This window comes from Psychrobacillus sp. FSL K6-1415, from assembly GCF_038003185.1.
In the GTDB taxonomy this organism is placed as follows: Bacteria; Bacillota; Bacilli; order Bacillales_A; family Planococcaceae; genus Psychrobacillus; species Psychrobacillus psychrodurans.
Genome location: NZ_JBBOOQ010000001.1, coordinates 1,787,605 through 1,845,275, shown reverse-complemented (window position 1 = coordinate 1,845,275; position 57,671 = coordinate 1,787,605). Strand labels below are relative to the sequence as shown.

General features: G+C 35.6%; 55 protein-coding genes and 1 other RNA gene (2 of these 56 only partly in view). 8 read left to right on the top strand and 48 right to left on the bottom strand.

Annotated elements, in window-relative coordinates; translation table 11 throughout:
* The 3 genes from rlmN to MKY60_RS08590 form a co-directional block, all read right to left on the bottom strand.
* Window positions 1-372: the beginning of a 23S rRNA (adenine(2503)-C(2))-methyltransferase RlmN gene (rlmN, locus tag MKY60_RS08600; protein ID WP_090561660.1), read on the bottom strand. 702 nt of this gene lie to the left of the window's left edge; 372 of the gene's 1,074 nt are visible here — the first part of the coding sequence; it begins with the start codon at window positions 370-372; its stop codon lies off the left edge, out of view.
* 282 nt (window positions 373-654) lie between these two features.
* Window positions 655-1,464 (bottom strand): sulfurtransferase, encoded by an 810-nt coding sequence (locus tag MKY60_RS08595; protein WP_093494692.1) that lies wholly within the window; start codon window positions 1,462-1,464, stop codon window positions 655-657.
* A gap of 13 nt (window positions 1,465-1,477) precedes the next feature.
* A complete protein-coding gene (locus tag MKY60_RS08590) occupies window positions 1,478-5,068 on the bottom strand; it encodes a dynamin family protein (RefSeq protein WP_340929504.1) in 3,591 nt (1,196 codons plus the stop codon).
* Between the two features lie 647 nt (window positions 5,069-5,715).
* Here MKY60_RS08590 and MKY60_RS08585 point away from each other — a divergent pair.
* The 4 genes from MKY60_RS08585 (at window position 5,716) to MKY60_RS08570 (ending at window position 8,655) form a co-directional block, all read left to right on the top strand.
* Window positions 5,716-6,168 carry a chemotaxis protein CheX gene (locus MKY60_RS08585; RefSeq protein WP_090561667.1) on the top strand — a complete coding sequence of 151 codons (453 nt, stop codon included), beginning with the start codon at window positions 5,716-5,718 and terminating at the stop codon, window positions 6,166-6,168.
* Window positions 6,169-6,366: 198 nt separating this feature from the next.
* Complete coding sequence (locus tag MKY60_RS08580) at window positions 6,367-6,489, top strand: cytochrome c oxidase subunit 2A (RefSeq protein WP_090561669.1); 123 nt, start codon at window positions 6,367-6,369, stop codon at window positions 6,487-6,489.
* A 21-nt stretch (window positions 6,490-6,510) separates the two neighbouring features.
* A complete protein-coding gene (locus MKY60_RS08575; protein ID WP_090561671.1) occupies window positions 6,511-6,987 on the top strand; it encodes a cytochrome B5 in 477 nt (158 codons plus the stop codon).
* Window positions 6,988-8,655 (top strand): b(o/a)3-type cytochrome-c oxidase subunit 1, encoded by a 1,668-nt coding sequence (locus MKY60_RS08570; RefSeq protein WP_090561672.1) that lies wholly within the window; start codon window positions 6,988-6,990, stop codon window positions 8,653-8,655.
* A 1,101-nt stretch (window positions 8,656-9,756) separates the two neighbouring features.
* On the opposite strand, the gene MKY60_RS08565 is transcribed toward MKY60_RS08570, so the two are convergent.
* From MKY60_RS08565 to MKY60_RS08520, 10 genes are all read right to left on the bottom strand, one after another.
* The gene (locus MKY60_RS08565) at window positions 9,757-11,256 is read right to left on the bottom strand and encodes a carboxypeptidase M32 (RefSeq protein ID WP_340929502.1); all 1,500 of its coding nucleotides are present in this window, start codon (window positions 11,254-11,256) and stop codon (window positions 9,757-9,759) included.
* A 20-nt stretch (window positions 11,257-11,276) separates the two neighbouring features.
* On the bottom strand, window positions 11,277-13,175 hold the full coding sequence (locus MKY60_RS08560) for an ATP-dependent DNA helicase (RefSeq protein WP_241598851.1): 1,899 nt from the start codon (window positions 13,173-13,175) through the stop codon (window positions 11,277-11,279).
* A gap of 58 nt (window positions 13,176-13,233) precedes the next feature.
* Window positions 13,234-14,361, bottom strand: a complete 1,128-nt coding sequence (locus MKY60_RS08555) for a THUMP domain-containing class I SAM-dependent RNA methyltransferase (RefSeq protein WP_090561683.1) — start codon at window positions 14,359-14,361, stop codon at window positions 13,234-13,236.
* Window positions 14,361-16,082 carry a putative bifunctional diguanylate cyclase/phosphodiesterase gene (locus MKY60_RS08550; RefSeq protein WP_340929501.1) on the bottom strand — a complete coding sequence of 574 codons (1,722 nt, stop codon included), beginning with the start codon at window positions 16,080-16,082 and terminating at the stop codon, window positions 14,361-14,363. Before MKY60_RS08550 ends, MKY60_RS08555 begins: the two co-directional genes overlap by 1 nt.
* Window positions 16,083-16,188: 106 nt before the next feature.
* Window positions 16,189-16,572: RNase P RNA component class B (rnpB, locus tag MKY60_RS08545), an RNA gene on the bottom strand.
* 225 nt (window positions 16,573-16,797) lie between these two features.
* Window positions 16,798-17,097 (bottom strand): cell division regulator GpsB, encoded by a 300-nt coding sequence (gene gpsB, locus MKY60_RS08540; RefSeq protein ID WP_090561685.1) that lies wholly within the window; start codon window positions 17,095-17,097, stop codon window positions 16,798-16,800.
* A 79-nt stretch (window positions 17,098-17,176) separates the two neighbouring features.
* Entirely contained in the window at window positions 17,177-18,451 is a 1,275-nt protein-coding gene (locus tag MKY60_RS08535) for a ribonuclease H-like domain-containing protein (RefSeq protein WP_340929500.1), read from the bottom strand.
* Window positions 18,441-20,720 (bottom strand): DEAD/DEAH box helicase, encoded by a 2,280-nt coding sequence (locus tag MKY60_RS08530; protein ID WP_340931079.1) that lies wholly within the window; start codon window positions 20,718-20,720, stop codon window positions 18,441-18,443. The genes MKY60_RS08535 and MKY60_RS08530 overlap by 11 nt, the downstream gene beginning before the upstream one ends.
* Window positions 20,713-21,081 (bottom strand): YppE family protein, encoded by a 369-nt coding sequence (locus MKY60_RS08525; protein WP_241598845.1) that lies wholly within the window; start codon window positions 21,079-21,081, stop codon window positions 20,713-20,715. The genes MKY60_RS08530 and MKY60_RS08525 overlap by 8 nt, the downstream gene beginning before the upstream one ends.
* A 75-nt stretch (window positions 21,082-21,156) precedes the next feature.
* Window positions 21,157-21,315: a hypothetical protein gene (locus MKY60_RS08520; RefSeq protein ID WP_340929497.1), complete on the bottom strand. Its 159-nt coding sequence runs from the start codon at window positions 21,313-21,315 to the stop codon at window positions 21,157-21,159.
* A gap of 180 nt (window positions 21,316-21,495) precedes the next feature.
* Here MKY60_RS08520 and recU point away from each other — a divergent pair, with 180 nt between their 5' ends.
* A complete protein-coding gene (gene recU / locus MKY60_RS08515; RefSeq protein ID WP_090561692.1) occupies window positions 21,496-22,095 on the top strand; it encodes a Holliday junction resolvase RecU in 600 nt (199 codons plus the stop codon).
* Between the two features lie 21 nt (window positions 22,096-22,116).
* Entirely contained in the window at window positions 22,117-24,771 is a 2,655-nt protein-coding gene (locus MKY60_RS08510; RefSeq protein ID WP_340929495.1) for a PBP1A family penicillin-binding protein, read from the top strand.
* 98 nt (window positions 24,772-24,869) lie between these two features.
* Here MKY60_RS08510 and MKY60_RS08505 read toward each other — a convergent pair whose 3' ends face one another.
* The 12 genes from MKY60_RS08505 to MKY60_RS08450 form a co-directional block, all read right to left on the bottom strand.
* A complete protein-coding gene (locus tag MKY60_RS08505; RefSeq protein ID WP_093494679.1) occupies window positions 24,870-25,160 on the bottom strand; it encodes a YpoC family protein in 291 nt (96 codons plus the stop codon).
* Window positions 25,147-25,803: an endonuclease III gene (nth, locus tag MKY60_RS08500; RefSeq protein ID WP_093494678.1), complete on the bottom strand. Its 657-nt coding sequence runs from the start codon at window positions 25,801-25,803 to the stop codon at window positions 25,147-25,149. Before nth ends, MKY60_RS08505 begins: the two co-directional genes overlap by 14 nt.
* Before the next feature lie 9 nt (window positions 25,804-25,812).
* Window positions 25,813-26,523: a DnaD domain-containing protein gene (locus MKY60_RS08495; RefSeq protein WP_241598837.1), complete on the bottom strand. Its 711-nt coding sequence runs from the start codon at window positions 26,521-26,523 to the stop codon at window positions 25,813-25,815.
* Window positions 26,524-26,563: 40 nt separating this feature from the next.
* Window positions 26,564-27,859, bottom strand: coding sequence for an asparagine--tRNA ligase (asnS, locus tag MKY60_RS08490; RefSeq protein WP_340879506.1), 1,296 nt, complete (start codon window positions 27,857-27,859; stop codon window positions 26,564-26,566).
* Window positions 27,860-27,880: 21 nt separating this feature from the next.
* Complete coding sequence (locus MKY60_RS08485) at window positions 27,881-28,369, bottom strand: cell wall elongation regulator TseB-like domain-containing protein (RefSeq protein WP_093494675.1); 489 nt, start codon at window positions 28,367-28,369, stop codon at window positions 27,881-27,883.
* A 2-nt stretch (window positions 28,370-28,371) separates the two neighbouring features.
* Window positions 28,372-28,542, bottom strand: a complete 171-nt coding sequence (locus MKY60_RS08480) for a YpmA family protein (protein WP_241598831.1) — start codon at window positions 28,540-28,542, stop codon at window positions 28,372-28,374.
* A gap of 21 nt (window positions 28,543-28,563) precedes the next feature.
* Window positions 28,564-31,326 (bottom strand): ATP-dependent DNA helicase DinG, encoded by a 2,763-nt coding sequence (gene dinG / locus MKY60_RS08475; protein ID WP_340929491.1) that lies wholly within the window; start codon window positions 31,324-31,326, stop codon window positions 28,564-28,566.
* 534 nt (window positions 31,327-31,860) lie between these two features.
* A complete protein-coding gene (locus MKY60_RS08470) occupies window positions 31,861-32,853 on the bottom strand; it encodes a S66 family peptidase (RefSeq protein WP_340929489.1) in 993 nt (330 codons plus the stop codon).
* Window positions 32,854-33,153: 300 nt separating this feature from the next.
* Window positions 33,154-33,492: an ASCH domain-containing protein gene (locus tag MKY60_RS08465; protein WP_340931078.1), complete on the bottom strand. Its 339-nt coding sequence runs from the start codon at window positions 33,490-33,492 to the stop codon at window positions 33,154-33,156.
* Window positions 33,493-33,657: 165 nt separating this feature from the next.
* On the bottom strand, window positions 33,658-34,887 hold the full coding sequence (locus tag MKY60_RS08460; RefSeq protein ID WP_340929488.1) for an MFS transporter: 1,230 nt from the start codon (window positions 34,885-34,887) through the stop codon (window positions 33,658-33,660).
* A 29-nt stretch (window positions 34,888-34,916) separates the two neighbouring features.
* On the bottom strand, window positions 34,917-35,921 hold the full coding sequence (locus MKY60_RS08455; protein WP_340931077.1) for an ROK family transcriptional regulator: 1,005 nt from the start codon (window positions 35,919-35,921) through the stop codon (window positions 34,917-34,919).
* Window positions 35,922-36,101: 180 nt separating this feature from the next.
* A complete protein-coding gene (locus tag MKY60_RS08450) occupies window positions 36,102-36,314 on the bottom strand; it encodes a hypothetical protein (protein ID WP_241598824.1) in 213 nt (70 codons plus the stop codon).
* 236 nt (window positions 36,315-36,550) lie between these two features.
* On the opposite strand from MKY60_RS08450, the gene MKY60_RS08445 reads away from it, so the two are divergent.
* Window positions 36,551-37,555, top strand: coding sequence for a nucleoid-associated protein (locus MKY60_RS08445; RefSeq protein WP_340929485.1), 1,005 nt, complete (start codon window positions 36,551-36,553; stop codon window positions 37,553-37,555).
* A 252-nt stretch (window positions 37,556-37,807) separates the two neighbouring features.
* Here MKY60_RS08445 and panD read toward each other — a convergent pair whose 3' ends face one another.
* The 9 genes from panD to MKY60_RS08400 all read right to left on the bottom strand — a co-directional run bounded on the left by panD (window position 37,808) and on the right by MKY60_RS08400 (window position 44,966).
* The gene (gene panD, locus MKY60_RS08440; protein WP_090561723.1) at window positions 37,808-38,191 is read right to left on the bottom strand and encodes an aspartate 1-decarboxylase; all 384 of its coding nucleotides are present in this window, start codon (window positions 38,189-38,191) and stop codon (window positions 37,808-37,810) included.
* A 56-nt stretch (window positions 38,192-38,247) separates the two neighbouring features.
* A complete protein-coding gene (panC, locus tag MKY60_RS08435; RefSeq protein ID WP_340929483.1) occupies window positions 38,248-39,078 on the bottom strand; it encodes a pantoate--beta-alanine ligase in 831 nt (276 codons plus the stop codon).
* Complete coding sequence (gene panB, locus MKY60_RS08430) at window positions 39,053-39,910, bottom strand: 3-methyl-2-oxobutanoate hydroxymethyltransferase (RefSeq protein ID WP_340879490.1); 858 nt, start codon at window positions 39,908-39,910, stop codon at window positions 39,053-39,055. The genes panC and panB overlap by 26 nt, the downstream gene beginning before the upstream one ends.
* A gap of 218 nt (window positions 39,911-40,128) precedes the next feature.
* Window positions 40,129-41,118: a biotin--[acetyl-CoA-carboxylase] ligase gene (locus MKY60_RS08425; RefSeq protein ID WP_340879488.1), complete on the bottom strand. Its 990-nt coding sequence runs from the start codon at window positions 41,116-41,118 to the stop codon at window positions 40,129-40,131.
* Entirely contained in the window at window positions 41,102-42,316 is a 1,215-nt protein-coding gene (locus tag MKY60_RS08420; RefSeq protein ID WP_340929481.1) for a CCA tRNA nucleotidyltransferase, read from the bottom strand. The genes MKY60_RS08425 and MKY60_RS08420 overlap by 17 nt, the downstream gene beginning before the upstream one ends.
* Entirely contained in the window at window positions 42,294-43,424 is a 1,131-nt protein-coding gene (bshA, locus tag MKY60_RS08415; RefSeq protein WP_093494666.1) for an N-acetyl-alpha-D-glucosaminyl L-malate synthase BshA, read from the bottom strand. Before bshA ends, MKY60_RS08420 begins: the two co-directional genes overlap by 23 nt.
* 12 nt (window positions 43,425-43,436) lie before the next feature.
* Window positions 43,437-43,844: a methylglyoxal synthase gene (gene mgsA / locus MKY60_RS08410; RefSeq protein WP_090561735.1), complete on the bottom strand. Its 408-nt coding sequence runs from the start codon at window positions 43,842-43,844 to the stop codon at window positions 43,437-43,439.
* A 10-nt stretch (window positions 43,845-43,854) separates the two neighbouring features.
* On the bottom strand, window positions 43,855-44,631 hold the full coding sequence (gene dapB, locus MKY60_RS08405; RefSeq protein WP_090561737.1) for a 4-hydroxy-tetrahydrodipicolinate reductase: 777 nt from the start codon (window positions 44,629-44,631) through the stop codon (window positions 43,855-43,857).
* 2 nt (window positions 44,632-44,633) lie between these two features.
* Entirely contained in the window at window positions 44,634-44,966 is a 333-nt protein-coding gene (locus MKY60_RS08400; RefSeq protein WP_340929479.1) for a nucleotide pyrophosphohydrolase, read from the bottom strand.
* A gap of 102 nt (window positions 44,967-45,068) precedes the next feature.
* On the opposite strand from MKY60_RS08400, the gene MKY60_RS08395 reads away from it, so the two are divergent.
* Window positions 45,069-45,938: a YitT family protein gene (locus MKY60_RS08395; protein ID WP_241598817.1), complete on the top strand. Its 870-nt coding sequence runs from the start codon at window positions 45,069-45,071 to the stop codon at window positions 45,936-45,938.
* Window positions 45,939-46,364: 426 nt separating this feature from the next.
* Here MKY60_RS08395 and MKY60_RS08390 read toward each other — a convergent pair whose 3' ends face one another.
* From MKY60_RS08390 to aroC, 14 genes are all read right to left on the bottom strand, one after another.
* Window positions 46,365-47,045, bottom strand: a complete 681-nt coding sequence (locus tag MKY60_RS08390) for a zinc metallopeptidase (protein ID WP_090561743.1) — start codon at window positions 47,043-47,045, stop codon at window positions 46,365-46,367.
* Between the two features lie 58 nt (window positions 47,046-47,103).
* On the bottom strand, window positions 47,104-47,700 hold the full coding sequence (locus MKY60_RS08385; RefSeq protein ID WP_093494662.1) for a DUF1405 domain-containing protein: 597 nt from the start codon (window positions 47,698-47,700) through the stop codon (window positions 47,104-47,106).
* A gap of 67 nt (window positions 47,701-47,767) precedes the next feature.
* Window positions 47,768-48,547: a menaquinol-cytochrome c reductase cytochrome b/c subunit gene (locus MKY60_RS08380; RefSeq protein ID WP_090561748.1), complete on the bottom strand. Its 780-nt coding sequence runs from the start codon at window positions 48,545-48,547 to the stop codon at window positions 47,768-47,770.
* A 42-nt stretch (window positions 48,548-48,589) separates the two neighbouring features.
* Window positions 48,590-49,264 carry a menaquinol-cytochrome c reductase cytochrome b subunit gene (qcrB, locus tag MKY60_RS08375; protein WP_090561750.1) on the bottom strand — a complete coding sequence of 225 codons (675 nt, stop codon included), beginning with the start codon at window positions 49,262-49,264 and terminating at the stop codon, window positions 48,590-48,592.
* Between the two features lie 20 nt (window positions 49,265-49,284).
* The gene (locus tag MKY60_RS08370; protein WP_093494661.1) at window positions 49,285-49,788 is read right to left on the bottom strand and encodes a QcrA and Rieske domain-containing protein; all 504 of its coding nucleotides are present in this window, start codon (window positions 49,786-49,788) and stop codon (window positions 49,285-49,287) included.
* 157 nt (window positions 49,789-49,945) lie between these two features.
* Complete coding sequence (locus tag MKY60_RS08365; RefSeq protein WP_093494660.1) at window positions 49,946-50,392, bottom strand: YpiF family protein; 447 nt, start codon at window positions 50,390-50,392, stop codon at window positions 49,946-49,948.
* A gap of 12 nt (window positions 50,393-50,404) precedes the next feature.
* Window positions 50,405-50,956, bottom strand: a complete 552-nt coding sequence (locus MKY60_RS08360; protein WP_090561758.1) for a ReoY family proteolytic degradation factor — start codon at window positions 50,954-50,956, stop codon at window positions 50,405-50,407.
* 20 nt (window positions 50,957-50,976) lie between these two features.
* Window positions 50,977-52,221, bottom strand: a complete 1,245-nt coding sequence (locus tag MKY60_RS08355; RefSeq protein ID WP_340929475.1) for a tetratricopeptide repeat protein — start codon at window positions 52,219-52,221, stop codon at window positions 50,977-50,979.
* Window positions 52,222-52,408: 187 nt separating this feature from the next.
* The gene (gene aroA / locus MKY60_RS08350; protein ID WP_340931076.1) at window positions 52,409-53,698 is read right to left on the bottom strand and encodes a 3-phosphoshikimate 1-carboxyvinyltransferase; all 1,290 of its coding nucleotides are present in this window, start codon (window positions 53,696-53,698) and stop codon (window positions 52,409-52,411) included.
* 15 nt (window positions 53,699-53,713) lie between these two features.
* Entirely contained in the window at window positions 53,714-54,814 is a 1,101-nt protein-coding gene (locus tag MKY60_RS08345; RefSeq protein ID WP_093494657.1) for a prephenate dehydrogenase, read from the bottom strand.
* Window positions 54,814-55,914, bottom strand: a complete 1,101-nt coding sequence (gene hisC / locus MKY60_RS08340) for a histidinol-phosphate transaminase (protein WP_093494656.1) — start codon at window positions 55,912-55,914, stop codon at window positions 54,814-54,816. The genes MKY60_RS08345 and hisC overlap by 1 nt, the downstream gene beginning before the upstream one ends.
* Window positions 55,915-55,936: 22 nt before the next feature.
* Entirely contained in the window at window positions 55,937-56,299 is a 363-nt protein-coding gene (gene aroH / locus MKY60_RS08335; RefSeq protein WP_093494655.1) for a chorismate mutase, read from the bottom strand.
* Window positions 56,292-57,386 (bottom strand): 3-dehydroquinate synthase, encoded by a 1,095-nt coding sequence (gene aroB / locus MKY60_RS08330; protein WP_093494654.1) that lies wholly within the window; start codon window positions 57,384-57,386, stop codon window positions 56,292-56,294. Before aroB ends, aroH begins: the two co-directional genes overlap by 8 nt.
* Before the next feature lie 2 nt (window positions 57,387-57,388).
* A protein-coding gene (aroC, locus tag MKY60_RS08325) for a chorismate synthase (RefSeq protein ID WP_340929473.1) crosses the window boundary here: on the bottom strand, window positions 57,389-57,671 show its 3' end. 899 nt of this gene lie beyond the right edge of the window; only the last 283 of its 1,182 coding nucleotides appear in the window; its start codon lies beyond the right edge, outside the window; it ends in the stop codon at window positions 57,389-57,391.

Genomic DNA, 57,671 nt, shown 5'->3' with positions numbered 1-57,671 from the left:
TTTAAGCAATCCACTTGCACAGAAGCTACATCCGATATTACAACCTACTTGCGTCGTTACACATACTGAAAGACCATACTTAAAGCGCATCAGTACTGTTTCGATTAAATTACCATCTTGCATTTCAAAAAGGAATTTAATCGTTCCATCCGCTGATTCTTGTTTTACACTTTCTTTTAGCGTCTGTATGACAAAGTTTTCTTCTAATACTTGAAGACAATCCTTATTTACATTTGTCATTTCCGCAAAGCTTTGTACGCGTTTGATGTACAACCAGTCCCAAACTTGTTCAGCCCGGAATTTCTTTTGACCATGTTCCATTAGCCATTCAATTAATTGATCTCTAGTTAGACCATATATAGATTTTTTCATTATTAGCCCTCATTTCATGCGTATACAATTTGCCTATTATACTATAGTTATTTACCCAAGACAACTTATTATACTGGAAATAAGGTTGAAAAGAAATATTTATGCTCGTTTAACTTTATTCAGCATGTATTTTACGTTCAGATGGAGTCCACAACGTTAAAGCCTCCGGCGGATGCCACAGATTTTTAAAGGATTTATCGAGCGAGCTCGATAAAAATCTTGGCGCACTGTTTTCTGCGACGAGCTTGCGCAGGAGCAAATATGCCAAGGCATATTTGATTATTAAGTTTCCACATCATTTTCTCTTATCCAATCACTATAGCTACCAACATATAGCTGGACATCTTCGTAGCCAGCCTCTTTTAAACATCCATACAATGGCGCCGCTGTAACACCACTACCACAATAAGCTATAACTGGTTTGTCATTTGGAGCCAAGTTACTCAATTTTTCTTGTAACTCTTTTTGCCCTAAAAATTTTCCATCTTTTTTGAGTTGCTCCCAGTCAAAGTTTATCGCAGTTGGAATATGACCAGCAATCGGATCAATAGGCTCACTTTCACCTCTATAGCGGACATTGGATCTAGCATCTATTAATTGCCCCTCTTTTTCTTTTGCAACAACTTGTCTTACTTCATCCATTGTAAGTAGTCTACTGTTGTTCCACTGGGGTATCGTTGTTGAGTTTGTTATGACAGGTTCGATTTTAGAAACTGACAGTTTGGTCTTCAGTTCTTCAAATCCAGAACGGGATACATATATATTTTTAAAGCCTGCCCATTCCAACAAAAAATATGCACGTAATGCAAAAGGAACAGCTCCTTGGTCATAAATTACGATAAAATCATTCAGGTTTAAACCAGCTTGCTGCACAAGGCTTGTCATTTTTTCCTTAGAAATCATCGGGTGGCGACCATTTTGACTGAACATATCAGATAAATCATCTTCTAAATCCCAATATATTGCACCATCTATATGTTCCTGATTATACATAAGACGCCCTGCATTTTTATCACTTAAGTCAAAGCGAGCATCGATAAAACGGGGATTATTCTCTAAAATCTCTGCTAATTCTATAAATACTTTAGCCATATAACCACTCCTTTTATAGTTGTGCGTATACTGTTTTCCACATTTGAAGTGTTTCTTCTTGCTCTAATAATTTTCGTTCGGCATCGATTTGAGTAATCGACTCTTGTAATAACTTCAAACGTAAAGCCTCCGATTCAATATCAGAGTATTGCTCAATCCAGTTGCCTAAGCGCTCTTTTTCTTTCGTTAAGTACTCATCTGCCTCTACCTTAGATTCATCAGATAACGTATCACGTAGTTTTTCTTTTTCATTGTTTTCAAAAAAGCTTTTAGGATTTTTATAGTAGGATTTAACGTGTTCATATTTAACAATATTATCAAAAGGCCCTACAAAATCCAGAAGTTCTCTCTCCATAACTTCATGCGGACTAAAGGTAAAACTTAAATTCCAATCTTTGAGTACGCGTATTTCTTCTTTTTCTAATTGAAGGATTTGTTGCTGAATATATTGTAGTATACGGAAATTTGAGACACGCATTTCTTGTTCTAAGTCGAAACGTATCATTTTAATAATATCTTTTAAAGCAAGATCCAATGCAACTGAAGCAGAGTTATTAGCAAACAACGATGGATTATATGCTTCTTTGAAGAACTCATTAAAACGATAATATACACGTTGCAACACATAATACAACAGCGTATCTAGCTCCTGCTTTGCTTCTTTTGCGATTTGTGTAGATTTAGAATTTGCATAACGCTTACGAATATTTTGTTCTTGAGTTCGAAGCTCTATTAATCGTTGGTCTTTTCGTGCAAGATTTGCTTCCGTCTGTTTTATTAAACCAAGTAATTTCGATTGCTGGCGAGTTGCTTCCTCTTCTAGTGCTGAAATGGAAATTTGCTTTAAATCTTTTTCTAGAAAATGATGAAATGATTCTTCAAATTGTTGTATTCCTTCATGCAATGATAATCCACCGAGTTTCTCTTTTAATCCTTGTAAGCTAGATACCCCATACACTCTTGGGAAACGTATACCAAATCTTTGAAGTTCATCGTGGACATATTGTTTTACTAAATTGGCTTCCTCTTCAGAGTCAGCTAAATCGATTGCATTTACTACGAAGAACATTTTATCAAGCTCGAATGCATCCTTAACTCTTCCTAGCTGTATTAGGAACTCACGGTCAGCTTTAGAAAATGCATGGTTAAAGTACGTTACAAACAAGACAGCATCAGCATTTCGAATATAGTCAAAAGCTACACCGGTATGTCTAGCATTAATCGAATCTGCTCCAGGTGTATCTACAAGTGTTACTCCTAGTCTCGTTAATTCACAATCATAATAAAAATCAATGAAGTCTACAAAACAACTTTTGGATTCATCAGCTACAAATTGTCCAAATTCATCACCAGAAACGTGTAAAACATTCCCTAATTGGTCCTTAAATGTTTGGTATCCTTTATAAAAGGCTGTAACAAACGATTTGTGTACTTCCTCTACTACCTTCTCCTTCATTACAGAACTAGCTTTTTCAAAAGCTTCCTCTAATGTGTGAATAGATATTCCAAGCTGTTCATACGCATAAGCAACATCTTCTAAAATCTGTTCCTTCGATTTTAAAACAACGTCAGCAGTATTATGCAGATGGTGTTCTGTCACAGGATGAATCTTATTAATAGCGGCTGTTGTAGGATTCGGTGAAACTGGTAGTACATTCGCTCCCATTAATGCATTTGAGAAGCTAGATTTCCCAGCACTAAATGCACCAAACAATGCGATGGTAAATTGCTGATTTTCCACTCTTAGTGCTTTTCTTTTAATCGATGCAGCTGCTTCTTCAAAAGCAGGTAATTCTGCTAATACTTCTCCTATTCTTTTAGCACGACTCACTACAGCCTCTGCCGAAAGAAAATCTTCTTCACGCTTTACTTCCTCTACCTCTTCTATATTTAAAATCGGTTCCTCAGAAGAATACTCTTGCTCAACGTACTCAGTTATAGAACTTTCAAATTGAAGTCGTTCATGTTCCCAGTTTTTTAATAATTCATCGCGATCCTTCCTAATCGATAAAGAAGGAGTATCAACTGTTTTTTCAAATGTTTGTATTCGATTATCTATTTCTTCCAAAGCATGTATAGCTAATTTTTTTTCGTTAAGATCCTTTGTTTTCGATTCAATTAGGTCTTCATCTTCCATTGGACTCTCTTCTATATAATGTATATTCTCTTCTTTCCATACATCCGTTTGAGTAATGTAATACCTATTCACTGCTTCTGTAACTCGATTGGCAAAATTTAAGATTGCATTTCCAGTTGTACTTGCTCCTTCATGTAATGAATTGTCGATCAGGCTAGAAGGAATACTAAATTGCATTTCATCGATTTGTTGAATCTTTTCTTCTGTTAATAAAGAAACGTCTTTTAACATACGCTTCATCAATAATTTCATATGAGTAGTTATATTAGTAGAAATAATTTTTTCTAGCATGCTGATAATGTCATTAAGTCTTCTTTGTCTTTCTTCTTCTGTCTTCTTTTTACTACTTAAAAATCCCACTTTAAAGTTTGACTGCTTACTTTCAGCATAAGACTTCAAAGCCTCCCGCATTTCGAACGTCATAATGGAAGCATTTTCTAGTATGTTTTTCCGTCGGTCTTCAAAAGTCTCTTTCCATAGAGTTACATCTTGAAGCTTTACTTGTGTTTGAGCCAGTTCCAATTGTTCTAAAATATCTTCTTTGTTATTCCACTCTTCTTCACTTAGCTGACTCTCAAAGGTTTCAAAACATGCCGCTTTTTCATCCTCTAAAAAATGTAAATGCTCATCTTTTAACTTTTCTAACGTCGCGTTAGCCAGTGTAAGATAATACTCCTCTTTGTTTTCAATAGAACTAGTAACTATTTGCTGAACCTGTGGAAAATCATTATGTATAAAATCATTATTTTTTAAGCTTGTATAAAAAATTCCTTTTGGATCGACAGACCAAGATTTGAATGCATCTGCAACTGATTGCTTATAGGCTGTAAAAGGTAATTCTTCCTCTCTATGTTTATCCACTTGGTTTACGATTAGATATACATTTTCATTATAATGAAGCAATTGTTTCGTAAATTGAAAGTTTAGCTCTGACTGTACATGATTATAATCCATAACGTAAAAAACTATATCAGCCAAATGCAATGCAGACTCAGTGGAAATACGATGTGCATCATCAGTCGAGTCAACCCCAGGGGTATCCATTATGGTAATTCCTTCAGGGAGACTAGAACCAGCATGACCTATTTCAATTTGGGAAACTTTACTTCCATCTTTTGAGTATTTTTTAACTAATTGAATATCATACTCCCCAGAAAACCTAACTGGTGGCTGCTCCACAAAGTGGACTAAAGCATAGTTTTCACCTGTATTTTGGACAGTAACGATATTTGCAGAAGTTGGAATCGGGCTAGTTGGAAGTAATTGTTCATTAACCAAAGCATTAATCATACTAGATTTCCCGGCAGAAAAGTGACCTGCAAACGCAATTGTAAATGTTCCTTTTTCCAATTTGCCAGCAAACAGTTTAGATTTACGATAGCGTTCGTCATCATTATTTTGTTGGAAAACAGTTGCAAGTAATGCATTTTGTTCTTTTATCATTTGTAATTCATTTGAGTTCTGCATATTAAAAGTATATCTCCTTCATAATTCGACAATGTACATCTATCATAGCAAAAATTTAAAGCCTGTAACAATATTCTTTGACTCTTTTATATAAATGAAAACCATTAATTAATCGCAGTTTGAGATGCAAACGCTCTCATTTTATTTTGTGCAATACCTTTCATCTATAGTTACCACCCTTAATGTTAGAAGGATACTCAGTATAGATTTGCTCTTTCTAAAACTTAGGATAAGTACTACTGTGATTTACGTTTCAGATGGTGCTTTACTATTGCGACCATCCTAGAAGGCTCATGTAGCGAGCGTCAAGCACACATCTGTGTAAAAAGCATATATAAGCTTCCCTACCAAAACGATAAAAAGAAAAAAATGACTCTATTTGTATGCACAAATAAAGTCATCTGGGTTATTCATATTATTTTGGTCTTTGGCGCAGTAGACTTTAAAATATATACAGTTAACACACTGTACACTATAAGAGATGCTCCAATTATAATTGCTAACATATAAATCGCCCTCTCAACTGAATTTGATATTCATTCTCATCGACATAATACCATAGTATATTTTAAAATTCTACAATTCCTATTCTTTTTTCCTATATTACATGATAAAATTGATACATCTATACTAGATGGAGGGAAGAAATGAGCGCTTCAAAACATATACAAACAATTTTAAATGGAACCATCCAATCATTAAAATCAGTCATACCAATTGCAATGGATATTAAATCCCCTTCCTTAATGGTTCAACCATTCGAGCAAAAAGAAATGGGTGTACTAATAGGAATTATCGGTGATATTAAAGGACGTATAATTATTGACTCCTCCGCTGAATCCTTTTCTGCAATTGGAGCAACCATGTTCGGCATGCCATTAGAAGGTGAAATGCTCGAATCATTTACAGGCGAACTTGGAAATATGGTCGCAGGAAATATATGTACCTCCGTTGCAGGAAATGGCGTTGAAATCGATATTACACCACCTACTGTTATAGTCGGCACTACTCGGTTATTTGGATTTCAACATGCTTTCAAACTTCCAGTAGAGATTGAGAATGTTGGTGAGATGACAATTATCTTAACAATAGATGAATAAAAAGCAGAGCCTCCTTTTTAAGGATGGTTCTTTTTTTATGTAAAAAATCAATCTAATTAAGTAATTACTCATCTATACTTTCACATTTCACATATAGTTCACAGTTTGCATCCGTTCGTGTGATTTTTATCACATCATCTATTAACCAATCAATTTATTATGGAATTATACAAGTTGAATAGGAGGAGGTGTAAGTAAATGTCGAAAAAGAAAGAAAAAAATCCTGATTTAAAAGGAACTCTTTATTCTGTTGGTTTTGTCGGTTTATTTATATTAGTTTCTTGGTTCATGGCATTTTACTTATTCATTGATAGATTTTAATTTAATGGAGGTTAAAGACTTATGCATATTCATAAGTATGAAAAATGGTGGCTAACTTTTGGGATTAGCTCATTGGTATTATTTTTATTTATAGTAGGTTTTAGTGCATTTCATTATGGCTCACATCCCCCAACTGGAAAAGTTTACATCGATCCTGAGCGAGTTGATGAGATTGTACCTTTTAATAATCCAGGGGTTCATAAAGTAGAAGGTAAAGAATGGGATTATGAGGTAGTGCTAGTTGCATCTGCATTCTACTATAATCCGCCTGAGATTGAAGTTCCATTAGGTTCCACCGTAAAGTTCATAGCAACTACTAAAGATGTTGTCCATGGATTTCAAATTGTAGGAACAAATATTAACATGATATTAGAACCAGGTTATGTTTCAGAATATGTAACAACTGTGGACAAATCTGGCGAGTTTTTAATCTTATGTAATGAATATTGTGGCATAGGACATTCTACTATGACGTCCATGTTAAAGGTGGTGGAGTAAATGACAACGATTAAAGAAAAAGCAAAAGAATTTACAAAGGTGGATCGTCGTGATGGTAAGTTAGCCCTTGCTCATATATATGTAGCATTTATCGCTTTATTCATCGGAGGTCTTTGTGGATTATTACAGGTTTTAGTTCGCTCTGGTAAGTTTACACTCCCTTGGGGAATCGGTTATTATCAAGTTTTAACTGTTCATGGTGTGTTACTCGGCCTTATTTTAACAACATATTTTATACTAGGATTCCAAATTGCTGCTATGAGTAGAACTTCTGGAACTTTTACAAACAAACAACGTTCACTAGGTTGGATTGGTTTCTGGATAATGACTACTGGTACGATTGCAGCTGCAACAATGGTATTACTTAATGAAGCTTCTGTATTATATACATTCTATGCCCCTCTTCAAGCACACTGGATTTTTTATGTGGGAATGGCATTAGTAGTAGTAGGATCATGGATTGTTGGACTAGCAAAAATTATGAAGTATAGAGAATGGCGTAAAGTGCATCCAGGTGAATCTAGTCCCCTCCTATCCTTTATGGTAATTGTCAATATGGCAATGTGGATTATTTGTTCTCTAGGTGTAGCTGTGGAAGTTGTATTCCAATTAATTCCTTGGTCATTGGGCTGGGTTGATAAAGTGGATGTTCTTCTTTCTCGTACATTATTCTGGTATTTCGGTCATCCATTAGTTTATTTCTGGTTGTTACCTGCATATATGGTATGGTATGTCGTGATTCCAAAAATTATTGGAGGAAAAATTTTCTCTGATGCCTTAGCAAGACTTTCATTTATGTTATTTCTATTGTTCTCTATACCTGTCGGATTCCATCATCAGTTAACAGAACCAGGGATTGAATCATTTTGGAAGTTTTTACAAGTAGTTCTAACAATGATGGTAGTAATTCCTTCTTTGTTAACAGCTTTCTCCATGTTTGCTACATTTGAATTACGTGGTAGACAACTTGGTGGAAAAGGGTTATTTGGATGGGTTAAAAAACTGCCTTGGAAAGATGCTAGATTTGCTGTACCATTTATCGGTATGGCCGCATTTATACCTGCCGGCGCTGGGGGTATTATTAACGCATCCCACCAGATGAATCAGTTAATTCATAACACTATTTGGGTAACAGGTCATTTCCATCTAACGGTAGCAACAACTGTAGTTCTAACATTCTTTGGTGCTTCCTACTGGTTATTACCTCATCTAACTGGTAGAGTGTTGACAAAACAAATGAATAAGCTTGCTATTATTCAAGCAATCGTTTGGACTGTTGGTATGTCAATCATGTCAGGTGCTATGCATATAGTTGGATTAATGGGAGCTCCTCGTCGTTCGGATTTTTCTACCTACGGTGGGGCAGAACAAGCAACTGACTGGATACCTTACCAAATAGCACAAGCAGTTGGTGGTACAATTCTATTTGTTGGTATCATTTTAATACTTTATATTGTGGTAAATCTGTTGTTCTTTGCTCCTAAAGGTGAAACAGAGTTTCCTGTTGGAGAGGTTTCGGAGAATGCAGAAAAAACTCCTATGTGGTTGGAAAATTGGAAGATTTGGCTAACAATATGTATCGCTTTAATCTTGTTTGCTTATACCGTTCCAGTTATAGATATGATACAAAATGCTCCGCCAGGCTCAAAAGGATATAAATTCTGGTAATTAGATAATAATAGAATGGTTAGTCGAGACATATGTCAAGACTAACCATTTTTATTTACTTGACTAGAAATAGAAGATTACTCCCTCTTATTCAAAATACCATGTTCACTTAAGAATCATAGGCTGACTTACCTTATCTTTTACGATAGATTTGATCCTATTTTATCTTTACTTGCTCACACCCTTTGTTTACTCGCTTCCACCTGTGACTCACTTGCGGGTCTATAGAATTTACTTGCTTCAAATCTAAATTTACTTGCTCTCTATTACCATTTACTCGCGAAACGGATAATTTTCCCAAAATACTTTATTCATTCATAATAGAATGTCTAGATTTGAATTACGAATAGTTGTTTTCTGCTAAATATGTAGTCTTCGATGGATACTTTATTAAGAAAAACTGGGCAAAAGACATGCCCGGTCCTTTAAGATCAAAACCTGTTTCTATCGTTTTCGAAGGGCTTTGGACAGACGTTTTGTTTTATGATTACCAGCATCCTTTTTTTCAGTAATTTTATGGCGTTTGTCTGTCCGTCGCCCTCCTACAACTTATAAAAACAGGTTAGTACGTTTTTGGATAACTAGAGAAAAGCTACTTTTCTATTGAGAAAGGAAGCTCTCGAAGATGCAATTTCGTTCGCTATTTCACTTCTATATTCGGTAAACACTTACTATTTCTCTAAACTTCCACTAGTATAAAAGAAAATCTGCTTTCTTCCTCTATCACTACATAATCGCATTTCTAATGTAAAAGCGATTACAAATAATTTGATCACTTTTCAAAATTTGACTATTCCCAACATCTAAGCGATTTGCTATGCTAAATCTTACAGTATAGGACTACACTTATTGATTGTAGTGAAAGGTGGCGACTCCGGCAGGATGAGTGAGACAGATGAGACATCACAAACGACGCGCATGCGACGGTGATGGCTCATCGCTCACCCTGCGGAACGCGTCCACCTGAAACGGAAATCACTAGTATTATTTATTAACTCTAGTACCATGAATCCAGTGTTCACGGGACATTTTTACATATCGTCCTATCTAGATCTCTAAAAAAAGACCCAAGCAACATTCGTCGCTTGGATCACTAATCATTTAAAGCTTATAAATTTTTGTATACTTCTCTTCTAAATAATCTGCCAGATAGTTTCCATTTAGACCTTCTCCTGTTGCTGCTTTTAGAATATCCAATGGTTTTTTAAGAGCCCCATACTGATGTACATGTTTTGTAAGCCATTCCTTGATCGGCACCAAGTCTCCTTGTTCCAACAAACTATCAAACTGTGGAATATCTTTTAGCATCGCTGCTTTAAACTGTGATGCATATATATAGCCAAGTGCATACGAAGGGAAGTAACCGAAACTAGCACCTGCCCAGTGGACATCCTGTAGGATACCTTCTGCATTGGTAGATGGTCTAACACCTAAATATTCTTCATACTTAGAATTCCAAATCTCTGGTAGGTCCTCTACTTTTAAATCTCCATTGAACAGCCCTTTTTCAATTTCATATCGAATCATGATATGTAGAGCATACGTCAGCTCATCAGCCTCAATACGGATTAAGGAAGGTTTTACTTCATTGATTGCCCGAAGATAATCCTCCACTGAAACGTTTCCAAATTGTTCTGGAGAATAGCTTTGTAGCTTTTTATAGTTTTGCTCCCAGAACTTTGGATTACGTCCTACAAAATTCTCATAAAATAATGATTGTGATTCATGAATACCCATGGAAGCCCCACCAGCTAAAGGTGTTCCGGTTAGTTCTTCTGCAACGTTTTGTTCGTATATAGCATGGCCACATTCATGTATTGTACCGAATATAGCAGAGCGGAAATCAAATTCATCATATTTAGTCGTTATTCGAACATCGCCTCTATTTAAGCCAGTAGCAAATGGATGTACTGTTTCATCCAATCTTCCAGCATCAAAATCATAACCTAGTTGTTTGAGTATATCTAAACTAAATGCCTCTTGTTTTTGTTTATCAAAAGAGTGAAACAAGAAATCTGTAGTTGGCTGATTGGATGATTCCGAAATACGTTTTAATAAAGAAACAATTTTGTCCCTTAACTCACTAAAAACCTGATCTAAAATTTCAGTAGTCATACCAGGCTCGTATTGGTCCAACAATACATTATACGGATTGTTATCCCTAACTCCCCAATACTCCACAAATTTCTTTAAAGTTTCAACCATTTCTGTTAAATATGGTTGGAACATACCCCAGTCATTTTTGTCCTTCGCTTCTTCCCAAACAGATTCCGATTTAGATTGAAGTACAACAAATTTTTTATATTCATCTGCAGGAATTTTTTTACTGAGATTGTATTCCTTTTTTACTTCTTCAAAAACACGTTTAGTCACTTCATCTACAGAAGCCAGTTCCAATTCCATCTGGTCAAGTAACCCTTTTAGTTCGTCTGAAGTCGATAAGTTAAATACATCCGTCGCAAGTACCCCAACAACCTCTGATCGTTGATCGATACCCTTTTTTGGTGCACCAGTTCGCATATCCCAATAAAGCACCCCCAACGCTTCTTGGTAGGCACCAATTTTTTTCACATAATCTAAAAAGCTTTGCTCTACTGACATTTCTTTTCCCCCTTGTATCATTACGAAATAGTTGTAGGTAAAATTCCCGTAAACCTATTTTCTAGCTTTGCTTCTGTTTCATTTAACAATAAATGAATCTCCCCATAATCACTAGATGTACGGATTAAACGACCAATACCCTGTTGTAATCTTAAAAGCATAAATGGCAATTCTACTTCCTCAAATGGATTATTAGAGAAAGATCGTTTTGCATCAAATAGAGGATCTACTGGTGGAAAAGGTAGATCATAAATAACTACTCTAGTTAGTGCTTCTAGTGGTAAATCTAAACCTTCCCAAAGATGATACGAACATAAAGTAGAATACTCACCATTTTGGAACTCTTTAACAATTGTTGAAAGCTCTCTATCTCCTTCAAAGACGATATCTTTTCTATCTCCTATAGTTGCTCTAAAGGAAGCCATTGCTGCTTTGGATTTGAACAAAATAAGTGTTTGCATCGAATTATTTAACAAGCTTTCTACATAATCGGGTTTTTCCTGTTGTTCCATTTCCTTGGTATATATTTTCATCACTTCATCATAATCAAATGGTGATGCGACGGAGAATGATTGGAATTTTTCAATTCCTAAAGAATCTGCTATATACGTAAAGTCCTTTTCTATGGATAATGTAGCGGAAGAAAAAACGATTGGTATTTTAGAGGTAAATAATTTCTCATGTAAAATATCTGTAACTAATCTCGGCATAATGATTAATGTTTCAAAACCATCAATGATTTCTAACCATTCAATCCCATCCCCTTTTTCGGTAAATAAACGAAGTGAGAATGTATATTGCTCTAAAAACTCTTCTACCATTCGGAGCTCATATTCCGGGATTGTATATAACTCAGATTCGAATACAAATTCTTCTAGTAAGCTATCCGCTACTCCTATAGCTTGTTTACATAGTCTCATTAACTCGGGAGATTTATCAACCTTCATCCGATCGGTTTCTTCCATATTGCTTCCAATGCGTAATAACCCAAATAGTTTATCATGTAATTCTTGTAATACTTCCATTAAATTTAAAGTCTTTTCTCTAACACCATCGACCATAACTTTTTCCAATAATCGAATTAGCGTTTCACTTTGGATCTCATAAGTCAAAGCTTTTTGTGCAGCAAATTCAAGTAAATGGCCCTCATCTAGAACAGCCATCGAAACCTCTGGCAATAAAGGCATTTGACCTTCACGGACACGAGATTCCTTCGTCCAAATATGCTCCATTAAAAATTCATGTGAGCAAATGATTAAATCTGTAGACTCACGATAATGCTGTCTATGGATTGTTTGGCCACAACGATTTCGTAAATCGCATACCATACATTGTTGGGTTGGATGATAGTTTACTTTTTGCCAATCTTCATCACTTACTCCAGCAAATTGGCTGCGTTCGCCATATGGAAAAATCTTTTGCATAGATGAATGAGCATAGACAAAATCTGGAACTTGATCTTCAATTTCTTCTAAGAAATATTCGTTATCATCATCTTTTTGTGCTTCTTCTAGTCGCTTTAAACATAAATATTGATCACGTGATTTTGCTAATCGTACATCAATTTTAATATCCAAATAGTTCTGAAGCTTAAAAATATCCCCAGCTTCTTTTACTAGCTGTTCAATTAATGTTTCATCTGCACATGCAATCAATGCCGGTTTTCCGGTATAACGAGCATATGAAATAGCAGGAAGTAGATATGCTATAGTTTTACCAGTACCTACTCCTGCTTCTGCAAATAGCACATTTTTTTCTTTTAACGTTTTTTCAATCTGATAGGCCATGAAAATTTGTTCATCACGACATTCAAACCCTTTTTCGGGTAATTCATCATATAACACATCACCCATCCAATCCCCTAATGATTCGAAGAAAGAACGGTCTTTTGAAAGTTGGAATGGTAAAGCTTGTTTCATCTAAAAACTCCCTTAAATAATAATATAACAGCAAGGGAGAACCTAGTCTCCCTTACTGTTATGAACGTTTACCCCAGAACTGATAGTAATCCGTTCGAATAAATCCATTAAATAATTTACGCTTTTTTGTTGCTCTTCTACCGTATACGTTCTCAAAGTTCTCCATAGACGATAACATATATACGGACCATGAAGGATATTTATCCATTAAATGGCCTAATTCACTTATTACCTGTTCAATTACTTCCACTTCTCCGATACGTTCTCCATATGGTGGATTACTAACCATTACACCGTCGGTAAAAGTAGTAGTAAAATCCTTCGCATGCATTTGCTTAAAAGTGATTATATCAGCGAATCCAGATTCAAATGCATTTTGCTCTGCAATTTGGACCATTTTATGATCGATATCTGATCCGATAATTTGAAGTTCTTGATCATAGTTAGCTAAAGATTCTGCTTCATTACGCACTTCTTCCCAAATTGTTTTTGGCATCCATGGCCAAGCTTCACTATGAAAATCTCGATTAAAGCCAGGAGCGATATTTTGACCAATCATTGCTGCTTCAATCGGAATAGTGCCGGATCCGCAAAACGGGTCAACAAATGGTCGGTTGGGACTCCATTTAGAAATTTTCACTAAAGCTGCAGCTAGTGTTTCCTTCAATGGGGCTTCCCCTTGACCGTGACGATAGCCACGCTTGTGGAGACCTGCCCCACTTGTATCTATCGTAATAGTAGCAATGTCTTTTAATATACTTATCTCCAGTTTAAATGTTGCTCCAGATTCATCTAGAAAGCCAATTCTTTTATGGGCTAATTTTAATCGTTCAACTACTGCCTTCTTTACAATGGCTTGACAATCTGGAACGCTGAATAATGTTGATTTAACCGACTTTCCTTGAACAGGAAAAGCTGCATCCACGGGTAAGAATTTCTCCCATTGCACTGCTTTCGTACGCTCAAAAAGCTCATCAAATGTTTTTACAGGGAACTGAGCAGCTACAATTTTAACTCGGTCCGCAACACGTAACCATATATTTGCTCGTGCTATGGCACGCTCGTCCCCTTCAAAATAAATTTTACCGTTCTCTGTTGTTGTTTCATATCCTAGTGCTTTTACTTCATCCGCAACGATGGATTCTAATCCCATAGCCGATGTAGCTACTAATTTAAATGTTGTCATTATATATTCCTTTCCTGTCTATAAATTTCCCATATCTCGATAAAATCCAAAAGATCATTTGGTGCTAGTGGTTTACTATAATAATAACCTTGAATGATATCGCAGCCCATTTCTTTTAAAAGTTTAGCCTGATCTTTCGTTTCTACACCCTCTGCAATAACTTTAATACGTAGGCGATGAGCCATGAGAATGATTGCTTCCACTATAGCTTGTTTGTCTTTTAAGCTAGTAATTTGCCGGATAAAGCTTCTATCTATTTTCAAAAAATTAAGGGGAAATCTATTTAAATAACTAAGGGATGAGTATCCTGTTCCAAAATCATCTATTGATATTTTGAACCCCATAGCTTTTAGTTTTATTAGTTTAACTACAATATCTTCTGAATCCTTCATAACTGTGCGTTCCGTTAACTCTAACTCTAAAAGCTGCGGACTACAATTATACTTCATTATGATCGAATTTATGCGCTCGATGAAGTCATCCTGTTGAAAATGAAGAGAAGCAATATTAACGGATACCGGTAATACACTTATATTCCCTTGTGATCTTGACTCCAGTATATCCATACAAACTATTTCTAAAATAACCTCGCTTAAAGGGATAATAAGACCTGTATCTTCAGCAAGAGGTATAAATTCAACCGGTGAAACGAGCCCTAATTTTTCATTGTTCCATCTTATTAGAGCTTCTACTCCAATAATCTCCTGTGTCGCTAACCCTATTTTGGGTTGATAATGGATATAAAAATCTTTATTTTGTATAGCTTTTCTAAGCTCTGCTTCTAGAACAATCAATCTTTTGGAATCTTTTTTCAAGTCATCAAAATAAAAAGCATATTGATTTCTCCCATTTTGTTTGGCAAAATACATTGCCTTGTCAGCTTTATATATTAATTTCTCTATTTGTTTACCATCCTGTGGAAAAATACTGATTCCTATACTTGCTGTAACATAAACTTCAGTTTCACCCACATAGAATGGTTTATTGAAAAGCTTAGTTATTTCCTTAGCAAGATGTACAGCTTCTTTTTGATTTTCTATATTCGATCTGGAGTATAGAAATTCATCTGCACCATATCGCGCAAAAATATCGGATGGACCTACAATCGAGTTAATCCGTTCTGCAACCTCTATTAAAATATGGTCACCAACTTCATTACCCAAGGTGTCGTTTATCTGTTTAAAACGATCTAAGTTAATAAATAAAATAGAATGGCTATCATTCGAATTATTTACTTTATCAAATAATAATTCATTGAACGCGTTTCGATTTGAAATATTTGTTAAAAGATCAGTTTGCGTTAGTTCCTCTAGTTCTTTTTCTGTTTCTTTTGCTAGGGAGATATCAGAAAAAATCCCATAATAATTTGTTAGTTTACCTGTATCATCATATACACTATGTATCGCGAGGATTTCTGGATATATTTCACCATTTTTACGTCTATTCCAGATCTCCCCCCTCCAATATCCTTTTGAAAGAATTTCTGACCACATTACCTTATAAAAATTAGAATCCTGTTTGCCTGATTGTAAAATACTTGGAAATTTCCCAAGTACTTCGTATGATTTATATCCAGTAAGCGTTTCAAAGGCATTATTGACCAGTATAATCTGCATTTTTTCATTTGTTATCATAATTCCTTCAACAGTAGAATGAAAAATTTGTTCAACTAATTTGTTTGAATATGCCTGTAATCGTCCGGGTGGTTGTTGTTTTTCCACAATTTAGTACCTCCCTTATTACGAAATTTCTTAAAATCATATATATAATAGAAAAGCTCTCCGAAAATGGAGAGCTTCTTAGTTATTAAATATAGCCACTCATACACTCAATAAGCCATGTTTTGTTTCCACGGTACTCAAACGGTGCATTACCTCGTACGTTTGTGGATGGCAATCATCTATCTACAGATTAAATCTGTTCTTCTATCCGTTCAATTCCTTCAAGAAAATGCCCCTACCATAATTTGGGTTTCTCACTCGTGGGGTTTACCTCGTTCCACCTGTAAAGTTTCCTATACAGCTCCGTCACTGTGGCACTTTCAGAGATTGTCAGCCATATCCTAAGACTTAGGCCTTCATCCCGCCGTCAGCTATAAATAGCTGCCTTAGTTTATTTTTTCACTAAGCACGAACACTACATTCATCTCAGAATTGTGTGAGCATGGACTTTCCTCTACAATGTCAAGCATTGCAGCGATTGCCCGAATATATAAGTGGTATAACTATTATATACGAAATACTTGTTAGTTTCAATACAAGATTACATTAAATTCGCTTTGTTGTATTGCTTCACTTTGTTCAGACGCTAGAAAAACGTGTATCCTGATTTTACACCAACTTACATGATAAATAACACAAAAAAATTGTGGTATATGAAAGAGGCTTTAAGTTCTCTCATTAAGGGTTTTCCATTCAATTGAAAAAACTTAATTAATTATTCGTACAGTTTACTGCCGAAGACATGTTTTTCAAGATGTGAAAGACGCTTTAAAATATCAAAATTAGTTGCTCCCGTTTGTGGAGGTGCAGCAGCCTGTGTTCTCTTTGGTAATTCTTCTAGTTGCTCTGTCAATTTTTTATTTTCCAACTGAAGTTGAGCTAGTCTTTTTTCAAAAGCCTCGTAATCTTGAATGATATCGTCTAAAAAAACATCAACTTCTTCTTGGTTATAACCTCTTAAGCCCGTTTTAAATTCTTTTTCTAATATATCAGAAGCCTTTAGTTTAAATTCCATATGGTATCTTCCTTCCATCTACAATTAGCTACTCGTATTATAGCATATCATTGTCGAATAATGGAGTTTTTTCAGCCAATTATATGCGCTTTTTGTTGTGTTCTGCGCTTTCCCGGGAAATATTTAATTTCCGGATTATTCTTATTTCCCTTTTAATTAGTTCTTTTTTTAAGCGAGAATGCATGTCTGTATTCAGTTTTGCTTCATAATCTATACATTGTTGCGTCATTTCTAGAGCTTTCGGGAAATTTTTTAGTTGATGTTCGAATAGCTTGGCCAACTCGATAAACACCTCAATGCGATATTTCCCAGAAATCTCTTTTAAAGCTTGGGTGAAAGCTAAATGACTATCCTCGTATAAACCAGCTCTTTTTAGATGGAGTCCAACAAAATAATAAGCAATACTTGACTCTTCGTCTGAAAAATTATTTACTACAAAAGTGAACCAATTCAAACTTCTATCCATCGTTTTTAAATCACGAAACCATTTTCCTATATTCGTATAGGTTGTTGCTGTTTCAACTACTTCCTTCTCTTGAAGTAACTCCACTGAGAGAATATACAAAGTAACTAGCGATAGAATATCCCATTCATTATGTTTTAACACCTTCATCAAATTGATAGGATTCCCACTTTTCACTGCATCAAAATATATTATTGGTGCAAGATGACCAGGTACATCATTTTCTCTTCTAAAACCAAGCTTCATTTCCTCAATTTGTTTTAACTTAAAACGATCTAACTCTCCCTTCCAAATTCTTTTAGAGGAATGCATTAAGTCAATTTGGTGATGTTGCATTAGCCGCGGCAGATTATTTCTATTCATCGTCCATCTTGTAACTAATTGAGGTAGGTCAAAACTCTTTCCGTTATAAGTAATCATAGTTTGTTCGTTTTTCCAAAAACCAGTCGCTTTTAAAAAGCTTACCTCTTGCCCTGGATCTGCCAGCACATATTGTGTCAGCAGAAACCCATTGTCTACTACTTTCAAAATTCCATTTAAGAAAATTAGCACTCCAGCGCCTTTTAACCCAGTCGTTTCGGTATCATAAAAACTAAAAGGACTTTCTTTTTCTATTGTTAAAGGGTGAGTAGGATATACTTCCTGCATAAATTTTATTGCCTGTTGTAGCTTATTAAGCCCAATATTTCCATGTATATGCTCCGAATGATAAAAAGTTTCCTTTACAAAGTAAAACCCATTTTCATCCTTTATAAACTTCAGACCCGCATTTTGCCATTGTTCAACATAAAAGGGAAGCGTCATATCCGACACTTCCTTTTTTCCTATTTTTTCTACGGGTTTCTTTTTGATTAAACCTTTCATTTCCATTAGCTTTTTTTCATACGACATGACGGCCCACCTGTAATAAATGAAGTAACTTAATAACTTCTTTTTTTAAATTTAGTTCAGCGTCCTGAGCACCGATACATGCCGGACATCCATTAATACAAGAACAATTCTCTACCTGCTCCGTTACTTTTGGTATCAACTCATTCCAAAGGTCGTACATTCTTTCGGACAAACCAATACCACCCGGATAACTATCATACATATAAAAAGTAGGTTTTTCTCCGTGAATAGATTTTACCTGAGGCACAACATGAATATCCTTTGCGTCACAATGAATAAATAGAGGGATAAACGCATGTAATGCATACGAAACTCCAGTCATTGCATCTGACAGTAATGTGTCTTTCCAGTCTTCAGGCTTATCAAAACTAAACCATGTAGAAGAGGTGTGTAATTCTAATGGAGGTAAATGAATTTGACCAGAGCCGATGTTATCATGCGTATCGAATTTAATTTTTTTAAATATAGTTGGTTGTGCTAAAACAATGATGTCACCAAACCTGAGCATACCAATTTCCGCTTCTTTTATTTTGTCTTCACTAAGCACTTTTAGCTCTATCGCAATATTGGCATCTGTAAAGTAATCGACATCGACCTCTCTTACAAATGCTTTCTTTTCTTCCCAATCTAAAATTTCTACTTGAAATTGAGTGCCTTGATGCAAGTAAATAGCTTCTTCATGAAGTAAGGTCATCGCACTATATTGATCCATTTCACCAATAACCCTCGTTTTAGTTGGAATTGACTGATCAATAATAATGACGTTCTCTTGAGAAGCAGAACGTAGACTTATATTGCTTGCAGGAAAACTGTCAGACATCCAATGCCATTTTTCCGACGTTTTTAAAAGGACCCCTTCGCTTTCTAAAAATGCGAGTAATTCCTGTATAGAAAATTCCGCATACGAATCGACAGGTGAAAATGGCAGTTCAAATGAAGCACATTTCAAATGGTCCATTAAAATAATCATATTATCTGGATGAATCCTAACTTCCTCAGGAGACTGTCCAAGAAAATATTCAGGATGTTTAACAACATATTGGTCAAGAGCAGTCGACCCAGCCACATAAATAATAAGTGCTTCATCCTGTCTTCTGCCTGCTCTACCAGCCTGTTGCCATGCACTTGCGATGTTCCCAGGATAACCCGTCATAATACATGCCTGTAGCTGACCAATGTCAACACCTAACTCTAGCGCATTTGTACTTACAACTGTTCTAATTACACCTTCTCGTAAACCCTTTTCAATAGTCCTTCTTTCTGAAGGTAAATAACCACCGCGGTATCCTCGTATAGTTTGATCATTAATCTTTTTACTTACTAAAGACTGTAAATACGTCACAAGCATTTCTACGCGAACCCGACTCTTCGCAAAAACAATAGTTTGAATACCATTTACGTATAATTCCCCCGCTAAATCTCTCACTTCTAAAACAGCACTTCTTCGTACATTAAATACAGGATGAACTATTGGGGGATTGTAAAATACAAAGTGTTTTCTTCCTGCTGGTGCACCGTTCTGATTGATTAATTCATGAGGTGTATTTGTTAAATTCTCTGCTAATTCTTTTGGATTTTTTATCGTCGCAGAAGTACAGATAAACTGTGGATAGCTACCATAATATGCACATATTCTTTTCAGACGTCTAATAACATGCGCAACATGACTCCCAAATACTCCCTTATATGTATGAATTTCATCTATTACAATATACTTTAAATTTTCAAATAGCGTTACCCATTTTGTATGATGTGGTAAAATTCCCGAATGTAGCATATCGGGATTTGTTAATACAATATGACCTGATTTTCTAATTTTTTGTCTTATACCTGGAGCTGTATCTCCGTCATATGTATAACTGAGTATTTCTTCCCCAGTTGCTTCAATCAAATTATTTAGATCACTTTTCTGATCTTGTGCTAATGCCTTAGTTGGAAATAAATATATTGCCCGTGAAGTTGGATCTTCCATAATCGATTGTAGCACTGGGAGATGATAACAAAGTGACTTACCAGAGGCTGTTGGAGTGATAGTAGTATATGATTTACCAGTTGAAGCAGCATCGAAGGCGAGTCGCTGATGTATATATAACTGATTTACACCACGACTTTTTAGCGCCTTTTGAATAGACGGATGCATAGTCTCTGGAAAAGGGGCAAAAATCGCTTCTTTTTCTTCGGTTGTATGAATATGTTCAATTTGTGGAAAGCGATTTCCATCCACTTTCCAATCATCTAATAATTGTTGGATACTCTTTTTTTCAAGCATGCTCATCCCCTACCTCCTTAATAGCTTGGGCAATTGTTTCTAGCGTATATTTGGATGAATGGACAGCTGAAAGAAACCTCTTTTTGCTTGTGCCCTTGTAGTAAGATTGGACGATAAACTGTTTCATGGAGTCAAGTAATGAGTCAATTTGGCTCGGGTGGACATATTTTGGACGTTTTACTTGTATCCATTTCCGAACCAGTTGTTCCCATTCAAAACATAATTCATCTATTTTATATGCATGTGGCTTCACATCTGTAAAAAAATCTGGTTCTTTATCTAGTTCTCTATATAAGTGAAAACGCGAAATACAATCGTCGCATTCTTTCATTAACTGGTTACTAAGCTTTAATAATGACAAAGTGATCCCTCGCATTCTAGTTATAGTTTAGCAAATTCTCACCTATATTACTAGTTCTAAGCGAACGTACATTCTTTATAACTTATTTTCGATTTTTTCGAGCTTTCCAAGAAGTCGAAACGAGTTTTTACTAAAATCCTCTTCAAACTTGTCCTGTTCGTCATTTAATCTATTTTCTAATAAAAACTCCAGAAGTTCTAACTGATCTATAAGTCTTTCGATTTTATTCATCATATACTCCCCCTTTTTAGAGGTATATTCGCTAGTTTTACATTCTCTCCTTCCTGTTTGACAAAGCATCTTCTTTAAAGACAAAACAAGTGTTTACTCGACATCAAGAGAAATGAAACCTTATATATTAGCTGTTCGTCTAATGTACTTGTGATAAACTAATAGCATAAAGAGGTGATTATTTTGGCTATTCATTATCCAAATGGAAAAGCGTATATCCCGGTTACCAAAACAACAAAAGAAAAGAAAAAAGATTACTCTTTCAGTAATAGGGGTAAGACGTTAGAAGACGAAATAAATGATGCAAATGAATTTTATATTGCACAGGATATTGCTGTAATTCATAAAAAGCCAATACCCATACAAGTCGTCAAAGTAGATTACCCATCTAGGAGTAGTGCAGTTATCAAAGAAGCATATTATCGGACACCTTCTACAACTGACTTTAATGGAGTATATAAAGGTAAATATATTGACTTTGAAGCAAAAGAAACGGAAAATAGAACAGCATTTCCTTTAAAAAATGTTCATCTTCATCAGGTTGAACATATGAGAAAAGTTTCTAAACAATCGGGAATTACCTTCCTACTCGTCCGTTTTTCTGCATTAGAGCGTTATTTTTATTTACCTTTTGAACAATTATCGTTATTTTGGGATAGAATGCTAACAGGGGGAAGAAAATCTATTGCTTTGTCCGAAATGGAAACAAGCGCAATAGAGATTACTCCAAAATATGCACCAAGAATTGATTATATAAAAATAGTTAATGACTTGAACGTATAAAGTGAAAGTGAGGAGACGTTTATGAGTGAGCAAAAAATGACTCGTGAACAACGTAGAAAACAACAAGAAAAAAAGAAACAACCTAAGACACCAGCTAAATTATGGATGAAAAGAATATTGTTAACAATCGTAATTATAGGAGTGGTAGGACTAATAGCTGGAGGATCCCTGTTTGCCTTCTATGCAAGCAGCGCGCCTGAACTGGATGAAACAGCTTTAAAAGATCCAATTAGTCCAAAACTATTAGATGCAAATGGAGACCTGTTCGCAACAGTCGGCGCAGAAAGTAGGGAATATATTCCTTACGATGAAATTCCAAAACAAATGGAAGATGCAATCATCGCTACTGAAGATGCTCGTTTTTATGATCATTTTGGAGTAGATGTATTACGTTTAGGAAAAGCGGTACTTGCTAACGTCACAAATGGTTTCGGTGATCAAGGAGCGAGTACAATTACACAACAGGTCGTAAAAAATTCATTCCTTACAAATGAAAAAACATTAAAAAGGAAAGCACAAGAAGCTTACCTTTCGATTCAACTAGAAAGAGAATATGAGAAAGAAGAAATATTTGAAATGTACTTTAACAAAGTTCTAATGTCTGGAAGAATATACGGATATGGGACAGCAGCTCAGTATTTTTATGGTAAAGATTTAAAAGATCTTACATTAGATCAATACGCTGTACTAGCAGGTATGTCGCAACGTCCAAATGCGTTTAATCCGTTTAAAGATCCAGAGCTTACAGAGAAAAGAAGAAATGTCGTTTTACACTTGATGAACCTACATGGCAAGATTACAGAGGAAGAAATGAAAACAGCTCAAGCAGTTCCAATAGAGGGTACTCTCCTACCTGAGGATCAGCGAGTTGCCAACCAAGATTCCAAATACGATGCTTTCATTGATATCGTATTAAATGAACTAGAAGCCAATGGTGATGGAAACGCTATTTCTGAGGGAATTACTATACACACTACATTGCAACCAAATGCACAACAGCAAGTAGAAAAAACATTAAATTCCGATATGTTCCCTACCGATGATATTCAGTCGGCTGTAGCAGTAATTGATACGAAAACAGGAGCTATCGCAGCTGTCGGCGGTGGTAGAAATTATGGAGAAGATCGTGGCTGGAACTATGCTCAAGACATGACTACACGTTCACCTGGCTCAACGATTAAACCATTAATCGACTATGCCCCAGCTGTAGAATTTCTAGACTGGTCGACAGGACATACACTTGTTGATGAAGAGATAACTTATACTGGATCAGAACAAGTAGTACGCAACTTCGATGGAAAATATAAAGGTAAGATGACATTTAGAGAAGCGTTATATAATTCCCGAAACGTTCCTGCAGTAAAAACACTGCAAGAAGTAGGAACAGATAATGCAAAAGAGTTTGTTAACCGATTTGGAATTGACCTAGGTAATGTAACAGAAAGTAGTGCAATCGGTGGTACATCGAAAGCAATGTCCCCTATTCAAATGGCCGGAGCTTACGCTGCATTTGGAAATAGTGGAATCCATACAGAACCTTATGCAATCAACAAAATTGTTTATCGAGATGGAAAAACAGAAAAAAATTATAAACCAAAATCAAAAGAAGTTATGAAAGATTCTACTGCTTACATGGTTACCGATGTGTTACGTGATGTAATGACAAAAGGAACTGGTAAGCGAGCTGCTATCAGCGGTTTAGATATTGCAGGTAAAACTGGAACATCTAACTATAGTAGAGATGATATGAAGAAATGGGACCTACCAAGTAGTGCCTTCCCTGATGTTTGGTTTGCTGGTTATTCCACAGACTATTCAATTGCTATTTGGTCTGGATATCCAGAGATGAAAACACCGATGACTACTAATGAGGAGCGAAACCTACCTCAAAATATTTTTAAAGAAGTCATGGCTAACATTTCTGCAGACTCAGCAAATGAAAAATTTAGTAAGCCCAATTCTGTTGTAGAGGCTACGATTGAAAAAGGCTCAAGTCCACTTAAACTGGCAAGCGAATATACACCAGATGAACTAAAATTAACGGAACTATTTGTGAGAGGCACGGAACCTACAGCAGTTTCTGAGGAATATAAACAACTCGAATTAAACAGTCCATCCAATCTTTCAGTGGAGTATGATGAACTAACATCAACTGCAACTTTAGCGTGGGATTTTGAACAGGAAGATCTTGAATCTGAAGTTCAATTTGAAGTGGCTGTTACGATAGATAATGGACCACCTGAAGTAATTGGAACAACTAAGCAAAATGGACTAATCGTCCAAAGCCTTATTCCAGGAAGTACGTATGTATTCAGTGTAACAGCAGTTTCTGATGATATTCGCAGCGAAAGTGTCTCTGTAACGTTAACACTAGACGCTATCGTTGAAGAAGATTTAGATGATTTAGATCCAGATGGAGAAGACGTAGAAAATCCAGATGGCTCGAATAATGGAAATGGAAACGGTAATGGAAACAACAATGGAAATAATAACGGTAATAACAGCGGAAATGGGAACGGAAATGGAAACGAAAATGGGAATGGGAACAGTGGTGGAAATGAAAATGGATCCGATTCAGGTGATGAAACTGAAAATCCAGATGGCGGTTCAACGGAAACTCCACCTGGTGGGACTGGAGAAACCGGGGGAAATGGTGAATCTGGAACTACTCCTTAATTAGATATTATAAAAGTAGCAGGTCATGACATCAGTCAAGACCTGCTACTTTTTTGTTAAATATTGGACATGAGAGAAGAACATTGATACAGATGAATCTAATGATTCATTTGTGCTCGTATGCGTGCATTTTTTTTCTTAGTTTCCTTAAAGAGCTCCTCAAGTTGAACAAATGCAACATATTTTACCATATTCGATTCGACAAATATTATTCGTTCTATATAGTTTAGTGGAGCAGCTTCTGCTACCTCATTAAGAATTGCCATAAGAAGATCGATGCCCTTTCGCATTAGCTCAATGTTTTTTTTATCATTTGTTTTAATTGATACTAATAGCTCTTCGCGAATAAATTCCCATTCATCAAAATAACGTAGACTACTGAGTGACAATTTTATTCATCCTCTTCTTCCCTTCTCTACAAACCGAAAGTAGAGGGCATTCTGGGCAATTTGGATTTTGCGCTTTACAATGATAACGTCCAAAAAAGATTAATTGGTGATGGGTTTTGGACCATAATTCCATCGGCGTCTTTTTCATCAGTGTTTCTTCAACTTGAAGAACGGAATCCTTCCATCTACAAAGTCCCAAACGTTTAGAGACTCTCTCTACATGTGTGTCTACTGCAATCGCTGGAATATCAAATGCGACAGAAACTACTACATTTGCTGTTTTACGACCTACTCCTGGGAATGTTGTAAGTAAATCACGATTAGGTGGTACTTCGCCATCATATAATTCGATTAGCTGTTTACTAAGCGCTTGAATGTTTTTAGCTTTATTTCGATACAAACCAATCGAACGTATATCAGTCTGTAATTCTTCGATGGATACAGCTAAATAATCCTCTGGTTTTTTGTATTTTTGAAATAAGTTTTTTGTTACTTTATTCACTAACACATCTGTACATTGTGCTGATAGCAAAGTAGCGACTAATAATTCGAATGGATTCTCGTGAACCAACTCACAATGAGCATCTGGGAACATTCGCTCCATTTCATCCAAACAATATAACCACTGTACTTTTGTAAGCAAAATTTACACCTACTCTCTTTCTTCTAACCAGTTGTAAAAAGGAACTTTCAAACTGGAAGATGGTTGTTCCGATGTTTTTTGCACTGGAACATGCTGTCTAAATTGTGCAGACTGATTTTCAGCAGCTTCCACAGTTTTAATATTTTTCTTTTTCCAATCAAATAATATTCGATCTATATAGCGAAGACTCAATTTTTGTGAAAGTACTGCTTCCTTTAAGGCTAAGCGGATGAGTGACGCAGAATGCTTGTCTTGATCAAACCACATACCTATAGTCTCATATTCCATCGGGGATAATAATCGACCAAATTCTTGCTCGAATAATTTATATATATCCCCTTCTTCTTCCTTGCTACGAAGATCCTTCACATCATTTTGTTGTTGCTCCATATAATCTACTAGCAGCTCCCATAATTGATGGAATGCATAATATTCATAATGGATACCATTTTGATCTAAATGCTGCTCTATTTGAATTAACCCCTTTTGCATTAGGCGTTGTAAAATAGTTACTACTTTATCTTCACTAAAATAAGTACGTTCCACTAAATTTTGTGGGGTAGGAAAATGAATTCCTGCTTCTCCATAAGCGATTAAATGTAATAATAGAATTGCTTCTTCATCTCTTATATTAATCGCTTTATAATGACTAAAAAAAAGCTGGGAAATAGTTACATTCCCCTGCTCAGTCCAGATACGGAGTCGATCTCGCTTTTGCATTTTCGTACTCCTTTCTCTCTATATAATTTCTATTTTCTTATTATGGATACAAACGATTTAATAAACGTGGAAACGGAATAGACTCACGAACATGCTCTGCTCCACTAAACCATGCTACCGTACGCTCTAGTCCTAGTCCGAAACCAGAATGAGGTACAGAACCTTGTTTACGTAGCTCTAAATACCAAGCATACGCTGATTCATCTAGATTATGTTCTGCAATACGTTGCTTCATAAGGTCATAATCATGAATACGCTCAGAGCCACCAATAACCTCACCATAACCTTCAGGAGCGATTAAATCTGCACATAAAACTACATCATCACGTTCAGGATGTGGTTGCATGTAAAATGGCTTAATGCCTACTGGATAGTGTGTAATAAACACCGGTTTATCATAACTTTCTGCGATGGCAGTTTCATGAGGTGAACCAAAATCATCTCCCCATTCTATATCATCGAAGCCTTTTTCATGTAAGAACTTAATAGCATCATCATATGAAATACGTGGAAATGGTGCTTGAATATTTTCTAATTTCGAAGTATCTCGACCTAGGCGCTCTAATTCTAATGTACAGTTTTTCAATACTGATTGAGCAATAAATGAAACATACTGTTCTTGTACTTCTAAGCTTTCTTCAAATTCAACAAAAGCCATCTCCGGTTCAATCATCCAGAATTCAATTAAGTGACGACGTGTTTTAGATTTTTCTGCACGGAATGTAGGTCCGAAAGAAAATACCTTCCCTAGCGCCATAGCTGCTGCTTCCATATATAATTGACCTGATTGAGAAAGAAATGCATCCTCGTCAAAATATTTAGTATGGAACAATTCAGAAGTTCCTTCTGGTGATGAACCAGTTAAAATAGGTGGGTCCATTTTTACAAAGCCATTCTCATTAAAGAATTCATATGTAGAACGTATAATTTCATTACGAATTTTCATAATAGCATGCTGCTTTCTAGAGCGTAGCCATAAATGACGATTATCCATTAAAAACTCTGTACCATGTTCCTTAGGGGTAATAGGGAAATCTACCGCTGCATGAATTACTTCTATTTCTTTTACCTGAAGCTCATAACCGAAAGAAGAACGTTCATCTTTGATCACTTCACCAATTACATACATGGAAGTTTCTTGAGTTAGCCCTTTTGCAGTTTGAAAAATTTCTTCTCCAACTTCTTCTTTTACTACTACACCTTGTACAAATCCAGAACCATCACGTAATTGTAAAAATGCAATTTTACCACTTGAACGTTTATTCGCAAGCCAAGCACCCATTTTTACTGTTTCACCAGCGTGGTTGGACATATCTTTAATCATGATTTTTTTCATATTACCCTCCAAAAGTTTTGACTATAAGTTTGATATTCGCTTCCACCATTCCCCATTATCGAATAACAAGTATACATAATTGAGGTTGTCTTCTGCATTAACATAGGTTATTTCCCACACCGGTCCTATTTCTTCTACACCAAGTTTAGCATGTAATAGCTTACCGTCTTTAACATCCTTCATAGCTAGGTCCACAGCTTTCTGCTCCGATATACCTTCGTCTAAGCTCACTTCCATTATCTTTTCATCCGACTGCTTGTCTGGCAAAAAATACGCTTTTTCTTCTCCTTTAGCTGTCGTTCCAATTACCGTATGAAAAGTGGAAGTATTGTTATATACATAGGTCTTATCCACCTGAGCTAACAAATTGTTATCCAACGCATACGATTCTGCTTTTTCCGCTGAATCCGAGAATGGACTTTTTGCTTGAAAGTAAATTAATAAGCTTAATATTATAGTTAAACTTAATGCAAAAACTACAATAAATAATAACCATTTTTTAAGTGTCATCTTTATGTCCTATAAATGGTAAAAACAGCTTTATTTTCATCCTGCTTATCTAACGCTAGCCCAAACATTAAATCTTTCTCTTTTAAAGTTCGATTTAATACATCAACTATTTTATATAAGTCTGATTGGTAGTCGACTACAACAGTCGATAGCGTTTCAATTTTGTTTTCCATATTCCTACCTGCTTTCTAAAATCATCCTTCATTAGTATACCAATTTTCTAGCTCTAAGACCATATTTTCTAGCGATACTTTCTTAACAGGAATATTAGGAATTGCCTGTAAAAAGTCTTTCCCATATGATTTCGTCTCAATTCTTCTGTCTAAAACAATGAAAACTCCTTTATCTGCAGATGATCGGATTAAACGCCCGAATCCCTGTCTAAAACGTAACACTGCTTCCGGTAAAGAATAAGCAGAAAATGGGTTATGTCCATCTTTTGTTATTAAATCTGCCCTTTTTTTGAATAGAGGGTCATCTGGAGACGAGAACGGTAAACGGACCATAATAATCACTGATAATGCGTCACCAGGTACATCGACTCCCTCCCAAAAACTATTCGTCCCAAATAGAACTGATTTGGAGAAACGTTGGAATGATTTTAACAACCTCATCCTGCTACCAGAAGTCATTCCTTGTGCAAATAGCATATAGTCATCCAATAAATGAGTATCTTGTATTAATTCCACTGTTTTTCTAAGCATATCTTGGGAGGTAAATAAAACAAAGCATCGACCTTCCGAAACAAGGACTGTTTGTACTACTGCTTCTGCAACAGCTTCAATATAATCACTTTGCGATACCTGTTTAATATCGGGCATATTTTCTACTATCAGTAGCTCTGCCCCATTATAATAGTCGCTAGAGGCTTTATACTGAAAGATAGGTATTTCTGAATTTAATCCAAGCTGAGAAGTGATAAAATGCCTATTAGAAGGCACTGTTAACGTACCAGATGTCCAAATAACAGCTCCTACTTCACGGTGAGTCATAATTGCATTTTTAATATCATCTTTATAGTTAAGTGGTCGCTTAATAACAGTGAGGCTACCAGGAATACTTCTTGTATCAATCTCTAGCCATCTCGCCTCTGTTACTCTATTCTGTAAGAAAATCTCATCCCATTCACTAACTTTAATAGTCAATTCTCTTATCCAATACTGCCATTCATTGATGAATGACTGTATTGTTTCTTCTTCAATATGTTTACTGTACGATTCGATCATAGATTTAGTTGAGAAGATAAAAACCTGAATAGAATTAGCAACAGCACGGAAGATAGATTGATCTAGCTCAAGGTCTTCTAATGCAATCATTTTTTTAGTGCTCTTCCCGTTTCTTTTGCTTTTTTGAAGAAAGGCATCAATAACATACGATACAGCATGATCAAATTTTTCTATGGTTTCTACATATTGCTTTTCTAAACGAACTTGAACAGACAAAGGAACATTCAGAATTTCCAATTTTTGAAGTAACTGTTCGGTATCAAGGGTTCCAAATTGTCCTAACACGTATTTCCAATTAGTATATGAAAAAATACGTTCACCACGGGACATACTAGCATGAATCATTTGATGTGCCTCATCTATAATCATTGCACAACCAGAAGTAAGTATTGGTTGTTCCCTTTCTTGATCGGCCATAATCATCGCGTGATTGGTCACCAAAATATGGCAATCCTTACTTTTGCGAAGAGCTCTTTCATAAAAGTCATATTCCCCTACTTCTTTTAAATTCGATAGACTTCCTCGTCTAATTTTATCTATAAAAAGTTGGCCACCTCCAGAAACATTTAGTTCTGTAAGATCCCCATCTTCTGTTAAAGTCAACCACACTAATATTTGCATAATCGTAAACGTTTCATCGTATGACTCATCATCGAGTTGGACCTGCTGCCAAAAGCTATATAAATCAATATAATGATGCATGCCTTTTAGTGTTGCAACCTTTACATTCATGTTTAAAATCGTATTTATCTTTGGTATTTCCTCACTAACCAACTGATCTATCAGATGAGTTGTATATGTACTAATGACAACAGGTCTTTTCGTTTTGATAGAATAGAGAACAGCAGGTAATAAGTATCCTAATGTTTTACCTATTCCCGTTTCGGCTTCACACACTATTTCTGATTCATTAATAAGAGCTGTTTGAATTTGATCCATCAATTCAAATTGTCCCGCACGTTCTTCAAAGCTAGGAAAACCCTTACTAAATAACTCTACCTTCTCATCCTTTGTTTTAGGATATAAAAGTAATTCGGATACTTCCTCTATCTCCCTCAATATTTGTTTTATTGGTATTCCTCGGTAATTTAGATAGTTTTCTGATGTTAACTGTTTTCTTTTACTCACAAGTACATCAAAAAATAATATGGATAAATTAGATTTTAATTGAAAGGACCTCTTATGTAACAACTCAATAGTTTTAAGTGGTAACTTCATTAATTGATCAATACACTTTATCAATAAATGAGCAGTTGCAAGAGCATCATCATCCGCTCTATGAGCAGATTCCAAATCTATTTCTAACTCAACTGCGATATCCTGAAGCTTATAACTATAAAGGTTTGGAAACATTAATTTTGTGAATTCTACCGTATCCATTGTTTTACATACTAACTTCGGAAGTCCAACTCGTTTCAATTCTTTTTGAAGGAAGGGTAGGTCGAAGTTAATATTGTGCGCAACAAAGATATGATCCTGCAGCATTTCTAATACTTCCGCTCCAATGTCCTCAAATAATGGTGCATTTTGAACATCGCTATTAGCTATGTTCGTCAAATCCTGGATAAATAGAGGAATTGCCTTTTCCGGATTAATAAAAGACGTATATGTGTTTATAAATTTGTCATTTTCAATAAATACAATTGCAAGCTGAATAATACGGTCACCATTCGTCGATGAGTGCCCTGTTGTTTCAATATCGACAACTGCATATTTATGATTTTTCATCATTCCCCAACTCACAGTCCTTTTGTTCTAAAAAAATTGTACCACATTCACTTTCCAGTGACGAAACTTTTACTTTCGAATATACATCTCGAGCGTCTTTTTTGGCTTTGTTTTAAAGTAAGAACTTGGTAGAAAAGAAAAGATTGTTAAATCGTTATGACTCTGGTGTTCGGGTTTACAAATGTTGCACTGGTTATTTGTATTAAAATTTTGAAAGTCGTCACTTAAATCTATCGGATTTTTTGTCGAATAAGGGATAATTTGATGGTTGTGGAAGTGGGTATTATATGGAGAATATCCTTAATTGAACTAACAAAGTAGCTTCAATATTAACAAAATTGATACTTAGAAAGACGCTTTCTACTACAATCCTATAGTGAAAAAGCGTCTCCATGTTTTTAAAATCGCACTGCGCTGTATAAATTTGAGATATAATGAGAGGCATCTTCCGAATTATAATGTTCTCTGTTAGTTTCACAAACTTCTAACTACATACAAAAAGAAACAAGCAGGAATTGCAATAACGTTTATTCCAATTTATATCCATTTTTCTATGCATATTACCTTTTTAGCATCTGCATCTAATTTCACCTTTTTACCGATAGCTAATGGATGCATTGGATGAGTGTGGCAAGTATCGAATTCTGCTAAAATTGGAATATCTATTGTATCTAATTGTTCTTTCAACAAATCTAATGGCTGTTTTCCTGTTCCTAGATCATCATATTGTTCATGTTTACCTAAAATAATGCCCGCGACTTTATCAAAAACACCATGTAACTTAAGCATAGCAAAGTTTTTCTCAACAACAGCAGCATTTTTCATACAGTCCTCAATTAATAATATGTCACCATACTCAATTGTTGGAAAATAAGGAGAGCCAATAAATCCATACATCGCATTTACATTTCCTCCTATTAATCTACCTTCTGCTATTCCACTTTGCCCAGTTATCCACTCATTACGATAAAGAGTTTTTTCAGTCGTTTTTTCAAGCCAATTTACCGGCTCATCGGACCAATATGAAGGCATTGGCACTTCGTAAGGAAGTATATTTTCTTCCATGAAATATTGTTCAAAATAACGATATGTATCTTTTACAAGAGGATCAAATTCACCAAAAGAAGGAATAAGAGCAGGACCATAATATGTTGTTATACTTGTTTTTGCATAAAGAGCAAGCAATACAGCAGTCGCATCAGAGTACCCGACGATTAACTTTGGATTATCCTTAAATGCTTCATAATCAATATATGGTAACAAACTATTTGAATTTGTACCCCCAATAGTAGACATAATCATTTTAATATCGGAATCCCTTAATAATTTATTTAATTCTTCTGCTCGTGCTTTTGGAGAACCAGAACGATACGTATCTGATACTCCTGTCAGATTCCCTTCTACAATAACAAAACCTCTTTCTTCTATAAAAGCCTTAGCACGTTGAAAACGCTGATAGGCTGTAACAGTTGCAGGAGAAGATGGGGTAAATATCCCTATTTTATCTCCCTTTTTTAGCCTTTGGACCATTTTTTCACCCTACTTTCTATATGCTATTTTTAATTAGCAAGCATCAAATAATAATATTTTGCTTCTTGCAACAATCTACTTAAATCAAATGACGCTTTGAATGCGATATATATTGCAATACTCGCTCATATAGTTATAATTACTCCGCTATCTTTAAGCATTTTTCTATTTTCTTATAAATTGCCAGCGATGTTATAATCTTTATAATAAGAAAATCTACTTTTTCTAATTGATAAAATATGAGTTAGTTTAAGCCCCTAAATAATGTAAACAATGTGTGCAGCAGAAACACTGTTTAGTTTAGTATTTTATAGTGATAGCCAATGTACCCCATTCTTCTTCTTGTTCTGGTGTATATATGTCATATGTTCCTTCTAACATTTCCTTCATAGACCAACCCCCACAATCAAAGTCTTCAAACGAAATATTTCTATACATTTCTTCAAAAGTATCAAATATCCCTAAATTTGTAACTCGGACTTTTAATACTTCACTTTGTTCGGGCAACCTTATAAATTCGATTGTATCACCTATTTTAATTTCCCTTCTCTTCTTATCGTTTAAGCGTACCTCAACAATCTTCTTACCTTCTCTAATTGGTGTAAAATAATTTCCATATAGACCCATTTGATGTACCATTTCACTCACTACTAATTCACCCATCTTCCCTAATTTATTTCTCCATTCTCTTCAGTTTCCTTCCCTAACATGCCTATTTACTTTACTTCAATAAAAAATGCCATTCTACTTCTTGAAGAATAGCACCTGTTATATGTTCACGTATCATTAAATAAATCTCGCTACTTAAAGTGTTGTTGAGCTTGTATCATTCCTTTTATAAACATCCTTCTTCGTCATTATTATATTTAACTTTTCTGAACTCAGAAGCATTGCTACAACAAATATTACAATAGCAATTGGGAAAATTCCTATTGTTGACTGAGAGGCCATGAAACCAAGAAGTGGTGGCATGAAAGTTGTACCGGTATACGCAAGCGCCATTTGATAGCCCATAATTGTCTGTGAGTTTTTTTTCCCAAAACGTGTTGGTGTCTCATGCAACATACATGGAAATATTGGAGCTAAACCTAATCCAATAGTTATAAACCCAATAAGTGAGAAAACAGACGGCAATGGTAAAACTAAAATAATAGTACCAATCAAAGCTATTATTTGTCCCCACCGTATAAGCGTACGGTTAGTGATTTTATAAGTAATAAACCCAGTTATTAATCTACCAATAGTTATCCCTGCATAATAAAAAGAAATCCACCCAGCAGCAGTTACTACGCTCAACCCTTTGACATTTACTAAGAAACTGCTTCCCCAAAGACCAACTGTTGCTTCAACCCCACAATAAAAAAAGAAGGAAGAAAGTGCCAATTTAACTCCTTTAGTTTTTAGGGGTTTTATATTATTATCGCCTTCTTCAAGTTCAACTTTTAAGTCTTCACGCTCATCCTGTATTGTAATATCGCTCTTTCTGCTAACCTTTTTCCATATAGGCAAAGTGAAGAGAAGGATAATAACCAATGCAAACTGAACACCAGAAATAACCAAATACCCACTTCTCCAGGAATTGTCTTCTGAAATAAACTGTGCCATAGTAATTGGTCCCAGAGTTGCACCGACTCCCCAAAAACAATGTAACCAACTCATATGACGTGCCTTATAATTAGTAGCTACATAATCGTTTAAACCTGTATCAACAGCCCCTGCTCCTAGTCCAAGTGGAACAGCACATACAATTAACCAAACGATTGATGGAGCAAAATGAAATCCAAGCAAAGCTACAGCAGTCATTAGTACGCTAACAAATGTGACTTTTCCAGTCCCATAACGTTTAAGTACCCTTCCGCTAATCAGACTCGAGATAATTGTACCACCTGCTATTGTCATAAAAAGAACTCCTGCAGTTTCGAGTGGAGCTCCAAAGTCTGGCTGCATTACGGGCCATGCAGACCCCAACAAGGAATCTGGTAAACCTAAGCTGATAAAAGCCAAATAAATGATTATCAAAAGAAATGTTGCCATAATTCACCTCATCTACATTCTAAATATTTTTACTGAATTGTTTCATTTATAAGAAGATTAATTCCAAGACTTTGTAGTCCATATAAATAATCCTGCCTCCAATCACTTATAGTAAGGTTCGGAAGATGTTCTGGTGGTATATATTTAGAGCTTGCTATGGCAATTTTCTCTATAAATTCTTCATCTACTTCATCATTGCAAAAAATGATTGTATGTGGATTAATGATGGCTGTTAATGATGCTACTAAACTGCTGATCGGTTCGATCTGATAATCCATGGAAAAGGCTATATCATCATATTTAGGTCCATTTTCCAACGCTTGCCGGAAATTTTGATTATTATTTTGAGGTACAAAAGAAACCTCTCCTGCAAAAAATGTATTTCCTCGCACTACATTTCCATTTATCAACAATCCCGCACCGGGACCATTTTGACCGGAATACAAATATACGAGCGATTGATTGTCCTTAACTCCTCTATTTTGGTGATATCCAAGAACTGCAGCATTCATATCGTTTTCTACAACCACGGGTATAGAAAAATGATCCTCATAGAATCCTTTTACATCCAAATTTTGAAACTGCTCATATCCAGGTATATAAAAAATCCTCCCATTATCAACTGAACCAGGAACCCCTATTGCGATAGAATTAATTTTTGGATAATCACTCACTACTCTTTCAATGCACATAGTTAATAAATGCAAATCATTCTCCTCTAATACACTGGAAACATCTCCGCGTTCCTTTATTTCTCCCAAACAATTAAAAATGACATAATTGGTCTCGGCCTTTTCTAAGTAAATAGCAAGGCCGAGCATATACTCCGGATTGTACTTGTATCTTTTTGCCCTTCTCCCACCACTAGATTCATCTAAACCGACTGAAATAATTTCACCATTCATCTCCATCTGTGCAATGAACTTACTTATTGTTGGAAAACTAATTTCTAATCTTTCGCTGAGTTCTACTTTTGTTGCGCTATCAGATTCTAAAAGATATGTTCGAATATGAGAAAGAATTTCCTTCTTCATAGATTTTGGAGTAGTATTCACATACGTCACCTCCTACGAAATATACTTAGTAAAATACTTTAATAAGTACGGATAAATAACTTATTAAAAGCCTTTAATAAGTATTTCTCATAACATACCATATGAAAATATCAAAAACAATTAATTTATTTGATATTTCTGATTAATAAAATAATCTTATTATTTTTTACATTCAAATGAATATGTACTTGTGATATTATTATGGATTTTTAATATAACTTCACCACCAACTTCATAACAGCGTGTACTAGCTATATTTATTTCTGAAGTATTGAGATAACTAAATGCAATTATTAATGAAGTTACTACAAATAAAGTAATAACTAGTATCCAAAAAAATGCTGTAAAAAGTCTATTTTTATATATAATCATTGTTAGAAAACCTCCTATTTGAATAGAACCTATCTATCCTAACCTTTAATACGTTTAAATGTAATAGAGGTTCCAGTTTCTTTAGTCAATAATCCCTCTATAAATATTACTGATTAGTTACTAGATTAACATTATTTTCCAACATTCCTCTATTAAATAAAAAACCTATGAAAATATCATAAGAAGTATGATATGGTAAACTATCTACAACTAAAGATTAGAAGGTGAAGAAGTCCATGCTAGAAGTAAGTGAAAGTAAATTAACACAGTATGTAGTCCATTATGTAGGAGATACGCTTGTTTTGGGAGATGGGGTATTCTCTCAACCAGAGACTATGCTGGAAGCAGCTTTTACTCAATTAGCTTTTAACAAAATTGATTTAGAGCAGCAATACGAGTTTTTTCACGAATCAAATATAGGATTAAACGAAGTCTATACATTTGTAAATTCAATTTTTGATCAAGATAGCAGCTTTTATGAACAATCCAAGCATATTGCCAATCATTTAAAAAGTGTATCTCAGCACCCTAATATTAAAAACGGTGAATTGTTTATAGGATTATTCGATAACTGCTTATGGCATACAGAAGTGAAAAAGGTGATAGCCATCGTAAAAATCGATGAAAAAGAGATGTTTTTAGATGTAAAAAATGAACAAAACAAAATGATAGTGAACGGGATCGACGGTATTAATGTAAAAAAAATCAATAATATGGCTGTCATCATGGACATGGGACCAGACGTAGCACCTGCTGTTTTTATGAAAACGAAGAAAAAAGAAGATGTCGTATATTGGCAAGAGCGTTTTCTTAAGATTAAAGTAGCTGATGAACATTATCATAAAACAAATCTAGCATTAACAGAGTGTAAAAAATATATCATTAAAGAAGAAAACTACACAAACACGGAAAAATTGGGTTATTTGAATAAAACACTCGATTACTTTAGAAATGAAGAAGAATTCCAAGTAGATAGCTATATTGAAACAGTATTTGAAAAAACCGATTCAGTCCAAAAGGATATTATCGTCAATTCAGTAAAAGCTTATGAAACAGTTATTTCTGAGAGTGCTATTGCAAAAGCAGAAAAAACGTATAAACGTAAAATAAAACTAGATTCTAACATCGAGATTCAAGTAAATGTACGGGATATAGAACAAATCGATGAGCTGATTGAAGTTGGCTTTGATGAATCAACCAATCGGAAGTTTTATAAAATTTATTTCCAAGAAGAAATTTAAACTTTAAGACTCACTAAAATCTAATGAGTACAAGAAAGACTAGAAGAAAAGCCAGATCGAGGATATTAACTCGATCTGGCTCATTTTAAATAATTATACTTTTCCACTCTCTTTGCTTTACTCGCATACTAGATAAACTAAGTAATTGAAATGGAACTAGCTCGGATTATAAGTTACCAGAAAATCTAAAAAAACCCCTACCTAAAAAATCAATTTTCACTATCTTCATGAGTAGATCGATTCTTTTTCAAATTACATTACTGTAGCTTCAGGTTCGTAATGGATGATTTGATCGATAGAGTTATCTTGATTCATAATCGCAACTGTTGGCTTATGGGATTGTGCCTCTTCATTCATCACATATGCATACGATAAAATAATCACTATATCTCCACGTTGAACTAGACGTGCTGCTGCACCATTTACACAAATCACTCCACTTCCACGTTTACCTGAAATAATATATGTTTCAAAACGAGCTCCGTTATTGTTGTTAACGATATGCACTTTTTCGTTTGGTAACATACCAACAGCATCTAGTATATTTTGGTCGATTGTAATACTTCCAACATAATTTAAATCCGCTTCCGTCACAACTGCGCGGTGAATTTTACCATTTAACATCATACGTAGCATTTGTTACACATCCTTTTTCTTATATAAATTTCTTAAAAGCAAATGAAATCGGCTATTTAAGCTAAAATATTATCTATTAAACGAGCATTCTCAAAAAATACAGCTGTCGCAAATAAAATCTCCTTCGTTTCGCCAGTAACATTCTGCAAATCTGGATATGACAATGCCTCTAAATAATCAACTTTACCTGACGTATTACTTTCAATATGTTCTTTCCCTTTTGCAATTGCCAAAGTTAAATCATTTGTTTTTTCCCATGTTATTTTGGCTAACTGTAATGCTTGGTATAATTGAACTGCCTCATCACGTTCTTGAGCACTTAAAAATACATTACGGGAGCTTTTAGCAAGTCCGTCTGGTTCTCTCACTGTTGGTATACGTACTATTTGTACTGGAAAGTTGTACGCATTCACAAATGTCTCAATTATAGCTAGTTGCTGCGCATCCTTTTGTCCAAAATAGGCATTCGTAGCTTGAACAAGATTAAATAGCTTAGTAATTACCTTAAGTACTCCATCAAAATGACCTGGTCTGCTCTCCCCACATAGCTTTGTCGAAAGAACCCCCACATTTATGGTAATGCCGCTTTCAAAAGGATACATTTCACTAGCACTTGGTAGGAATAATATATCCACTCCTGCATCAGTCGCTAACTGTGTATCTCTTTCAATATCTCTTGGGTATCGGTCTAAGTCTTCATTTGGTCCAAATTGAGCAGGATTTACGAAAATACTTGCCACAACAATGTCATTATCGATTCTTGCCTTATTTAATAATGCGAGATGTCCTTCGTGCAAATAACCCATCGTTGGAACGAAGCCAATTGTTTTTTCTTTATTTAAAGTGATTATATTTTTAAGCTCATTTATCGTTTGTACTATTTGCATGATTGCCTCCATAAAGTGCGGAAAGTTGTTCTTCCTTCATCGTAAAGGAATGCTCTAGTGTAGGAAAAATACCACTTTTAACTTCCTCTACATATTGCTTTATTCCTTCTAAAATTGGTTCACCAACATTTGCATATTCCTTCACAAATTTAGGAATATGATGTGTACCGTATTTCACCATATCATGGAAAACTAACACTTGACCGTCAGCTGCTGGACCTGCTCCAATACCAATAGTCGGGATTGTTAAAGTTTTAGAAATTTGTTCTGTCAGTTGATGTGGAATACATTCTAAAACGACCGCACATGCTCCTGCTTTCTCACATAATTTTGCATCCTCTATTAGCTTTTCTGCAGCCGCTGCAGTTTTTCCTTGTACTTTATATCCACCTAGGACGCCCGCAGATTGAGGCAGCAAACCAAGATGAGCAATAACTGGAATACCTGCAAACGTCAGCTTTTCGATGACTGGTAATACATCATCCGCACCTTCTAGTTTCACAGCCTGTGCCCCTGTTTGTTGCACTAATTGTATTGCATTCGTTAGCGCTTGGTCTAATGTAGTATGAAACGTTCCAAAAGGCATATCTACAACTAGGAAAGTATCCTTCGCTCCACGTCTAACAGCTTTCCCATGATGAACCATGTCATTTATCGTTACGAAAACAGTAGTATCATAGCCAAGTACTACCATACCTAGTGAATCTCCCACAAGAATCATATCCATTCCTGCTTCTTCTGCAAATTTTGCAGTCGGAAAATCATAAGCTGTCATCATCGTAATTTTCTCATTGTTATTTTTCATACTTATAAAATTACTCGTCGTTTTCATACTATTATCCCTCCATTTGTTGTGAAGAGAAAACCATATAAAAACCCTTCTATTCCATTTGGACAGAAGGGCAGAAAAATTATGTTCATAGGTTTTCTCCGTCCCTGTCATGTAGATCAAGGCAGACTATTTAGTTAATAAGATTTTTCTAAAGGTGCAGTTCAATAAGATACTGCCCAACACATACAGAATAACAAAAAAATATGAATCCGTCCAAATTAATTTTTCCCTAGTAAATGGATATCTGCAGAATACACACCACGTATTTCACCACTATCCAACTTTATTTCTAAAACGCCATCATTTGTAATACCTAGGGCAACTCCCTCGAGGGTTTCTTGTAACGTAGTGGCACGTATGCGTTTCCCAATCGTACAGTTATGACTTTCCCAAAGAATTTTAATAGGTTTAAAGCCATTTTCTACATATAGCTCCCCATACTTTTCAAGATAGTAAAGTATTTTAGCTACTAATAATGAACGATCTATCTCTTCACCATTCTCTATTTTCAATGATGTAGCGGTTTTTTGAATGGATTCTTCAAATGCACTCAGTTCCTGATTTACATTAACTCCAATTCCTATAATTATGGAATGGACTATATCCATATCAGCCTGTAACTCGGTCAAAATACCTGTAACTTTTTTTCCGTTAATAAGAATATCGTTTGGCCATTTAATCTCCGGAGTAAGATTTGTCACCTCTTGAATTGCTTGTGTAATTGCTACGGCAGAAACAAGTGTGAATTGAGCAGCGAACTGGGGACTAATTGCTGGACGAATAATAACACTCATCCATATACCTTTATTTGCAGTTGAGTTCCAGCTTCGATCTAATCTTCCTCTTCCATCAGTTTGTTCCTCTGCAATGACAACTGTACCATGTGGGGCAGCTTCACGTGCTTTGTCAGCCGCAATAATTTGAGTAGATTCGCAAGTTGTATAATAGTCTATTGTTCTTCCTAATTGCTTCGTATTCAGATTAGGAATGATTTGCTCTGGAGTAACTAAATCAGGTATAGACTGTAGTACATAGCCTTTCTTTTTGATGGCTTCAATAACATAGCCATCCTCTTCAATACTTTTCAAATGCTTCCAGATCATGGTCCGTGAGATATGTAATTCATCAGCAAGCTTCTGACCAGAGACCGGTTCACCCTTTGCATTTATTAGTTGAGATAGAATTTTTTCTTTAATGGAGATATTCACGAGAAAACCATTCCTTTATATCATGTCTGTCATTTTTTATTTGACCATTGACTATCATGCTTGTTAATATGTCTAATACTTCTTTTATCCATGGACCTCTTTTTTTGTTTGCCCATTGCATAAAGTCATTTCCGTTTACAACTATATCTTTTTTGGAGTTAATCGGAATAGCACGTTTTTGAAGCAAAAATTCCTCAAGCGGAAGAGCTATACAGTTTGAAAGAATGGATTTTCCATAGTGATACGCTACCCTTAAAACTTCATCACTATATTGAAATAATTCATCAACCGTCCAAGCGCCATTTAACAAATTATGAACTGCTTGAATAACATTTTTAACATGCTTTTTCTCATCATTTGAACATTTATAATGATTTAATAGCTCATTAATATCATTTTCCTCTATCGACTGAATGAGTACAAAGAATGCCCACCCATTTGCTTTAAGATTAAAACTAGAGAAGTTGACCCAACTCTGTAAATTTCTTTCCCAATCTCCCGGAAAAATGCTCGATAATCCACTGTCTACAAAAAGTTTCATGCCTTTGTATGGAAACTCACTTAGCCATATTTTTTCCAGCTCGACTTTCACTCTTTCAATGGAAACATGTCCAATAAGTGCATGCAAGGAACGGATTGCATTAAACGTCTCAGAATCAAGTGTAAAATTTAACTGTGCCGAGAACCTAACTGCTCTAAGCATTCGCAATGCATCTTCTGAAAATCTTAACTGAGGATTACCAACTGCTTGAATTATTCCTGCCTCGATAGCTTGTCTTCCTCCAAAATAATCGACTAACTCATCTTCTTTTGTTAATGCCATCGCATTTATCGTAAAGTCTCGTCTTTGAAGATCCTCTGTTAACGTATGAACAAATTTAACTCCATCTGGTCTTCTAAAATCTGAGTATGTCGATTCAGATCTATAAGTAGTTACTTCAATTGGCTCGTCCAATACAACTAATACAGTACCATGTTCAATTCCAACATCAATCGTATGAGTAAATATCTTTTTGACTTCATCCGGTGTGGCGTTTGTGGTAATATCCACGTCGTTTACTGGAGCGTTACGTATAAAGTCTCGGACAGCACCTCCCACTACAAATGCTTCGAAACCTGCTTGTTCCAGTTCATCAATTATTTTATAAGCTGCTGGCCACCGATTTTTCATAACGCTATTTTCTCGCCACTCTTTCATACATCTCTTCATACTGCGCCACAATACTTTGGGAACTGAATCGATCTTGTATAATCTCAAATGATCTATCTACTATTTGTTTATGTAATGTTGGGTTTTGTAAAATTTCCACACCATATTCCGCTACCTTTTTCCAATCTCCTAATTCAACGATATATCCATTTTCCCCATTTGTAATAACCTCAGGAATCCCACCGACATTTGTTCCAATACATGGTACACCGCATGCCATTGCTTCTAATAGCACTAAACCAAATGACTCTTTTTCAGAAAGTAATAGCATAAGATCTGAAATTGCATATAGTTCAGATAAACTTTCCTGTTTTCCTAAAAACAGTACATCCTTTTCGACGGAGGTGCCTTTAATGGACTCCATAATAGGATGTTTTTCAGGACCATCTCCTACCAACAAAAGTTTAGCTGGAACATCCTGGTGAATAAGTTTAAAGCTTTCCACTATATCAGGTATATGCTTCACTTTTCTAAAGTTAGAAACATGAATAACTACTTTTTCAGCAGGTTTGATACCTAATAATTCTTTTAGATTACCAGGATCTTTTTTAGTATATTCTCGTTCATCTATAAAATTATATATCGTATCAATTTCTTTATTCGGGGTTATTAAATCCATTGTTTCTTGAGCAAGGGAGTTAGATACCGCAGTAACTACATCCGATTTTTCTATCCCATATTTAATCGCACCTTTTAGCGACGAATCATATCCTAGCACTGTTATATCTGTTCCATGTAAAGTTGTAACAATGCCAATATCTGAATTTGCCATATTTTTTGCCAAAATAGCACACACTGCATGAGGAATAGCATAATGGACATGTAACACATCTAATTGTTGTTCAACAATTACCTCTGCCATTTTATTGGCTAATGCAATATCATATGGAGCATATTGAAAAACAGAATAGCTATTCACTTCCACTTGATGGAATGTTATTGTCGGATATACTTTATTTAATCTGAAAGGGATCCCTGATGTGATGAAATGTATTTCATGCCCTTTTGCAGCAAGCATCTTCCCTAGTTCTGTTGCAATTACACCTGATCCACCTACTGTTGGATAGCATGTAATACCTATTTTCAATTTACGCACTTAACCACTTCCTTAACGTGAACGTCTCTCTTCCAATAAACGCCAATCTAAAAAACCTTGTTCTATTCCTTTTAACAGTATTTCAGCTGTTCCCATATTTGTTGCAAGTGGAATCTGATATACATCACAAAGTCGAATGAGTGCAGTTACATCTGGCTCATGAGGTTGAGCTGTAAGCGGATCCCGGAAAAATATGACCATATCCATTTCGTTATTTGCAATTGCAGAACCTATTTGTTGATCTCCACCTAGCGGTCCTGATTTATATCTAAATATTTTTAAGCCAACTTCATCCATAATTCTAGTACCTGTTGTTCCGGTAGCATATAAGTCATGCTCCTCTAATATCGATTTAAAGGCAGTTACAAACTGTATTAAATCTTCTTTTTTCTGATCATGTGCTACTAATGCAATTCTCATCTTTTACCTCCTATAAAATAATATCCTCTAAACCGTAAGTCAGTATATTACGTTTCATAACTTCTTCGATGGACAGTACAATTCCAGACATAAAGGAAGCACGGTCAAAAGAATCATGGCGTAGAGTTAGCAATTGACCTTCTCCCCCAAGTAGTACCTGTTGATGTGCAACTAAACCAGGTAATCGGACACTATGTATATGCATGCCATCCATATTTGCTCCTCTTGCGCCCTGAATTGTCTCTTCCTCCTCGGGATGACCTTGTTCCATTGAAGTACGTGTTTGTTGAATCATTTGAGCCGTCTTAATAGCTGTTCCTGAAGGGGCATCTACCTTTTGATCGTGATGCATCTCGATAATCTCTACATTAGGTAAATATTTTGCAGCTGTTTGTGCAAACTTCATCATAAGGACAGCACCAATAGAAAAATTAGGGGCAATAATACATCCTACCTGTCTTTCTTCTACTTTGTTACGTAATGTATCTAATTGTAAATCAGTAAAGCCAGTTGTACCAATAACTGGTCTTACACCATATTCAAGTGCTGTCATAGCATGTTCAAAAACAGCTGAAGGAACAGTCAAATCGACTAATACATCAGGCTCTGTCTGCTCGATCAATAAATTTAAAGATGTGAAAATGGGAATATTATCTCCTAAGCACTCCATATCTTTTTTAGAATCTAAAACCGATACTAATAAAAAATTCTCGTTCTTTATAACCGTTGCTACTGCTTCTTTTCCCATTTTACCCCTAGGGCCAGCTATCGCTACTTTAATGACCATTATTAGTCCTCCTTGATCGTCCATCTATCTTTGTCTCTTGTATTGTATTTGTTTAAGACTTGCTCTAGTGACTGCTGAAGATCTATACCTTCCGTATTTGCCAAACACATTAGTACAAAAAAGAAATCTCCCATTTCATCAGCAATTTCTTTTTCCACTTCTGTAGGTTTCTTTTTCTTTGTCCCATACTTATGTTGAACCTCCCTAGAGAGCTCCCCTAATTCTTCAGTAAGTCTTGCTAATAGCTCCATAGGTGGAAAGTAACCTTCTTTAAATTGATTTATATATGTATCTACCTCTAGTTGTAATTCGGACAACGTTTTTTTCTCTTCCATTGTTTATCCCTCCTATATCCTAATAAAAATATCAGCTAGTTGTCAAAAGCATCGAAATAATCGATAATAACTTTAGTATGAACTAATAAGTGAGGTGGAACAATGGGACTTGGGCTTAAATTTAAAAATATTGTAATGATTATTTTGGGAGCAGCCATTTATAGTTTTGGCTTTGTTCATTTTAATATGCAAAACGAACTTGGAGAGGGTGGATTTTCTGGTATTACTCTCGTTTTATATTTTGCATTCAACTGGGATGTAGCCTTGATGAACCTTTTATTAAATATACCAATGTTCATCATAGGTTGGAAGCTGCTCGGCCGGAAAATGTTTGCTTATACATTAATAGGGACCATTTCAGTATCTGTATTTTTAAAGATATTTAATATTTATGAATTCCAGTTAGGATTAGAAGATGACCTGTTTCTCGTATCACTATTTGCTGGCGTTTTTGTAGGATTAGGTTTAGGAATTATTTTCAAATATGGAGGTACAACTGGAGGCGTAGATATTATCGCTCGTCTTGTATTTAAATACAAGGGATGGAGCATGGGTAAAACTATGTTTATCTTCGATGCATTTGTCATTTTATTATCTTGGGCAACTTTCTTAAATGAGCGTTCTATGATGTATACCCTAGTAGCCGTATATGTAGGTGCAAGAGTCATTGACTTTGTTCAAGAAGGAGCTTATTCTGCTAGAGGTGCATTTATCATTTCAGAAAGACAAAATGAAATTGCAGATCTGATTACCAATAAGTTATCTCGCGGAGTAACTATATTAAATGGTCATGGACATTTTACAAAAAGTAGTCGTGAAGTAATCTATTGTGTTGTAGCTAAAAACCAGATAAGTGTGCTGAAATCAGTTATTAGCTCAGTTGATCCACATGCATTTGTTTCTATTACAGAAGTAAAAGATGTAATGGGTGAAGGTTTCACATTAGATGATGAGAAAAATCCGATAGAATAGTTTTAAGGGATTATTCAAGTATTTTACTTGGGTGATCCTTTTTCTAACTATGCGTTCCACTGCAATTTAAAAAGATTTTACATACATAGCGGTTTTTTTAATGCGCCATTTATTTGCTTCCTCTAGAGACTTATTCGCTTTCTCTTATCAGTTACTTTCACATCTTCTTCAAATACTTGCTCCATAGAATGATTTACTTGCGGAAAAGGAAAATTCCTCCTTAATTTTTTATCTAAAGTTATAATAAATCGGGTAAAAAGACGCCTGAACGTCTTCAACAGAAGTCTAGATATGCCGTTAATTTCCGCAGCTAAACGAAGGATTGAGACATGCCCTCGGAAAGCATCGAGAACCCAATGTTTACGGAACACTAAAAAAAATGAAGAGGATGACTACTGTCATCGCCCTCCATTCTTTTAAATACTCTTAATCATTCCGAGTCATTCCAGTATAGATCAATACTAAACGTAACAACTCTAAAACAGCGACTGCGGCTGCAGCAACATAGGTTAATGCGGCTGCATTTAATACTTTTTTCGCATGAGGTTCTTCCTCATTGCGAATAATGCCGTGAGACACCATTTGGTTCATAGCTCGGTTTGAAGCGTTAAATTCCACTGGTAACGTAACGATTTGGAATACAACACCAGCAGCTAACAACACAATCCCTATTAATAAAAGATTTGAGAAGCTAGCTAGCATACCTATCATAATGAATATCCAGGAAGCATTAGAAGAAATATTAGCAACTGGTACTAATTTGTGTCGTAAACTTAAAAATGAATATGATTCTTTGTGCTGAATAGCATGACCAACCTCATGTGCTGCAATCGCAGAACCTGCAACAGATGCTTCATGAAAGTTGTGAGAAGATAATGCTACTATTTTTGTCATTGGATTGTAGTGATCACTTAAAAATCCTCTGCTTTCAACAACTTGAACATCATTCAAACCATTTGCATCAAGAATTGTTCTTGCTACTTGAGCACCTGTCATTCCTGAAGTAGAACGAACTTTTGAATACTTTTTATACGTTCTTTTAACTTTCATTTGTGCATACAAAGGCAATAATAAAATTATCGCAAAGTATATGAGATAAGAAACCAAGTTTCTTTTCCCCCTCTCTAATCTATACTATTTATTTTAATAGGAATAATAAAGACATTCAACTAATAAGCTTTGACCTTTTTTGATATATGAAAGATGCTAAAGAAATACAAGCAATGGATAGCCAGAATGTAAAGTAACCAATCTGATCAGCATATTTGTATAAACTGCTATAAACTGGCATTTGATCAAATACATAATCTATTACATCATTATGTAATGTCCAAACAGCAGCAATAAATATATGTATCCAAGTAAAGCGATAATAAGGAATGTATAATATAGCTTGGATTGCCATTGCAAAATGTGATGCAACAAGCATCCATCCCATCCAACCGAGATAATCATTTTCCACATATGTCCAAATATTCATCACTACTGCCCATAATCCATATTTTACAAGCGTGATTAATGCTAAAGCTTCTATTAACTTCCAATTTTTCTTAAACAGCCATGCGAACAAGGCAATTGTAAAAAATAAACTTGCTGTCGGACTGTCGGGCACGAATAGGAGAAACTTAGCTTCTGTTTGGGACAGCTGCCCTTCATACCAATAGTAACCATAGATGGTACCAAATAGGTTTACTATGAACAATAGCCACATAAATGTTTTGTTAAAGAGAACCATCTTTGTGTACAGTAGCAATTCTTTCATTTATCTGGGCTCCTTTTTAATATGAAAAAAAGAGAGCCAGTTTCCTGACTCTCTTCATTTGTTAATATTATTCTGCTGGTTGAAGTGTTGTAATAAACTCAGCTAGTTTTTGTAATTCTTCTTCAGTACCTGTGTAAGTTCCACCAGGCATACCGCCTCTACCTTCATGAGCGATTTCTACGATTTCCTCAGCAGTCATGTCTAAACCTGCTAATGGTAAACCAATACCGCCCTCAAAGGAGTTACCGTGACACCCAATACATGAAGAAGCCTGGTAAAGTTGATAACCCTCTGAGGTTTCATCATATTCAACAGAAACTTCTTCTTTAATTTCACCGTAAGCTTTAGCAGCTTCCCAGTCATGGTTTACAACAGATTCCCATGTTAAGAAAATAATTGAAGCAATTGCAAGAAGCATGAATCCTGTCGGTAATGGACGTTTCCATGGGCTTCTTTCTTTACTTGTATCTAAAAATGGTACTAATAATAGCGCTCCGAAAGCCAATCCTGGCATAACGATTGCTCCAATAATATTATACGGTCCAGAAGCAAATTCATATTTTAATAATTGGTATAAAAATAAGAAATACCAGTCTGGTACTGGAATATAACCTGTGTCAGCTGGATCAGCTGGGCGTTCAAGTGGCGATGGATGTGCAACTGTTAATACCAAATAACCAACTAAGAAAACCGCACCGACTAACCATTCTTTCAGTAAAAAGTCAGGCCAGAAAGCTTCTGTTTTACCTGGATACTCTGAATAGTCCTTTGGAGTGTTTTTCTTACGATTAGAAAGATCTGGTACACGTGAGTCTCCAACAAATTTCATGCCTTTTCCGCGATGCATAATGTCCCCTCCTTGTTAAGAATTATCTGTACCACTTACCCATTATAGTGGTCCAGAAATACCTTGACGACGAATCATGATAAAGTGAGCTGCAAGTAATCCAAATAAAGCAGCCGGCAAGAAGAACACATGAATCGCAAAGAATCTTGTTAATGTTTGTGCACCGATGATTGTTTCATCACCAGCTAAAAGTGTTTTAATTATTCCACCAATAAATGGAACAGATGCTGCAATTTCAATACCAACCTTCGTTGCGAACAATGCTTTCATGTCCCAAGGAAGTAGGTAACCTGTAAATCCTAAACCTAACATAACGGCGAAGATTAATACTCCGACCATCCAGTTTAGTTCACGAGGTTTTTTATAAGAACCAGTAAAGAATACACGTAATGTATGTAAGAACATCATAACAATTACAAGTGATGCTCCCCAGTGATGCATCCCACGCACTATTTCACCGAATGCTACTTCATTTTGAAGATAGTAAACAGATTCCCATGCATTTTCAATATCCGGTACATAATACATAGTTAAGAACATACCTGAAAGAATTTGAATTACTGTGATGAAAAATGTTAATCCACCGAAACAGTATACAAATGCAGAGAAATGGTGTGCAGGGTTTACGTGTTCTGGTACTTCATGGTCTGCAATATCACGCCATATTGGTGTAATATCTAGACGTTCATCCACCCAATCATAGATTTTATTAAGCACTGATGTCGTACCCCCTTACTTTAAACTAATGTGTTAGGAATAGCTTTCCCAATTTCTAAGAACCCGTCATTTTCACGAACTTCATATTGATCCAACGGACCTAGAGGTGGTGTTTTTGGAACATTTTTACCGTTTTTCTCATAACGACCCGCGTGACATGGACAGAAGAACTGATTTTTGTGAGCTGGGTCTGCTTCCCAGTTTACTGTACAACCCAAATGCTTACATACAGGAGATAGTGCGATAATTTCATCGCCTTCTTTGTATACCCAAGCAGAATTGGTAATATCAGACTTGTACCATGCATCCACTTGTTCAAAAGTGAAATCAACACGTTCTGGAACTTCCGTAATATCGGCAATTTTCTTCTCCGTTAGTACAAAATCTCCGCCTTCTTTTTTCTGCAATACAGGATCAACTGCAAATCGTACCATTGGCATAAGCATTCCAGCTGCCATAAATCCGCCAACACCTGTTAAAGTGTAACTTAAAAATTGACGTCTTGATACTTTATTGTTACTCATCCTTTTCCCCCCTCTTACTTAAAGGTCAGTCCAATGGACATACTTGCTTGAATAATAATACTAGGACATATACATGATATATCAATAAAAAAGGAAGGTCAATAATCGATTTCCTCGAATTATAAACTTTATAGACAAATCATGAAACAAATTGTCACTAATTCGCCCATTTTTTCGCGAAAATAGGAATAAGTTGTCGTAATTGATCTTCAAGTACTGAGTTTCTCATTTTTTGGTCCATGGAATCCAGTGGTACAGATGGAATCCAAATAATATTTTGTTCCTCTCCCATTGTACTCCACTCTCTATCAGAAGTAACGTAAAAGATATGCTTGAAGGATGCTTTGTTTAGTTCTTCCTGCCAATCTTTAAATACCAATTGCTTGTCCTGACTTTTTGTATAGGAGAAGGAAGGAAATAAAACAATCCTTCCTTTGAATTGATTTTCAATTACGTTTGCTAGGGACAGTGTGAAGTCAGCTGCAGATGCTGCAAATTGGAAGCCCTCATCTGAGCCATCAATTTGTATTAATGGAATCACTGCTGTGTCTATAAATTCTTTTTGTGCTTGATATACTGTGCTATCTTTTCCGTTCCAATGCATTTGTAACCTCTCCTAAACCTCTTTTTGTTGTATTTGTTTCCACAATGAAGAAAGCTCCATGAATTTTTCTTTGTTGTTATCATCTATCGCTTGATCAATCTGCTTTTTTAATTGTTCCACTTGAAATGAATACAAGCTTTCACTAACTATATCCTCGGCTATCAATTTATCTTTTTCACTAATCTGCAAATATTTCGGCATATATGGATTCTCTTCTAATACCGCCAAATACTCAGGACTAGGTGGCATCATTTGAAAGTTCAATTGAATGTACATATCTTCTTCTGGATGTAACCGCAAATCATGGAAGGACTTTTCAGCATCAGCAGTCATGATACTTCCTTTGTAAAAGCGAAATGGGATACCTGAGGACGTCGTAACCGACATTATCATGGCTCGAGGACAATAATGCGCCTCCTCCACAAAGTGTACATTATTCAACAACGTTTCATGGCTTATCAAGTAATTCAAGATCCACACGCACTCTCTTCTTTTCATCTGATACTTTTTTAAAAACCACCGAACAAATTCTTTTTTCTCACCAACTGAAACAGAAGCAGTCACGTAACCTCTCCTTCCTTCATTTATTCAAACATTTCAAACCATTCACTATTTTCAGGTTGAAGTTTTTGTAAAATTAACACAATATCTTTTGCCTCTGCTCTTTTCCCTTCTTCTAAAAGGAAATAAACGTATTTCTCTAAAAAAGGAACATCCTCTTTATGTTCAGTATATGCAAGCTGATAAAATTCGTATGCTTTTTCGTAGGATTCTAATCTTTCATACGCAGCTGCTAAAAATGGATACATTGCAGACCATTCAAAATGCTCTTGCTTCAACGTTTCATAGAGTTCCACTAACTCCTCATCTTTCTCTTCTGTTGAAAATAAGGAAGACAAAATGAAAATAGCATCCATATATTCTGGGTCAAGAGCAATTGCTTCTCTTAAAAAAGTTTCTGCTTCTTTCACTTTACCCAATTTCAAGGAAATTTTACCTGCAAATAAATAATATTCTTTTTCATACTCATCACGAACGATACCATCTGTAATTGCTTTTAAAGCATCCTCATTTTTTTCCAGCATGGCATAGGTCTCAGCGAGAAGCATATAGCCTGAGAAGTAGTCAGGATCAATTTGAAGGAGATCTTCTAATTGTTTTGCAGCAGTTTCAAAATGCTGTACCTGGAAGGATGCATAGGCAGCATGGAAAAGTACGTCTGGGGCAACTTCTTTTTTCAGTGCTTCTGTATAATATGGAATCGCTTCCTCATATGCTGCCCCAGCACTATAGATTTCTGCTAGCTTAAGCGATAAATCTACTGCTTGTATAGAATCCTGATGAGGCAGTAAATCCTCCATTACTCGTGCTGCCTCTAGGTATCGACCAGTTTCAAACAACAATTCACCTTTAGCATACATTAGTAAAGGTTCTTTTGGTAATAGCGTGATTGCTTCATTTATCTTTTGTTCTGCAACCTCATATAACCCAATCATTTGATAATAGTCAGCTAATGTAAGTAGGGCTTGCGGGTATGCATCGCTAGTTTTTTCGATAGTTGTTAGCATCTCTAGAGCTTCATCTTCTTTATCCATTTCTAAATAAAGCTGGGCTTGATCAATCTTCAATTGATTTTCTTCAGGAAATAAAAACTGAAGATGTTCTAAGACAGTAATAGCTTCCTGTATAAAACCAAACTGCGTTAGTAAATCTGCAAGCTGGTATTGCTCATCTGGATCGCCATTCAATAAAAAATTATCAATCATTGTTACTAGTTTTTCCATGTTTCCTTCTTCCATCGTCTGGATAAAAGGTGTCAAGTTTTCCATGTTATCACCATTCTTTCATTATACCTTTATCCTACAAGAACATTTGTTTTTGAACAAGAAAAAAACCCTCTTCTAAAAAAGAGGGAATTTATTTTTTTCATTTATTAATGGTGTAAAACACCCGTGATGTTTAACTATAAAGGTGTTCAGCTAATGATCAGTAAGGAACCTTTCTCTAATCTAAGATTCATTTGATCACACTCGAAATATCTTCAAAAAATGTAGGGTATGAAACAGCAATACATCCCGCATTGTCAATTGTGACAGGTTCTGTTGTTATGAGGGAAGCTACTGCAGCCATCATACCAATGCGGTGATCTCCATATGTGAGAAGATCTCCGCCATGAAGTGTTGTCGGTCCCTCTATTATCATTCCATCATCTGTGGCAGTAATATTTGCACCTAGTTTCTTCAACTCATTTACTACTGCATCAATTCGGTTCGTCTCTTTTACTTTAAGCTCTTCTGCATTTTTAATAACAGTTTTCCCGTTAGCCTGTGTAGCGAGCAAGGCTATTATAGGTATTTCATCGATAAGTCGAGGTATGAGTTCTCCTCCAATTTCTGTTCCAACTAAAGGAGAGGACTCAATTTCAATTGTCCCCATTTCTTCGTGACTGCTATTTGCTGCGTCATTAACTGTAAAAGAAGCACCCATTGCTTGCAGAACATCCATAATGCCTGTTCTGGTTGGATTTAACCCTACATTTGTTAAAGTTAACTTACTACTAGGAACAATTGCACCAGCTACTAGGAAGAAAGCTGCTGAGGAAATATCACCAGGTACGACAACGGCTGTTCCATTAAGCTTTTGTCCACCAAGAAGTCTTATCGTCTTATTATCAACGGCAATGTTCGCACCAAAGTGTTTTAGCATTTTCTCTGTATGATCCCTAGAAGTTTCTATTTCTTCAACTACTGTTTCACCGTTTGCATTTAAAGCTGCTAGCAATATTGCAGACTTCACCTGTGCACTAGCTACAGGCATCGTATAGTGAATAGCTTGTAATTTAGTACCTTCTACAGCAATAGGAGTAAACTGACCATTTTCTCTCCCGATTAGCTTAGCATTCATTTGTTTTAGAGGATCTGTAACTCTTCTCATTGGACGTTTTTGGATTGATTCGTCACCTATTAATACCGAAGATACCGATGAACCAGCTAAAATTCCAAGCATTAAGCGAGTAGTTGTCCCCGAATTCCCCGTATATAATATTTCATCAGGTTCTTTCCAGTGTGTGATTCCCTTACTAATGATTTTTACTTTGTCACCTTCTATAGATATTTCTACCCCAAGCTTTTGAAAGCAATCAATCGTACTTAAGCAATCATCACTTTGCAAAAAGCCTTCAACTGTAGTAGTCCCTTCTGCAATAGCTCCGAACATGATAGAACGATGCGAGACAGATTTGTCCCCAGGTATACGAATGGTGCCCTCCAATGAGGGCTGCGCATAATCTAATTTCTTGCTAGTTATCAAGATCATTCCTCCTTAAGAAATATACGTCTCATACGTTGTATTATTGGCAATACAGTCTACCGCTTTAGCACGATCATCTATTGATTGAAAGCTTATGACAAGTATTCCGAAAACGTCCTCACGAGTTTCTACAATTCGTAAGTTTGTAATACTAATACTGTCTTTAGCTAAATATCCTGTAATCTCCGAAATAACACCAGGATAATCAGGTACATCAACATAAAGGTCAAAAGAGCTAAACATTGCCCCTTGTGCATTTATAGGAAGATCATCTCTTACTCTTTTAGCGGTAGCAAAATATTCTTCTATATCACTAGAATCTGCGTATGTTAGTAAGTCCTGTAATCTACTCATTTCATTCGTCCATGCATGTAATTGATTACGTAGTTCTTTACGATTTTGAAGCGTTATATCTCTCCATACAATCGGGTTTGCAGAAGCAATTCTCGTTATGTCTCTAAATCCTCCGGCTGCAAGTTGTTTTGTAAATGGATATAGTTCGTTTTCAAAAGATAATTGATGCACAAGTGAGGCGGCAACTAAGTGGGGGAAATGACTAACTACAGCAGTCATATGATCATGTTCCTCTGCTCCGACTTTTACCAACTTCGCTTTCGTCACCTGCAATAAATCTATCAGAACTTGAATTCGTTCATAAGATTCGTCTTCAAAAGGTGTGAGCAAATAATAAGCATTCTCAAAAAGAATCGGTCTGGCAGCCTCTACACCACTTTTGTGGGAGCCCGCCATGGGATGTCCACCTATAAACGTAATGCCCTTTTCTCTTAATGAAATGGCAGCTTTCATAATTTCTTTTTTGGTACTTCCCGTATCCGTAATAATTACTTGGTTCTTTAGTTGCCATTTTGGTAATTCATTCATTAATCGGATTGTTTCACTTACTGGAGTAGCAAAAACAATTACATCCGAACACTCCGTTCCATCTTTCATGTTTATGACTATTTCATCTATGACACCAATTCTTTTCGCTGTTCTAAGGGTATGACCATTTTCATCATACCCAATTATTTTCACATCTTTATTGCGTTTTAATCCAAGTGCTAGAGATCCACCTATTAATCCGAGACCAATAATAAAAACTGTTTGCTGCATTATAAGACGCCTTCCTCTTTTAGAACTTCATCTAGCTTTTCTAATAACTCGCTATTTTGCTGTTCTGTTCCAATTGTTATACGAAGGTATCCTGGTTTCCCTAATGCATTCCCACTTCGAACGATAAACCCTCGCTTCATTAATCCTTGGAATACTACGTCACTATTAGCTTTGACTTCCATTAAGATGAAGTTTGTTTGGGAAGGAAAATAATCTAAATTTCGTTCCTCGCAATATGCCACGAATTGAGCTTTTCCAGTGTTATTTTTCTCTTTACATTGTTCTATAAACGCTTGATCTTCTAATCCAATAAGGGCTACCTGCTGACTTATAATTGTATTATTAAATGGCTCCCGAGTTGGTTCTAGTTGAGCTATTACTTCTTCTGAACCAATCGCATAACCAATTCGAAAGCTTGCAAGTCCATAAGCTTTAGAAAATGTACGCATTATTAATATATTTGGGTGTTTTTCTAATAATCCAAGAGAATCCTTGTAGTTATTGTCTGTTATGTATTCTGTGTATGCTTCATCTAAAACGATCAATACATCCTTTGGCACTTTTTCAATAAAATCTTTCAATTTATCGCTAGGTGTTAGTGTCCCTGTTGGATTGTTTGGATTACATACCCAAATGATAGCGGTGTTCTCATCAATCGCTGTAAGCATATTGTTTAAATCATGCTCCCCGTTATTTGTAAGGGCGATTTCACGAACTTCTGCTCCTTCAACAATCGCATTATGCTTATATTGACCGAATGTTAAATCTGCCATAATAGTATTCAACCCAGGTCGTAAAATAGCTCTTGATACGATTAAAATATTCTCGTCAGAACCATTACCAAATAATAATTGTTTTTCAGAGATGTTTAAATGATTCGCTACAGCTGTTCTTAGGTTTGAAGCATATCCATCAGGGTAAATGGCAAAATCTAATTTCGCATTTGCGAAGTATTCTTGTACTCTTGGTGAAGCACCGTATGGATTTTCGTTAGATGCAAGTTTCGTCACTTTTTCTAAGTTATACATTTTCTTTACTTCGTCGGAAGTTTTGCCAGGCTGATATGCATGTAACCCATTAATCTGTTGTTTGAATTTCATTTTAACCCCTCAGTTCTATAGTTTATTTGAGTAAATCTGGTCTTAACTGTACAGCGTTATTTAAATAAATATGTTGTATCTCTTGCTGCGGTTTTGTCGTATTTACATGCATTAGTAATCGTATACACTTTTCCAACGCTCCAGGAACGTTCATTTCATGAGTGCACATTACTGGGACATACGCCCATCCTTCTATGCCTCGAACAGCTCTTGCAGGAAAAGCAGAAATAATATCCGTCGTAGTAGATATGATGACTGAAGCGATATCCTCTGGTAAAATACCATTTGATTTTGCCATTTCTTCTACAAGACGCCTAGTTTCCTGAAGTACTAATTCATTTGAATCCTCTGTTACTGTAGTTGCTCCTCTTACGCCTCTAATCATTAGTTACCTCCTTAACCCATTGCCGCAGTTGTTCATCGGACCTTTTAATTTCTTCCACCGAAATTATTTGCACAAATGGATTCCCAATTTCTTGAAGCAGCGCAAAATGTAGTTCTCCATTTGTCGTTTTCTTATCTTTTTGCATAAATTTAGATAAACTTTCAAATGAACACTGAAGCACATGTTCAAAATTATAGCCAAGTCTTTTCGCTAAATCATATACTTTTTTGGCATATCCTTCTTCCACATTTCCATGAAGTTCACTTAGCATTAACGCTGGAATCATTCCAATCATAACTGCTTCACCATGCGTGATTTTACCGTAACCTACAGATGCTTCAATTGCATGACCATATGTATGACCAAAGTTCAAGAATTTACGATAAGATTGTTCCTTTTCATCTAATTCGACAATACGAGCTTTTACTAGAATTCCTTTTTCAAGCCATTGTAATAATTCTTTATTATTGATTGCCTTTAAGTTGGGAAGAGCAATAAATTCATCCATCCAGCTAGCATCACTGATAATCGCATGCTTTATAACCTCTGCAAGGCCAGAGCGAACTTCTGCTTCTGGTAACGTTTTTAAGAAATGAAAATCATATAAGACTTCCGAAGGTTGATAGAAAGCCCCAATCATATTCTTTCCATTTGGGTGATTGATCGCAGTTTTACCTCCAACGGCACTATCATGTGCTAGTATAGTTGTTGGAATTTGATAAAAAGGAATACCACGCATAAATGTTGCTGCCACAAATCCAGTCAAGTCCCCAACTGCTCCCCCTCCTAATGCGATAAGAGCAGAATTCCTTGAACAATTTTCTTCCAGCAAAAAGGTTTGGACTTGAAAATAGGATTCAAACGTTTTGCATGCCTCACCATTTGGAACAATATAAAGTTTAAAAGACAGATTAAAATTAGTACGAACATAGTCTTCATGAAGTCTCCAAACATGTTCATCCGTGATTATCACTAGTTGATCATATTTTTTAAAATCTGCTGCTCGTCTTTCACAAAAAGATTGTAAAATATTCTCTCCTAAAAAAACTTCATAAACAGAGTCTTTCGTTTTTACTTGGATAGACATCATTAAAACCCCTTTGTATATGCTCTATGACTCTCTATATCTGCAAGTAATGTATCTATTTTATCTCCATGAAAGGTTTCTAATACCGCTTGTGCAATCTCCCAAGCAATAACTGCTTCAGCAACTACTGAAGCTGCTGGTACCGCACAGCTATCAGATCTTTCAATACTAGCCTTGAACGGTTCCTTCGTATCAATGTCCACACTTTGAAGCGGCTTATAAAGCGTAGGAATTGGTTTCATCACACCACGGACTACTATTGGCATTCCCGTAGACATCCCGCCT

Coding starts and splice junctions, on each gene's coding strand:
- MKY60_RS08480 (WP_241598831.1), bottom strand. CDS start 28,542: ATGGAAAACAAAATTGAAACGCTATCGACTGTTGTAGTCGACTACCAA.
- MKY60_RS08365 (WP_093494660.1), bottom strand. CDS start 50,392: ATGCATTGGAACGGAAAAGATAGCACAGTATATCAAGCACAAAAAGAA.
- MKY60_RS08535 (WP_340929500.1), bottom strand. CDS start 18,451: ATGTCGTATGAAAAAAAGCTAATGGAAATGAAAGGTTTAATCAAAAAG.
- panC (WP_340929483.1), bottom strand. CDS start 39,078: ATGCAAATAGTACAAACGATAAATGAGCTTAAAAATATAATCACTTTA.
- MKY60_RS08465 (WP_340931078.1), bottom strand. CDS start 33,492: ATGGTACATCAAATGGGTCTATATGGAAATTATTTTACACCAATTAGA.
- MKY60_RS08585 (WP_090561667.1), top strand. CDS start 5,716: ATGAGCGCTTCAAAACATATACAAACAATTTTAAATGGAACCATCCAA.
- MKY60_RS08345 (WP_093494657.1), bottom strand. CDS start 54,814: ATGCAGCAAACAGTTTTTATTATTGGTCTCGGATTAATAGGTGGATCT.
- aroH (WP_093494655.1), bottom strand. CDS start 56,299: ATGATTAGAGGCGTAAGAGGAGCAACTACAGTAACAGAGGATTCAAAT.
- MKY60_RS08580 (WP_090561669.1), top strand. CDS start 6,367: ATGTCGAAAAAGAAAGAAAAAAATCCTGATTTAAAAGGAACTCTTTAT.
- MKY60_RS08555 (WP_090561683.1), bottom strand. CDS start 14,361: ATGACAACATTTAAATTAGTAGCTACATCGGCTATGGGATTAGAATCC.
- MKY60_RS08595 (WP_093494692.1), bottom strand. CDS start 1,464: ATGGCTAAAGTATTTATAGAATTAGCAGAGATTTTAGAGAATAATCCC.
- MKY60_RS08530 (WP_340931079.1), bottom strand. CDS start 20,720: ATGCTTGAAAAAAAGAGTATCCAACAATTATTAGATGATTGGAAAGTG.
- MKY60_RS08395 (WP_241598817.1), top strand. CDS start 45,069: ATGGGACTTGGGCTTAAATTTAAAAATATTGTAATGATTATTTTGGGA.
- MKY60_RS08575 (WP_090561671.1), top strand. CDS start 6,511: ATGCATATTCATAAGTATGAAAAATGGTGGCTAACTTTTGGGATTAGC.
- MKY60_RS08495 (WP_241598837.1), bottom strand. CDS start 26,523: ATGCAAAAGCGAGATCGACTCCGTATCTGGACTGAGCAGGGGAATGTA.
- MKY60_RS08570 (WP_090561672.1), top strand. CDS start 6,988: ATGACAACGATTAAAGAAAAAGCAAAAGAATTTACAAAGGTGGATCGT.
- MKY60_RS08355 (WP_340929475.1), bottom strand. CDS start 52,221: ATGGAAAACTTGACACCTTTTATCCAGACGATGGAAGAAGGAAACATG.
- MKY60_RS08510 (WP_340929495.1), top strand. CDS start 22,117: ATGAGTGAGCAAAAAATGACTCGTGAACAACGTAGAAAACAACAAGAA.
- dapB (WP_090561737.1), bottom strand. CDS start 44,631: ATGGTCATTAAAGTAGCGATAGCTGGCCCTAGGGGTAAAATGGGAAAA.
- asnS (WP_340879506.1), bottom strand. CDS start 27,859: ATGAAAAAAATCATGATTAAAGATATGTCCAACCACGCTGGTGAAACA.
- MKY60_RS08420 (WP_340929481.1), bottom strand. CDS start 42,316: ATGAAAGAGTGGCGAGAAAATAGCGTTATGAAAAATCGGTGGCCAGCA.
- gpsB (WP_090561685.1), bottom strand. CDS start 17,097: ATGGAATTTAAACTAAAGGCTTCTGATATATTAGAAAAAGAATTTAAA.
- MKY60_RS08565 (WP_340929502.1), bottom strand. CDS start 11,256: ATGTCAGTAGAGCAAAGCTTTTTAGATTATGTGAAAAAAATTGGTGCC.
- MKY60_RS08400 (WP_340929479.1), bottom strand. CDS start 44,966: ATGGAAGAGAAAAAAACGTTGTCCGAATTACAACTAGAGGTAGATACA.
- panD (WP_090561723.1), bottom strand. CDS start 38,191: ATGCTACGTATGATGTTAAATGGTAAAATTCACCGCGCAGTTGTGACG.
- MKY60_RS08560 (WP_241598851.1), bottom strand. CDS start 13,175: ATGAAACAAGCTTTACCATTCCAACTTTCAAAAGACCGTTCTTTCTTC.
- MKY60_RS08485 (WP_093494675.1), bottom strand. CDS start 28,369: ATGACACTTAAAAAATGGTTATTATTTATTGTAGTTTTTGCATTAAGT.
- hisC (WP_093494656.1), bottom strand. CDS start 55,914: ATGAAATTCAAACAACAGATTAATGGGTTACATGCATATCAGCCTGGC.
- MKY60_RS08370 (WP_093494661.1), bottom strand. CDS start 49,788: ATGAGTAACAATAAAGTATCAAGACGTCAATTTTTAAGTTACACTTTA.
- MKY60_RS08590 (WP_340929504.1), bottom strand. CDS start 5,068: ATGCAGAACTCAAATGAATTACAAATGATAAAAGAACAAAATGCATTA.
- MKY60_RS08470 (WP_340929489.1), bottom strand. CDS start 32,853: ATGGTCCAAAGGCTAAAAAAGGGAGATAAAATAGGGATATTTACCCCA.
- MKY60_RS08455 (WP_340931077.1), bottom strand. CDS start 35,921: ATGAAGAAGGAAATTCTTTCTCATATTCGAACATATCTTTTAGAATCT.
- MKY60_RS08450 (WP_241598824.1), bottom strand. CDS start 36,314: ATGATTATATATAAAAATAGACTTTTTACAGCATTTTTTTGGATACTA.
- MKY60_RS08520 (WP_340929497.1), bottom strand. CDS start 21,315: ATGATGAATAAAATCGAAAGACTTATAGATCAGTTAGAACTTCTGGAG.
- mgsA (WP_090561735.1), bottom strand. CDS start 43,844: ATGAGAATTGCATTAGTAGCACATGATCAGAAAAAAGAAGATTTAATA.
- dinG (WP_340929491.1), bottom strand. CDS start 31,326: ATGATGAAAAATCATAAATATGCAGTTGTCGATATTGAAACAACAGGG.
- MKY60_RS08380 (WP_090561748.1), bottom strand. CDS start 48,547: ATGCATCGCGGAAAAGGCATGAAATTTGTTGGAGACTCACGTGTACCA.
- MKY60_RS08460 (WP_340929488.1), bottom strand. CDS start 34,887: ATGGCAACATTTCTTTTGATAATCATTTATTTGGCTTTTATCAGCTTA.
- panB (WP_340879490.1), bottom strand. CDS start 39,910: ATGAAAACGACGAGTAATTTTATAAGTATGAAAAATAACAATGAGAAA.
- MKY60_RS08385 (WP_093494662.1), bottom strand. CDS start 47,700: ATGAAAGAATTGCTACTGTACACAAAGATGGTTCTCTTTAACAAAACA.
- aroB (WP_093494654.1), bottom strand. CDS start 57,386: ATGTCTATCCAAGTAAAAACGAAAGACTCTGTTTATGAAGTTTTTTTA.
- MKY60_RS08445 (WP_340929485.1), top strand. CDS start 36,551: ATGCTAGAAGTAAGTGAAAGTAAATTAACACAGTATGTAGTCCATTAT.